Consider the following 57,488-nt stretch of genomic DNA (forward strand, 5'->3'; position numbering starts at 1 on the left):
CAAGCAGCATGGCCGAAATTGTCATTGCTGCAGGTTCGGTGATAAATGAGCCTAGAATCGGCCCTATGGTCATAATTGTCAGCCACCAGGCCGCCAATGTACTTTTAAAAATCCCTGCAACACGGCTCATTATTTTTTCTGAAAAAATCAAAATAGGGCGGGAGGAAGCAAGGGTCATGATGACCACGACAAACATCGGCTCTGTGTAATTAACCCTGCTTATATAGCTGACAAAGGTGCCCCAGTCATAGAAAAGAACAATTGCAGCAGTCAGCACTACGGCCCAAAGGCCAAAGATAACCTCAACCTCACCAAGAAAGTGAAAAATCTCTGCACGGATTCTTGTAGAATTTTCCAACGCCCTCCCGGCTTCAATTTTTTTTTGGTGTTCGGCTTTCCATTTATGTGCGTAGTAGAGAAATTTACTGCTGAGAAAGGTGTGTAGAATGGCGGCCAAAAAAATTAAGGAGGCCACAAGATTAAATGGAGTATGGCTGATACGGTGCTTAAGAATTGCGGCCACCCCATTGATGTCAGCATCTTGGTAACTACCAAAACTTGGCGGGAAATTAACAGGGGAATTAGGAGCGTCAGAGCCCCCTGCTGCATAGGCAAAGGCAGTGGATAGAAACACAAAGAATAAAAAGATGATTGCAAATCGTACTTTCATAAATTCCATCACTATCTTTCTCACTTCAAGTTCCAGATATTCAATAATTTAAATAGCCCATAAAAAGAGTTACATATTCTATGATTCAAGTAAAATAATCTATCCCGTTTAGCGTGATTTGACAAGAAAGGAATACAAAGAGCTTTTTTGTTGAAAAAGGTCCATGGAAATCCAATTGGAATGGATCGTTGGTGGAGCAGGAGGATCATCAGAAACCCATATACTTTGATAAAAACCTAAATTAATAGACCAGCATTGAATAATGTGTTGAATTTTTGCAAATAGGATGTTAGAAGCCATATTTTGTAACAAATGTATAATTTATAACCTGTTGTTCCTAATAATAATTGTGAGGATCCAACCATGTTCAACGCCGTTGTAAAAAATTTTTTAGGGAATGCTCCCATATGGTACAAGCTTGCTATTATAGTGTTCCTAATTATCAACCCCATTCTCCTTGTGACTTCAGGCCCTTTCATTACGGGCTGGGTGCTCATTGGAGAATTCATTTTTACCCTGGCCATGGCACTGAAATGCTATCCGCTGCCTTCAGGCGGTCTTCTGGCCATTGAAGCCATTATCCTGGGTATGGCCAGGCCCGAAACCGTTTACCACGAAGCTTTGGCTAACTTTGAGGTTATCCTTCTTTTGATGTTTATGGTTGCAGGCATCTATTTCATGAAGGAATTTTTGCAATTCACCTTCACCCGGATACTTGTGCAGGTGCAGTCTAAAATCATTATTTCTTTGCTGTTCTGTTTTGCCGGCGCTTTTCTGTCCGCTTTCCTTGATGCGTTAACTGTTACAGCGGTAATCATCGCCGTTGCCTATGGTTTTTACAATGTTTACCACCGTTATGCCTCTGGAAAAGATAGCTCCTGCGAACATGATCTCACCGACGATAACGCATGCCAAATTGCAAAACGGGACGACCTGGTTCAATTTCGTGGGTTCTTGCGTAACCTCATGATGCACGGTGCCGTGGGTACCGCCCTGGGCGGTGTTTGTACCCTGGTTGGTGAACCCCAGAACCTGCTGATCGGCCACCAGATGGGCTGGCACTTTGTTGAGTTCTTTCTGGAAGTCGCACCGGTCTCCATCCCTGTCCTCATTATCGGGCTTGGGACCTGTTATGGACTGGAGAAAATGCATTGGTTCGGCTATGGCGTTGAACTGCCCGGCAATATCCGTTCCCACCTGCTGGAAACCGCAGTTAAAATGGAAGAAAAAGGAGGAAGTAAACTCAAGGCCAGACTTGTCATTCAGGCCATAGGCGGTATCTGGCTGATCCTTGCACTTGCCTTCCATCTTGCCGCTGTAGGTCTGATTGGTCTATCTGTTATCATATTCCTGACCTCTTTTAACGGGATTACCGACGAACACCAGTTTGGACATGCATTTACGGAAGCCCTGCCGTTTACTGCGCTGCTGGTTGTCTTTTTCTCAATTGTTGCTGTTATTCACGAACAACACCTTTTCCACCCCATCATGCATTTTGTTCTCAGTCTTCATGGTCATCTCCAGCTTGGGGCATACTATATTGCAAACGGTTTATTATCCGCGATTTCTGACAACGTCTTTGTTGCCACCGTATATATTACGGAGACAAAGATGCATTTCGTCAATATGCTGGGACAGATCCCCCATATTGGCATGACCGGGCAGGAGCTGATGGATAAACTGACCAACCCGGAACTTGTCCGGGCTGACGTATTGGCTTCACTTCCTGCAGAAGCTGCTGCCAAAGCAAGTGAAATTATCAAGCATTTTGACCACCTGGCCGTCGCAATTAATACCGGCACCAACATTCCAAGTGTGGCAACGCCAAATGGTCAGGCTGCTTTCCTTTTCTTGCTGACTTCAGCTTTGGCACCCGTCATCAGACTCTCCTATGGCCGGATGGTTTGGCTTGCGCTGCCATACACCATTACCATGTCGATAACAGGTCTTGTTGCTTGTTACCTGTTTTTATAATATGCATACATATTAGATAACAGTCATGGGCTGGTCTGGTCTATCAACACCCAGACTCAGCCCAAAACGAAAGTTGAGAAATCGGTGTTAGTTACACAGATTCTCTTATAAAAGATAAATAAAGACGAAAAGGTGTGCCCAATGCAGTATCTACTGCATTGGGCACACCTTTTTTACTTATTAAATCTTTGGACAATCAGGCAATTATAGAAAACGATCAGGCTATCTTTCCAACCGTCAATTAGTGTATGTTAAGAAAACTTGGGAAAAACTGGAAGCATTCAAAAGATAAAATACAATTCACAGCTCAATATTGATACCGCCAAAACCCGCAGGGTTCGTACAAAAACTAAAAGGAGAAAAGCAAACATGGAAAAAGCAAAGGTTTACTTTACGGATTTTCGTACAAAGGCGTTTGGTGACGGCCTGCCGACAAAACTGAAAAAACTCATCAAAAAAGCAGGAATCGGGGATATGGATATGGACGGCAAGTTTGCTGCTATCAAGCTTCATTTCGGAGAAATGGGGAACATCAGTTATCTTCGGCCAAACTATGCCAGAGCCGTGGCGGACGTGGTCAAGGAACTGGGGGGTAAACCCTTCTTAACCGATTGCAATACCATGTATCCCGGAAGCCGGAAAAATGCCCTGGAGCACCTGGAATGTGCCTGGGAAAACGGTTTCACCCCATTGACCGTGGGCTGTCCCATCCTCATTGGCGATGGCCTTAAGGGAACCGATGACATCAACGTACCCCTGACCGGATGCGAGTATGTCAAGGAGGCCAAAATCGGGCGAGCCGTCATGGATGCAGATGTCTTCATCAGTCTCACCCATTTTAAAGGGCACGAAGTCACCGGATTTGGCGGGGCCATCAAAAACATCGGCATGGGATGCGGCTCCAGGGCCGGAAAAACAGAGCAGCACAGCAGCAGTAAAGCCCAGATCAACGAGGACCTGTGCCGGGGCTGTCTGGCCTGCCAAAAGGAGTGCGCCAACAACGGGCTGGACTTCGATGAAGAAAATAAAAAAATGCAGGTAAACCAGGAAAATTGCGTGGGCTGCGGCCGCTGTCTGGGGGCGTGCAACTTTGACGCCATTTCCTTTGACTTCAGCGCTGCCGTGGAGATGCTGAACCGCCGCATGGCCGAGTATACCAAAGCGGTGGTGGACGGGCGCCCCTGTTTTCATATTTCCCTGGTGGTGGACGTCTCCCCCAACTGTGACTGCCACGGAGAAAACGATGTACCCATACTGCCCAATCTGGGCATGTTTGCCTCCATGGACCCCCTGGCCCTGGACCAGGCCTGTATAGACGCCTGTATGGCGGCAGATCCCCTGCCCGGCAGTCAGCTGGCCGAAAACCTGGCCAAGCCTGACTTCCATGACCATCACGATCATTTTACAAATAACCGGCCAGAATCTGAATGGCAAAGTTGCATGGAACATGCCGAAAAAATTGGCCTGGGTACCCGGTCGTACGAACTGATTAAAGTTAAATAGCAGAAATGTGGAAAAGGTATTGCTATTTTGAAAAACGAAATTTTATGGATTTGGTTACCTTCAATATTTGTGGCCATTATTGGAAAGTTAAGTTACACCCATAGTGCTTACAAAATCCGTTAATTTTGGATTTACATTAAATCAGGAACAGACATATGAGAAGATATCCTTTTTTAGAAGAAATCGGCCTTGAAGTCCTTTATGCCAAAGACGGTGAATCAGAGCTGGCCATTGATTTAACAGAAAAACACAGTACATCCTGGGGATCCATGCACGGTGGTGTGACAATGACGTTATTGGATGTCTGTATGGCACGTGCTGCACGCTCAGCGGATCCGGAAGAGAGCGGGGCCGCGACCATTGAGATCAAAGTCAGTTTTTTTCAACCAGGCGGCCGGATCGGTCAACGTGTGACTGCGAAGGGTCGTCTTTTACATCATTCAGGGCGAATGTGCTTCTGTGAAGGGGAGGTTTGGAATGATGAAAAACTGGTTGCCAAGGCGTTGGGTACGTTCAAAATCTTCCATACGGCAGAATCGTCTAAAAATGGAAAAAGCACCCCGCAAGGGCAATCGGTCCTTCACTGACCGAAAACGCTTAACATTAACAAGGAGACATGATGAGCAGCCCAATACCTACACGTGACGCAGCCTTGGCGCTTCTAAAACGTTACAACACGAGTGACAGCCTTATCAAGCACGCATTTGCCGTCGAAGGCGTGATGCGTTACATGGCCGGAAAATATGGCGAAAATAAGGATACATGGGGTGTTGTGGGCTTGATCCACGACCTCGATTATGAACAGTTTCCTGATCAGCACTGCAAAAAGACCGAAGAGATTCTAAAGGAAAACGATTGGCCAACGGATTTGATTCGTGCCGTGGTCAGCCATGGATGGGGGATTTGTACGGATGTCAAGCCCGAAAGCACCATGGAAAAAACGCTTTTTGCCGTTGACGAGCTCACCGGGTTGGTGGCGACTTCAGCGCTGGTCAGGCCTTCAAAGAGCGTCATGGACATGAAAGCGAAATCAGTTAAAAAAAAATGGAAAGACAAAAGATTCGCGGCGCGCGTTGATCGATCAATTATCCAGAAAGGCGCCGATATGTTGGGGGTTGAACTGGGTGAACTGATTACGGATACGATTATGGGGATGCGTGAGGTAGCCGTTGAAATAGGATTAAAAGGAGACGCATAATATGGAATGTAAGCAAGATAAAAATCTCGAACAGTGCAACTGCAGCTATGAGCCTTGCTCAAGAAAAGGTATATGCTGCGAATGTATCCGGTATCATATGAGGATGCGTCAACTTCCGGCCTGTGTATTTCCTGACAACGCCGAGCGAACCTATGATCGCAGTTATGAGCATTTTGCCCGCCTGGTCGGTGAGGGGAAGGTATAAAACCAGGGAGCAGCGTAATTGAGCACCACGGTCACATGAGACCGGGGAAACCATCGCCGCCGATCAAAATAGAGGCCGGTGGTATAGCCGGCCTGTTTACTTGCCAGGGCGCTTCGTTTGATTGTGCGCCCTTTAATTTTGTCGATGTTCTTTCAGTAGAAATTCTTTGTACAACATGATTGTCTCAAATCATCGAAACAGTTTCGTCTCAGTTAAAATTCAAGTATGTTCGACATAGATACAGATATCAAAAAATGATTTTCAATGCGTCGGCATCCACTTGAAAATCCGGAAACATTCCGGTATGCTGACAACAAAATTCACAAAGATCTTCGGTATCAATTCAACACAACCTGAAAACTGGCATGTTACTTGCTCAATGCCTTAAAGCAAGTTAATCAAGACAACTTTAAATTTTAAGGAGCAAGCAATGGAAAATCAAATTTTAGATGCAATAACCGTTAAGATAACCTTTTTATTCAACTTCTAACCTGGAGGAATTTATGGATCCGGTTTTTCTGTCCAGACTGCAGTTTGCAGCAGCAACCATGTTCCATTTTCTTTTTGTTCCATTGACCCTAGGTCTGTCCATTTTGATCGCATACATGGAGACCAAGTATGCCTGGTCAGGGGATAAAAATTATTTGAGGATGACCAAATTTTGGGGCAAGCTATTTTTAATTAATTTTGCCCTGGGCGTTGTCACCGGCATCACTCTGGAATTTCAATTCGGCACCAACTGGTCCCGGTACAGCGAGTATGTGGGGGATGTGTTTGGTTCCATTCTGGCCATTGAGGCATCGGCCGCCTTTTTTCTCGAATCCACATTTATCGGAATCTGGATTTTCGGCTGGAAAAAGATTTCAGCCAAGGCCCATGCCATTGTAATGTGGCTGGTGGCAATCGCGGGAAATTTCAGTGCCGTCTGGATTCTCATCGCCAACGGGTTCATGCAAAATCCCGTAGGCTATACGATCAGAAACGGGCGTGCGGAACTCACGGATTTTCTGGCGGTTATCACCAACAAACACGGACTGTTGGAAATCATTCATGTGGTACCGGCATCCCTGCTTTTGGGCGCCTTTTTTGTCATGGGCATCTCCGCCTACCATCTGCTGAAAAAACAGCATACGGAGATCTTTTTAAAATCTTTCAGGATCGCTCTGGTTGTCGGCCTTGTCAGTTCGATAGCTTTAGGGTTAACCGGAGATATGCACGGCGTTAACGTATCCAAAACCCAGCCGGCCAAACTGGCTGCCATGGAATCCCACTGGGAAACCATGACCCAGGCTCCCATTGTCATGTTTGCCATCCCCGATGAAACCCAAGAAAAAAATAAGATCGAAATCGGCGCCATTCCGGGCTTATTAAGTTTCCTTGGGTTCCATGATTTTAATGCCGAGGTTATCGGATTACGAGACATTCCCAAGGAGGACCGTCCGCCGGTACTCCCGACATTTGTCGGTTTCAGGACCATGGTAGGGCTTGGTACCCTGTTTATTCTTCTTATGATTTACGGATGGATACGGCGCAACAAACTGCTGGAAAGCCCCAATTTTCTAAAAATTATGATGCTTTCCATTCCTTTGCCCTATATTGCCATGGAAATGGGATGGGTGGTTTCTGAAGTGGGGCGCCAGCCCTGGATTGTTTACAATCTGATGCGCACGGCAGATGCGGCATCCCCCATTGCAGGAACCCAGGTTATGGTATCACTTACGGCATTCATCCTGGTCTATGGCCTGCTTGGGGCTGTGGGGTTCTACCTGATCGCCAAATCCGTTAAAGAAGGCCCTGAGGCCGCTACTGCATAAGGAGGAGAGAACAAATGGAACTTCAAACAATATGGTTTTTTCTATGGGGACTTCTTTGGGCGATTTTTTTCCTCACGGACGGATTTGATTTCGGCATCGGCATCCTCTATCCCTTTGCCGGACAAACCGACCGGGACAAACGGGTCATGCTCAATGCCAAAGGCCCTCTATGGGACGGCAATGAAGTGTGGCTGATTACGGCCGGCGGCGTAACCTTTGCCGCATTCCCCAAAGTCTATGCCACCATGTTTTCATCCCTCTACACCCCGCTGTTGCTCATTCTATTTGCATTGATCTTCAGGGGCGTGGCCATGCACTTCAGGGGTAAAATTGAAAGCCCGGGCTGGAAAAAAACATGGGATACCCTGATTTTTATAGGCTCTTTTTTCCCGGCGCTCTTGTTCGGGGTGGCATTTGCCAATATTTTTGCAGGCATTCCCTTTGACAACCAGGGACTATACCACGGCAACACCTTAAAGCTGCTCAACCCTTATGGCCTTTTAGGCGGCGTATTGTTTGTCCTGCTGTTTATGCTTCATGGGGCCAACTGGATGACCATCAAGGCCACAGGGGAACTTCAGGAACGGTTTGCCAAAATTGCGGCCAAAACTTGGATGGTGCTTGTGCCTGTGGCCGTGATTTTTCTCATTGCCTCATTTTTTGCAACCAGCCTCTATGACAATTACATCAAGTCCCCGGCCCTGTTCTTAGTTATCTTCGTGGCGGTGGCAGCATTGCTTTCCGCCCGGTACTTTACTGCCCAAAAGGCTTGGTTCAGCGCCTGGTTTGCATCAGCCCTGACCATTATGGGATGCACATTTTTCGGCATCTGCGGTCTGTATCCGGCATTGTTTCCTTCCAGCATGGACCCTGCCTGGACCTTGACTGCATTGAATGCATCTTCAAGCCCCTTGACCCTTAAAATAATGCTCGGCGTGGTGGCAATTTTTATTCCCCTAGTAATTGCATATCAGACCTGGTCCTATCATTTGTTCAAGGACCCTGTTTCCGACGAAGATCTGGACATGGATGAAGCTTATTAAGTATAATACCCATTTGCAGGTTTAATATTGGATTAAGCTTGTATTTATAAAACCGACAAAAGTAAATAAGGAGAAAAAAATATGGACAAATATGTATGTGGCCCCTGTGGTTATGTGTATGATCCGGCAGAAGGCGATGCGGACGGCGGTATTGATCCCGGCACGGCCTTTGAAGACCTTCCCGAAGATTGGGTCTGTCCTGTATGCGGCGCATCCAAAGACGAATTTGAAAAAGAAGAATAACGCCCTGCCCCGGACCTGTTTCGGATCATAGGCAAGTCCGGAAATGGCGTAAACCATCCAACGCCGGTTGCAATTTATTGCCAACCGGCGTTGTTGTTCTCTAAATGGTGGAATAAGGAAAAGATATGGATAAATATGAATGCGGCCCTAATGGCTACGTGTATGACGATGCACCTGGATGTGACGGCAGCCCGGGAGCAAGCCGGCCCTGTGACTATGTATACGATCCGGCAAAAGGCGATCCCGGCAACGGCATTGATCCCGGCACAGCCTTTGAAGATCTTCCCGAAGACTGGAGCTGTCCTGTATGCGGCGAGCCCAAAGGCGAATTTAGGAAAGAAGCATAACGCCCTGCCCGGACCTGCCTGGGTCCGGGAACAGTACAAAACATTCAACACCGGTTCCGGCTATTCAATCTTTTTTCCTGCGGTTTGTGTGATCCGTTCAATCACCCACTGGGTCAGCGCCTTCTGATTTACCAGCTTGATCTCTTTGCGAATCAGGGAAATATCCAGTTCAGCCCTGGCCATGGTTTTATGCCCCCCGGCAGATCCGAATTTGGCGAATGCTTCTTGGGCGGTCTTTCCGGCGCCTTTACGTAATCCATCATTACGCAGGATCACAATCAGCTTCTTATTCACCACCCCGGAAACGATGCTCCAATTTACCCCGGCAATGGATAGAAAAAAATCGGCAACCACCACCAACTCATCGGGTTTGCTAATGGTTCCGGCATGATAAAAGGCCCGGTTGTCCCGGATTATCCTGCTTTTTATGGCATTGCCCAAAAAATCCAGATCGGATTCCGTCATATAGGCCCGCTCCACCTTGGTGACAATATTCATATTCGCATATTTGTACAGGAACTGAAAAGCCCTGATATCCCTGGAAGAGGCCTGGCGGGTAAAATTGGCCGTATCCGTTTTTATCCCCAGCATCAGGGCGGAAGCCAATTTAGCCGACGGCTTTACATTCAAGCTGCGCAGATATTCGGTGAACATGGTAGAGCAGGCCCCGTAATCAGGCCGGATATCCACAAAAGCGCCATCATTGCAGGACAATGGATGGTGATCAATGATGGCGTCATACTCAATACCGGAAAAATTTTCATTATGATCGGGTTGAGAATCCACCACCACAAATTTATCAAACAAAGACCTGTCCACATCAGCCAGGGGTATCATTCCGGCTTCGGTATACTCAATCATGGCCAGATTGTCCGGACGGGTGATCTGATTAAAATATGTCATCACGACCTCACTGACCCGTCGCCATAGAATGCGTTTCACTGCCATGGCGGATGCAATGGCATCAGGGTCTGCATTAATGATGACAAGCACCCTGCAGTTCCCTGAAAAATGGGACAGAAACTGTTTAATTTTTTCTCGGTTACTGCTCATAACTAATTTGTCCGTCTTGTCCGTTTCCTGAAAAAAACAAAGTCAAGGTAATAAATGCATAGCCGGCTATAGCCAGTACCGCAAACCATCCCTGAAAAATACCCAGGGGCGCCAGCACTAATGCCGTAAGCCAGTGTACCATGATCACGGTTGTCGAGTGAAGCCTGATGGGAAAATCATCAAACCGGCAGAGCACTGCCAGACCGCAAAGGTTCCAACCGTAAAGGGATGCAAACACATGGATGTGCAGCAGCCACTTGGTCTTCAAAGGGTCATATCCGTCCTGCATCTGTAAACAGATATAGGCAATGCCCGTCACTGCCGTGACAATGAGAAATCCAATCCCCGAGGTTAAAAACTTTTTCTGCTGCATATTGTCAGCAAAGGTGTAATATAACATAAAAACAATGACAACAGCTGTGAACAATGCAGCGGTTACAAAAATCTGGGGCAAAAATTTTTCGAATAAAATGAAAATAAAAAATACGATCACCCCCAGCGTAATGGTCCAGAAACATAACTCCATGATGGATTTGCTTTTGGGGCCTTCAATCTTTTTGAGCATACTGAAAACAAGGGACAGGGTAACCAAAGACAAAGGAAACGAATACCCTAAAAAAAAGGTATTCAGGGTCAGCTTCTCCATGTGCACCCAATGGGTATATTCGTTGTTGATGATCACCACCGACGCCATGGCAATGCCGATGGACAGGCACCATAAGGATGCCTGGTGAAATTTTTCAGACACCGATACCCCCGGCAAAAAAAATTGATAGGGCACAATGGAAAATTTGTTGATGCGTATTCTTTCCACCAAGCCCCAGAGGACCACAGAGACCGATAATGTAAGCGGATACCACTTGAAAAATGCGCTAAACGCATAGACCAGGGAAAGCACAAAAAACAGCTTCACACGGCTGGATACTTTGATCTGCCGTTCAGTGTAATACAAAAGAATCGTGCCGCCGGAGCACAGATTAAATAAAAATATGTGCAGGCGTTCAAAACTCAAATCATCCACAGGGAAATAGATATCAGTATATCCCAGCCCCAGAGCCAATATCATTAAAGAGGAGAATAAAGCCTTTAATCGAATCGTCATTTACATTCTTCCATCTGTTTTTTTGCGGCAACCCTACCCAGCACATGGCCCAGGGCCATTTCCAGCCTGGGATGCACAAATTGATAGCCACTTTCAATTAATTTTTCAGGCATAACCCTGGCCGAAGCCAGCAAGGTTTCCTTTCCCATCTCCCCCCAAAGAGCCAACACCAACGCCTTTGGAAGCACAAAGGGCGCACGGCGCCCCAACACCCGTGCCAGGGTACGGGCGAATTCACCATTGGTCACGGGTTTCGGCGCGGTAAGATTTACCGGGCCACTGATTTCTTTATTTTCAAGGATATGAAGAATACCGCCCAGAACATCTTCCATGCCGATCCAACTCATGTACTGCCCACCGTGGGACAGCCGGGTACCAAGTCCCATTAAAAAAGGCGGATACATACGTTCAAGGGCCCCGCCGGCTGGGGTCAGCACCACACCGATTCGCAGTTGTACCGTACGAATACCGGCCTTTACGGCACCAAGGGAAGCATCTTCCCACTGACGGCAAACCCGGGATATAAAGCAATCCTTGGTCCCGCTTTTTTCTGTCAGTGTGCTGCGCCCGGCATCACCATAAAATCCAATGGCAGAAGCGGAAATGAAAGTAGCCGGCGGGTGGGCCATTCGTTTCATTTTTTCAACAAGCACTTGGGTGGGAATCACCCGTGAATTCATAATTTTGGCACGCTGACCTATGGTCCATCTTCCCCTTGAAATATCCACCCCGTTTAAATTGATTACCGCATCAACCGGCCCGATTGCATCCATATCTAAAATATTTTTGTAGGGGTCCCAGAGGCACACTTCCTCTGACCGGTCAACTTGATTACGCGATGGGGTAGCCCGCACCAGACGGACCACCTCATGCCCACAGGTTTTTAAAAAAGAGACCAAGGCCTTTCCAATGGCACCTGACCCGCCTGATATCAGAATCCGTTGTTTTTGTATTTTTCCCACCCGGTTCTCCATATCATATTTGAGCACCTGATGCCGATAGAAAAAAATACGCTCCAGTTGGCTCTTGGCATATCCGTAAAAGGGAAGGCTGAAAATTCCAAGGGGGAGCCTGAACCGGACTTGATCCTCCATCACGGTTACATCCATTGATTTTTCATGAAACAGATGGCTGTGCTCCCAGAGGGCAAAAGGGCCTTTAACCTGGTAGTCCCGGAACATTGCATTTTCTTTGTAATCAATATGCCGGGCCTGCCATTTCATGGGAATCCCCAAAATTTTTATTTTGAATATGACTTCAACGCCTTTGTCAATGCCCCTGCCCTTTTTAGCCACTAATGCCAGCGGTGCCCATGGCGGCGTAAGCCGGTTGATGGCACCATCTTTTGCATGCCAGGCAAAGACAGTGGAAACAGGAGCGTTGATTGTGGTTTTTCGAATAAACACTTTTTTAGTCATAAAATCTAAGTCCTTAATTTTTGCCACAGCCATAAAGTCTATCATTTTGACCGGTTACCCGGAAGGCGGGAACCCATTTAATGCCTTTACAGGGTTCATGTTATAGGAAATCTCTTACAAGTTAAAATCATTTTATCGAATAGCCCGAATGTTAATAAAGAAAAAATGGAAGATACCCAGGAACAACAAAATTGCCGACATGTAAAAAAAGCTGACGGTTAACGAGGAGATATGCTTTATCAAACGTATAGCAAGCGACTGACGGCCATGGCCGACCTGACATATCAACTGCCAGGCATAGCCCACAACAAAGCTTGAAAGATCTGAGTGACTTACTCAGACTTTCATATAAAAAAAATGGCCCGCCGTCTTTAAAACAAAGACAGCAGGCCTTTTTACATTTTGGAAACCAGCGGATTGTGTTCTTATAATTGCCGGTTTCACTCAAAATAATGATTAATTCTAAGAAATTTTAAGCTTTCCACAGCCCGTGAAGATTGCAGTAGGCCATGGCCTCAACCTTGTCTGCGTCACATTTGAAAACGGCTTCCGGTGCCAAATCAGGGGCCAGCATCATACGCTGAACATATGCACCGTCACAGGATACAAGTTCAATCCATTCGATCCAGTGTTCCTTTGTCATGGGATGGGCAACGCTGCCCACAGACACTTTGTATCCACCTTCAATTTTTTCGATTACGGGAACATGCTTTTCTTTAGCGGCATCAACAGTATTTGCCACCAGGCGATCCATGGGTTTTCCGCAGCAGGTTGCCGGCGGTTGTTCCCCATGAAGAACCTGAACAATATTGCCGCATTTTTGACATTTATAAATTCCCATTTTTTCAGCCATTGATAACACTCCTTTTGTTTTAAAAGTTTATGAAACGCTGTCTGTGAGAGCCAGTTTTTGACCCTGCCATCAATATGGGCTGTAGACAGATTTTTCCACAGAGCGGTCTGCTGCTTTTGCCTTGAGCATCTGCTCAAGCATTTGCCCTGATAACTGTCCGCGGCCTTTGGTCGCCTCCCGGAATAATGAGGCTATTTGAAAATAAAACTCATTTTCAGACTTAATCGCACCATAAAAAGGAGCCCGTTTTTTTTCTGACCGGATTTCAGCCTTCTGATATGCAATCGCTCTAGTCATCTTTTTGCCTCCTTGGTTTAACCGGGATTGATCAAAGACACCCAAACCCGATAATTAATCTAATGCAGAAATGCTGCAAAAACAATACCATCATTTATTTATTTGCGATTTAGTACCAGTATATTACCGATAATCATATTTGTTCGGAAAAATCAGTTATCAAGGTCGCCTTAAAGGAAAGGCGTTAATACATATATGTCTCATCAAAACATCTCATTGACGATACATATTCCAACTGTCTATAAAATAATTTTCGTAAGTTTTTATTATTTGATCATTATCGGAAGAATTTTTACGAATATAACAAGATACAAAAATAAAAAGCAAGATAAAAAACATTTTTTTACATTGAGGATATCACCCAAATCCGCCATCTTGCGAAGACAGCAATCCATTTACACGCCTGTGGTTGCCCGCGCTCTTTTATCTTTTTTTAACCCATTGATATAACCTTGCGAAACAAAGCGTTGGCGCATAGTTCGGCAATCGGCGACATTGGGACTCGCGTAAAGTATAATTCGTCCTCAAGGTGTTCAAAGATGTATCTGTAAAGATATAAGCAACAGTCCATCAAGCCATATCAGATTAGCCGCCTGTTACTGCCGGATTAGATTATAAACGTCAACAGTTGAAATATTGCACGTTGACATTAAATTTTATAGAGGCATATTATATGCTTTAACTAAATTCGATAGGCTGAATTTGATAGTTAGAAATTTGACATACTGACCGAAGGAGAAAAATTTAAATGGACAATTGTATCCCCAAAATATACGGATTAAGTACATGCAGCCACTGCAAAGCCGCCAGGAAACTGTTGGACGAATGCAACATTGAATACGAATACGTACAGGTTGACGACTTCAAGGGGGATGAACGCAAAAAACTTCTCAAGGAGATCAAAGAATTAAACCCAAGGTGCTCTTTTCCCACCATTGAAATCGATAAACACACTGTTATTGTTGGAAATAAGCAAAATGATATTAAAAAAGCATTGGGAATAAACAAATGAACACAGAACAACTTTACGATGCACTGAAAAAATCACAGGAGAAACAGGGGGCTTATTTTAACAAGGATAAGGACCTGGTCTTTGAATTGCTGGAAAGCCTGCAGCTTAACAGGCAGAGATACGGCTACATGGCCTGCCCATGCCGCCTGGCCTGCGGAGACAGGGAACACGACAAGGACATTATCTGTCCCTGTGTATACCGTAAGCCGGATATGGAAGAATTTGGGGCCTGTTATTGCGGACTTTATGTATCGGAAAAGGTGAACAATCTTGAGATGGAACCTGAGTTTGTCCCGGAAAGAAGACCCCCAGAAAAAATATTATAAGTCGAGACTGAACCAAGGCCAGTGTTTGGACGAAAAGTTGCCCACATGCAAATTTTTCTGCAACGCGGCAGATGGGTGACTTTTCGTTCAAACACTAAAAAATGCCCTGCCCGATACAAAGTTGTATCGGGCAGGGCATTTTAAATTAAAAGGCGTGGTTAACGCGCCTACACTTCGATCATCAATCCGATAGGGCAGTGATCAGAACCAAAGATATCATTATCAATGAATGCGTCTTTTACAACACCGTTTTCAATGAGATCTCGGGTGACAAAAAAGTAGTCAATGCGCCACCCCGCATTATTTTTTCTTGCGTTAAAACGGTAGGACCACCATGAATATTTCACCGTTTCAGGGTAGAAATGGCGGAAGGTATCTACATATCCCCTATCCACCATATTATCCAACACATCCCGCTCAATACGCAAAAAACCGGATCTTTTGGCGTTAGGCCCCGGATTTTTCAAATCGATTTCATTGTGGGCCGTGTTAAAGTCACCGGTTACGATGATTGATTTTCCTTCATCTCTTAATTTTTGGGCATAATCAAGAAACCAGTCATAAAACGCCAATTTATAGGAAAGTCTTTCATCGTTCATCTGGCCGTTGGGAAAATAGATGTTAAACAAAACAAACGCTTCAAAATCCATTCTTATGATCCGGCCTTCACCGTCATACTCGCTCTTTCCAAACTGCGTTGTCACAGCATCCGGTGTAATCCGTGTGTATGACACTACACCGGAGTACCCTTTTTTGACGGTTGAATAGTTCCAGAAACTTTCATAGTCATCAAAGCGAATCATCCGGTCACTGCGCTGATCCTCCTGAAGTTTTGTCTCCTGGAGCATGAGAATGTCCGGGTCCATGCCGGCTACGGAATCAAAAAATTTTTTTTTCAAAACCGCACGAAGTCCATTCACATTCCATGAAATCAGCTTTAATTGTTTTTTTTCACCCATGATGGCCTGTTCTTTGGCTTGCAAGGATCAGAAATTATCCTTCATTGTCAGCCAGATAATCATCATACATGGATTCCAGGCCAAGTTTATGCTTGGACTCTTCCTGCACAAGAATCTGAAACAGCTTTTTTGCATCAGCGTTATCGGTCTTGTCCCCTAAAACCTGATACAGCTTGACTGATTTTTCCTCTCTTTTCATGGCAAGTTTCAAAACTTCAGGCATGGGCATGCCTTTTTCATATTTTGTATCCACCATGTAGTTGCTTATTTTAAGATCGGGGATCTTTTTGAGCTCATAGCTGTCAATCATAGCCTTATTTCCGGAGATATCCGAAAGCAGCGCCACATGTTTTCCTTCTTCTTTTGAAAAATCAATGAAGGTCTGCTTCAGTGCTTTAGAGGGCGCCTCCTCGGCAAGAGACGCATAAAATTCTACAGCTTCCTTTTCTCTGTCAATGGCAAATTCCAATATCTCATCCACGGATTTAAAATTCATTTGTTCTTACCTCCTTTTACTGGTGTTGTGCTTTGGATCAATATCCACTAAATCATTTTCATGCCGTATGCTTACCCAAAATCAGCAAATTTTATACCATCTAATTTGGAAAGGTCAAATAGTATCCTGCACTGTATCACATTTAACAATGATATCATAGAGTACCGGATACGCTGTATGGTGATTAAGACAAAAACATGTTCAAAAAACATGTTTCACACGTTTTTGTCTCAGGCAAAGTTGTGTCACACATTGGGGAATCTTGAGTTGCCGTTTTACCCATTTCAATCGTTATTCGAACCGCCCGGTGATATAATCTTCGGTGAGCTGGTGCAGCGGATTTAAAAAGATTTGCTCCGTAGGCCCGATCTCGATGAGATCTCCCTGGTGGAAATAGGCCGTTCGCTGGGAAATCCGGGATGCCTGTTGCATGGAGTGGGTCACAATGGCAATGGTGTAATTTTGTTTAAGTTCATCAATAAGTTCTTCGATAATCGCCGTGGCAATGGGGTCCAGGGAGGAACAGGGTTCATCCATGAGAATCACCTCCGGGTTAATCGCAATGGCCCTTGCAATACAAAGACGTTGCTGCTGCCCGCCGGACAGACTGGTCCCCGGCATTTCCAGCCGGTCCTTGACTTCACTCCAAAGCCCTGCTCTTTTCAAAGCGCCCACAACCAGTTCGTCGGTCTCTTCCCGGTTCCGGACAAGACCGTGGATTCTTGCACCATAGGCAATGTTGTTATAAATGGATTTGGGAAAGGGGTTGGGCTTTTGAAAAACCATACCCACCTGGGCCCTTAACGGTACCACATCCACGTCGTCGTCATATATATTTTTCCCGTCCATGATGACCTGCCCGGTCACAAGACATCCGTCAATGGTATCGTTCATCCGGTTCAGGCACCGCAGAAAGGTCGATTTACCGCACCCGGAAGGTCCAATCATGGCAATCACTTCGTTGCGTCCGATATCCAGGGTAATATTGCTGATGGCTTTTTTAGAGTCGTAGAATACCGACACATTCCGGCAACTCATTCTGGGATCTTCAAGCGAGGCCCGCCCCACGGTTGCCCGCTCTGTCCGCTCAACCAGCGGACGACGTCCGGGCCTTATAGGCGGATGACCGGTTGTTTGTTTTTCATTCATTTTTATTTATCCTTCGGGCCATGGAAACCATACGGTGGGGTTTAACATTTATGTGGCCCTTAATTGAGATCATCCAAAGTTAAAGGGATAAGTTCTTCAACAATTTTTCTATAATGCCGCCGTTCCTCCCCGGACATGGGAATCAACCCCTTAGTTGTCAGATACCCTTCATCGCCCCAGGTATTTTCACTGGTGAACTCAGCCAGATACGCCCGCATACCTGGGATATTGTCGACATGGGCCTTTTTAATATAAAAATATAAGGGTCGGGACAGGGGATAGGACCCATCGGATATGGACTCAAATGTAGGTTGCACCCCGTCAATAAAAGCACCCTGGATCGTATCCGTGTTCTGGTCCAGGAAAGAAAAGCCCAAAACGCCTAAGGATTCAGGGGATTTAATCAACTTTTCCACGATCAGGTTATCATTTTCCCCGGCTTCAATATAGGCGCCGTCTTCTCGAATGGTATTACAGATTATCTTGTATCTTTTTTTATCGGTTTTTTTCAGATTCGCTATCCATGTAAATACATTTGCACCGCCTTCCATGGCCAACTCCATAAATGCATCACGGGTACCGGATGTGGGAGGCGGCCCAAGCACTTCAATCTTGATATCAGGAAGAGATGGATTTATCTGCTTCCAGGTTTTGTAGGGATTTGGTTGCAAAGTGCCCGTATCCCCCGCCACAGGAACCTGCTTCGCCAGACCGAGAAACAGATCTTTCCGGGTCAGCCTTAACACCTGGGCCTGCCTGGAATTTGCAACAACAATACCGTCATAGCCGATTTTCACCTCAACGATCTCTTTTACACCGTTTTTGAAGTCTTTTTTTAGCTGACTTTTTGTAATCCGGGAGGAAGAGTTGGTAATATCCGGATACTTTACACCAATACCGGCGCCAAAAAGCTTATGTCCGCCGCCGGACCCTGTGGATTCAATTTTTGGAATTTTATAACGGGTCTTTTTTCCAAAATTTTCTGCAACAACAGTGGCAAAAGGATAAATCGTTGAGGATCCGACAATGGAAATATAGTCCCTTGCGGCATCGGCTCCGGCCTGGGCCATGCCAAAAATCAACAGGTAAACCAGGGCAATCAAAGTGAAAATCATTTTTTTCATGGGTAACTCCTGAAACATGCTTTTTACACGTAAGATATATGAACTTGACAAGTCACGGTCTTTTTTCAAATATTTTTCTTAATATAAGCGCCGTGCCGTTCATCACCATAAAAAAAATCAGAAGCACCATGATGGCCGCTGACGATTTTTCCAAAAAAGCCCTTTCCGGACTGCCTGCCCACATGAAAATCTGTATGGGAAGCACCGTGGAAGGATCCGTGAACCCGGCAGGGATATTCGCAATAAAGGCCACCATACCAATCATCAAAAGCGGCGCAGTTGACCCAAGGGCCCGGGCCATGGAGACGAAGGTCCCGGCAAGCATGCCCGGCAGGGCCCGGGGCAAGATATGATGGGCAATCATCTGAACTTTAGAGGCGCCAATACCAAGGCTTGCTTCACGAATGGAAGGCGGCACAGCCCTGAGTGCGAAGCGGCCTGCAATAATAATGTTCGGCAAGGTCATCAAAGCTAAAACCAGTCCGCTTACAACCGGTGTGGATCTGGGAAGGCCGAAAAAATTTAAAAACACGGCCAGCCCCAATAACCCGAATACAATAGGGGGCACAGCTGCCAGATTATTGATGTTCACCTCAATAATCTTTGTCCACCTGTTTTTAGCGGCAAACTCTTCCAGATAAACAGCAGCCATCACACCAATGGGAAAAGAGAGAACCAGCGTGACAATAAGCGAATAAAAGGATCCGCAAACAGCCCCGCGAATCCCGGCAAGTTCAGGCTCCCTGGAATCCCCTGCGGTAAAAAAGGTTTTATTAAATATCTTTTTAATCTGCCCCTGGTTAGCCAGTTGATCTACCCAGGCAAATTGCCGGTCATCAATCCGTCGTTGGGATTCCGGCGTGTCTAAATCAATATGCCCTTTCATCAGCATGTCCACATCATCATCCGCCGGTACCCATATCTGAATGGCGGTCCCGATCGCATCTCGATTCTTGGCCACGAAATCCTGGAGTATGTAGGCGGCGCTTATGCTGACAAGCCCGTACAATTTGCGTTTATCGGTGTGTTTTGTCACATTGGGGAAAATGGACGATAAACTGTTATGAATCAATTTGGAATAATTTGCACCTGCAAGGTCATCCTTGTCTATGACGTTGGTATCCAGAAAGACATCCAGGCGAACCATGGTTTGCTGAAACGCCGTATACCCGTTCATAATAATAGAGATTAACAGCAGAGACAAAAAACTTAAGCTGACTATAATAGCTGTACACCCCAAAAAACGAAATCTGCGTTCTTTACGGTGACGTCTGTTCAACCCCTTTTTGACAATATCGATGGACCTGACCTCGCCTTGTCCACCATTTAAATCATTCATTATGCGACCTGTACTTTCTGACCACAGTGAGGGCCACCACGTTTAAAATCAGGGTAACGACAAACAGCAAAAGTCCCAGGGCAAAGGCGGCCAGGGTCTTGGCATTGTCAAATTCCTGTTCTCCCACCAGCAGGGAGACAATCTGAACTGTAACCGTTGTAACCGCTTTAAAGGGATTTGCGGTCAGGTGTGCAGACAGGCCGGCTGCCATCACAACAATCATAGTCTCCCCAATGGCCCGGGACACAGCCAGCAGTACAACACCCACAATGCCGGGCAGGGCTGCCGGCAACATGATATTTATAATTGTTTCACTCCGGGTGGAACCAAGGCTCACTGCCCCGTCCCGCAAGGACTGGGGCACGGCCTTAATGACATCATGGGAGAAAGAGCCAACAAAAGGAATGAGCATAATACCGATGACGACCCCGGCGGCCAAAGCACTTGCCGAAGATACGGAAAGTCCCAGAATATTACCGGCATCCGTAATGGCCGGAGCCGCAATAAAGGCAGCAAAAAAACCATAAACAACCGTAGGTATGCTGCCCAGAATATCCAAAAGCGGCTTGGCAACATTTCGAAACCTTGCATTGGCATATTCGGACAGGTAAATAGCAACCATAAGCCCTATAGGCACAGCCACACAAATGGCAATGCCGGCAATAAGCATGGTGCCGAAGATAATCGGAACAGCCCCGAACATACCGGAAGATCCGATCTGCTCTGCATGAATGGCCAGCTGGGGGCTCCATTCAAGTCCAAATAAAAATTTATGTACCGGCACAATCTTAAAAAATCGAATCGACTCATAAAGTACAGACAAGGCAATACCGATGGTGGTAAAAACAACCAGGGCGGCGCAGGCAATCAGCGTAATCTCAACAACCTTTTCCACATGATTTCTGGCCCGAAGTTTTGGTGTAATTTTCAAACACACTCCGGTTGTGGCAACTATGGCCATTGCCGTTATAATAACGGTTAACGCGGCCTGGGCGGTCTTTTCAAAACTTTTGTAATGGTCGGCTGCAGCCTGAATGGCAGGACTGATCTGAGCGCTCACAATGTTACCGGATACAATATTTTTGATATCATTGACAACAAGGTTAAGATGGGCTTCGGGCAGGGATCGGATCTGCTCGGGAAGATTGGCAATCACCATATCCATGATAATGGTGGACTGAAAAAAATGCCAGAACGAATAAACAATCAAGGCCGGCACCGCACACCAAATGGCAGTCAGGGTCCCGTAATAGAAGGGTCTGGAGTGAAGTGCACCTGGACCGCCCTGGGCTGCGCAAACGGCCAAGGCCTTGCTGCGGCCGACCAAAAAGCCAACAACGGTCAACACACAAAGGGTTAAAAGCAAAGGGATCGATGTCATCTGTGTTCCTTAGAAATTTCAAATACTTTATTTTTAAGCATTCAATGAAAACCTCGTTCAAATGTATTAGATTCGGTTTAATATTGTATTAGTCAAAAGTTAGGATTGTATTTCGTCCCACATTTTTTTTATCTCGCGAACCCCTTCAATGCAGAACCCGGCACAAATTTTATTTGTCAGTGTTCATCATTATTTCATCCACCCAATGCTTCGCCGTAACTTAAATGACGGAATACGATAATTCCATCATGATAATCTATCAAAATTAAAATTGTATTAGCTAAATGTTGGTGGGGACTGAAACCGGCCGGAAAGATTGCCGGGCAGTGGAATTCAAAGGATGTGAATATAATAGCCGGCCCGTTGAAGCCCGGGCCGGCATAAGTTTGAGAAGGTGCGCTAACTTGCTATAACGGCCATGGGCCGGCCTGGCATATCAACTGCCAGGCACAGCCCTCAACAAAGCTTGGAAAATCTGAGTAAGTTACCCAAACTTTCTTATAAACAGCCATGGGTTGACCGGGTCCATCAAGACCGAGGCTCAACCGACAACCATGCAAAGTGCAGATGAGTGGTTTTGTATTCAGGCACTATTTCGAACCGTTTTTTTCATCAATATCTTTGATGAGCTGTGAAAACGAATTTTGGGCAAGGAATTCACCGAACTGGGCGCGGTAATTATTAATCATACTCACCCCTTCGATGTTGATATCAAATACCAGCCAGGGCTCCGACCCCTGCCTGTACATCATATAGGCAATGGGAATTTCAGTACCATCGGTGGTAATAATCTGAGTTTGAACTTTTGCGTATTCCCGATCCTTTTTCGTTTTGTACTGTTCATTAAGGTAAACCACCTTTTCATTGGTATAGGTTTCAAGCTTGGCTATATATGTATTTTCGATCAGGCGCTGGAACCGGACCGTAAAATCCTGCTTTTCTTCCGGGGTTCTTCTTTTCCAGTGTTTCCCAAGACTAGACTGGGCCATACGCCCAAAATCAAAACCATGCAGGACAATATCACGAATTTTTTGCCTGCGGATCTCTTTTTTTTCATCCCCTCTAAATTCCGGTGTTTTAAGCACATCAAGAATCGCGTCAACTTTGACCTTAAGGGCTTGTGTGGCCGAAGAGGCGTCTTCAGCCAAGGCCTGTTGGGCAACAACAGACATTACACAAAAAATGAATGCAAAGAAAATCAGTGCTCTGATTGTTTTCATCCGTTTTAATCCTTCAAATATCGCCGGTCTTGTTTAAAATGCCGTCAATCTCCTGAAAAGAAAAAGGTGAGGATAAATTTTTCGCACCCTGACCTTTTGGGGAGGCTTTTGGTTTATGGCCGGAACCTGTATACGAGACTATTTGACCGTCTTTGAACTCAATTTGGTAGTTGGGGCGGATACCTTTGCCCGTGGTGCCGAAAAGCACTTTTGATTCGGGATCGACTGCCATGTTTTTCAGTACTTTTTCAAGAAAGGGTTTTGATAATTGTGCCACCCGCTCAATGTCCCATTCAATATTGTTTTTTACCCGGGATCCTGATCCCGATGATGCTGTCCCCTTGGTTTTTAATTTGGCAATCCTGACTTCCATGCCCTTGAGCTTCATTGCCAGATTCTTAACCGAACGTTCCTGAATATCTCCTGAAGCCTTGGGTCTTAATTCGTCCAGTTCACCGAATGCCTGGTCAAAGCAAGCCCTTGACTCATCCACCTCCTTTTTTTCTATAAGCTCATCCATTTGTTCACACAAACGGTTGATAGCCAGTCTTGATTCACGGAATTTAGTGGGTTCCATTTTACCTCCTTCATGGTTAATGCAAACCGTTTTAACCGCCCGCTTTTGCCTGCCCCACCCTGTTTCTTACAGGTTAAGGGCCACGAAAACCGGCGGCAACATGCTGCAATTGATCCGTTATTGTTTCAATACTGTACACCGGCTGCATATTAATTTCAAGAAACACCCCAATTTTGATACACAGATGTTTCTTTACATTCCTTTTCTTTGCCCTTATATTCTGACCATGAAATTTTACGCAGTGGCCAGGGGCCGAAAAACAGGTATATTCACATCATGGCCCGAGGCCGAACGACAGGTCAAAGGATTTGCAGGCGCCAGGTTTAAAAGCTTTAAAACAAAACAGGAGGCCTTGTCCTTTCTGGATGATCCGTCTTACACAAAGCCTGTGTCTTCAACTAAAAATCTTAAAAGTACGCCAAAAAAAAAAGAAACCGGGCAACACCCGCCGGACAATTATGAATACCCGGAAAATGCCGTGATGGTGTATACGGACGGCGGGGCCATCGGCAATCCCGGGCCCGGTGGGTATGGTGTGGTCTTTGAAACAGGAGAAACATTTTCCGGCGGGTTTAATCTGACCACCAACAACCGCATGGAACTTTTGGCTGTTATCGTGGCCCTTGAAGCCCTTGAAGGGGAGACCTGTCCCATCTGCCTGCATTCGGATTCCCGGTACGTTGTCAACGGTATTACCAAAAACTGGGCAAAGGCATGGGAACGCAGGGGCTGGAAAAAATCCGACGGCACCCCGGCCATGAATCCTGACCTGTGGAAGCGTCTACTGGATATGCTGCAAGGTCTTGATGTCCGGTTCATCTGGGTAAAAGGCCATGCCGGCAACCCCTTGAACGAAGCCTGCGATCATCTTGCCAATTCAACGGCACGCATGCCTGGCCTTCCGGACGACACAGGTTATCTTAAGAGCCGCATAGAGAGCACATAGTTACCTGGGGGAAATAAACAATGCATGTAGCATTTGGGTGTTAATGAAACAGTGAGCGTATCCAGTTAAAAAATCCAGTCTTAACCCCATTGGCTTTAGTTTGTTTCAGCGTGGTCGACATTGAATTTGGTCTTTTTTTCATATTCTGTTGTTGAGAAAGTCCATTTTTCGGGTCGGATACTGTTTCTTGTTTTTGGGTGGCAATACCTGTGAAACTTTCTGATTTCTCTTCCAGGGAAGCCTGGATCTCATTGATGACCTCTTCCTGAATATCCTTTTTGGACAATAAAAAACCCGATTGCCTGGCGATCCATGTGGATTCTATAGACGTGGCACAGCCATCGCCGTTTGTTCCGATACCGGACATGGAGGCAATTGAATAGGCAAACTGAATCAATGCCGCCATATTTCGGTCCTTTTCCGGTGCCAGATCCGGATTTTGGTAAAATTTAATACCAGTACAGACCCGGGAAGGGATACGCCAGATCCCCAACAATTTTGATGCGATATTGTTGTCTGTGGTTCCAAATTCATCCAGCACCACAGTATGAACAGGTACTTTTAATTTGACTGCGGTTTGAATGCATTTTGAAAATTCAAAAGGATATTGAATCTCAAGAATTAATTTTCCAATACCATGAAGCAACCCTGCAATATAAAGTTCTCCGGAATTAACATTCATGCCCAGGTTCGGATGCCCCAGACGTCTTGCCGCATTGGCGCAGGCCCAGGAAAAGGCCCAATACTCCTGGGTTTGAAATCCCTCTATTTCAGGAATTTTTGGAAACATGCGCTTAAAAAAATAGAGATTGGCGGAATCAATTGTCTCTTGAAGTCCGATGCGGGCAATGGCTGCTCTCAAACTGTAAACCTCATCAAAGCCCTTGTAATATGCAGAATTCGCCAATTGAAGAATCATGGATAAAAGTCCTGGATCCGAATCAATGATCTTTACAAAATCATCAATCTCTATAGCATCAATTGGCGTTCTCATTAGGGACATCAGTTTCGGCCCATTGGCCGGCATGGGAGGTATTTTGAATTTTGAATTTAAAATGTCCAATGCGATGGCATTGGCTATGGTTTCTTCTCCCTGTTCTTTCTCTTGAGTCGTCATATTCTTTCCTGTCAATTAAAGTCTTATCACTTAAAAAATATGATCCGGAATGATTGCCATGGGCAGACTTGGGCGGTCATTGTGTATATCCACAACAAAGCACAAAAAAACTTCAACTTCAAGAAGTTAAACAGTCCTTCCGTGATTTGCATTTAAAAAAATTTTTAATGGTACATATTGTAAAAGGCTGCCGGGATAAATCCCGGCAGCAAGAGAGAAGAGAGAGATGCCGCTGTCAGGCGGCTGTGGCGTCCGGTGTTAAAAGATACACCAGATTTTTTTGAAGGGTTTTGTAAAGAATATTGTCGATACCGTAATGCTCGGTCACAATGGACATAGACTGCTCATAGGACAGCAATGCTTTATCCCATTCCCCGGACATGGTATGCAAATTGCCCAGATTGTTTAAAAGCTTTGCCACCAGGCACTCTTTCTTCAGCTTACGGGTTAACTCCAGGGCCTGATTCATATTTTTAAAGGCGATATCGAATTTTCCGGCATTTCCTGCTGCCATGGCTGTACGGTTCAACGAACCAATATCTTGAAGCAGGGACCTTAGACATTTTTTTTGTTTATGCGGCATTGATCACGTCCTGTGTCCATTCATTTATTTCTGATTCTTCAGGCTCACCGTCAATTCTAAGGGACTCACACACAAGGGTAGCACCCAGCTTGCGCAGGCGTTCTTCAAGGGCATCCACAGCCCCGCAGAAATATTCATAGGATGAGTCTCCGCACCCGAACACGGCAAATTTTTTACCTGATAAATTTAAATCCCCATTCATATTTTCATAAAAAGGTGCAAAATCCTCCTGGAATTCGATTTCATCATCGCCCCAAGTGGAACTGCCAAGCAGGTATAAATCAAAAGCCTCATTAAGAATATCCACATCAACATCTGACACATTAATCTTTTTGATTGTGTAATCAGCGTTGGATAAATCTGTTGAAATGGTATCAGCAACAGATTCGGTGTTGCCGGTGGTTGATCCGTAAACAATCAATACAGTATTCATAAGCCCTCCCAAATTTATAATTAATGTTATTATATTTTTAGGTACAGCTAACAATAGAAGCCAAAAAAACTTATGTCAAGTACTTTTTTAGGGGAGGATTAATATTTATGATTCGAACTTATCCGCAATGATTGAAAATTAGCTGACCGGAACAACCGGTCAGCTATGGAAATCAGATCACGCCTGCCAGTTCGTGCTTCAGAGACCGCCCCATCAGCCGTTCTATAGTTCTTTCCACAGGGCTGTTCTCAAACAGGACAGAATAGACTTCAGCACAAATGGGCAAATCGACATTAAGTTTTTTTGACATGTTATAAACGGACCGGGTCGTTTTGACCCCTTCGGCGACCATGCGCATTTCCGAAATAATATCATCCAGGCACTTACCCTGCCCGATCTGTTTGCCGACAGTGTAATTTCTGCTGAGAAACCCTGTGCAGGTCAGCAATAGATCTCCGACGCCGGCCAGCCCGGAAAGGGTTAAAGGATCTGCACCAAGACGGGTGCCCAAACGGTTCATTTCCGTCAGGCCACGGGTGATCAAAGCTGCCCTGGGATTAAGCCCCATATTCATTCCGTCACAGGCCCCTGCAGCAATGGCGATGACGTTTTTCATGGCCCCGCCGATCTGGGTGCCTACAATATCATGGTTAACATAGACCCGGAAATTAGAGGCTGAAAAAACATGCTGAATAAATTCGGCCACCTCCTTTTTCACCGCGGCCGCTGCCACCAACGTTGGTACGCCGGCAGCCACTTCCTTGGCAAAACTTGGGCCTGACAGCACACCGAAATTGTGGTCGGGCAGAAAATCAATAATTTCAGACAGAATATCGGTCATGATCATGTGGGTTTTATTTTCAATGCCCTTGGAGGCACTGACCAGAATCGTCCCCGGGGAGACAAACGGTTTCATCTGTAAGGCCACGGCGCGCATACAATGGGAAGGCACCACCATAAGCACAAGGTCTTTTCCGGACACGGCTTTTTCAATGTCATTTGTGGGTATAAGCCCAGGGGGCAGATTGAAGCCGGGCAGAAAAGTTTTGTTTTCCCGGTGAAGGGTAATTTCCTCTTTTACCTCGGGTTCAAAAACCCAGTGGTCCAGGGTAAACCCTTTATCCGCAAGCAGTTTGGCAAGTGCTGTTCCCCAGGCACCGGCCCCGATAACCCCGATTTTTGTATTCATGATATCCATAGACGATTTTATCCCTACCCGTCCTGGTATAATTTTTCCGGACGGATCATTGATTTGTTAAAATTAGGTTTGCCTTTATATACTAATTTTTAAAGAGATTCAACTCAAATAGCCAGTCCGTTTCGGACTTCCTGTACCGTTTCAGGAGTAAAAAGCTGGGCCACAAGTTCCATCGCAAAATCAAGACTGGTACCACCGCCCCTTGAGGTAATACAGTTACCGGCCACCACCACGTCAAGATCTTTGGTATTGCCGTTATCAATGGTATGGGTGAAAGAGGGATGGCAGGTAACCTGCCCCGGCGTAATCAGGCCGTGATGGTGTAAAACCACGGCAGGAGATGCACATATGGCACCGTAAAGCCTGCCGGCTATTGCCTGGGATTTAAGCATCTTTCCAAGAATCTGGGATGCCGCAAGATTATTGGCCCCGGGAAGTCCCCCGGGAATGGCGATCAAATCAAAGGTTTCATCTTTGCATTCTGAAATCAGACAGTCAGCAATAATCTTTGTACCCCGGGCCGCTGTAATATTGAGTTCATCGACAGAGGCAATGGTAACCATTGCCCCTGCTCTTCTGAGCACATCAATAATCGTGACGGCTTCCATTTCCTCAATTCCCTGGGCCAGGGGAACCATTACCTGTTTAGTCATTATATATATCCTTTTTATATTTTATATTATTTCTGCATTTTTGCATGCCACCCACCCCACCTTATCTTTGGCAAAACGGATTTTCATGTAATTGTCTTTTTTTTCCAGCACCCGTACCCGTGTACCGGCATGCAAATCAAACAAAAGCGTGGCGTTCTCCATGGTTCCGGAACGTACCCCGGCCTGATCAGCAAGAATAACGGCCTTTTGAGTTGAATTAATCCGGTTATATTCAAGACCTGCAGCCAGGGTTGTTCCGGCAAAAAGCAGGCAAATAAAAATACCGATGCCCGAAAAAATCTGTCTGCTTCTGACTTTTTGCACCGTTGCCCAAATAAAAAAACAAAAAGAGAGTGTAATGGAAGCATACTGAAGCCATCTTAAGGAAACCAGTCCCTGCCAGAAATAAAGAATGTCGGCAACAGAAAATTTAGGTTCTTTTTTATCTTTTAAAAGGCTTTGGGCATAGGCAAGATTAAATTTCAAATCCGGATCTGCCGGTGAAAGTTTTTTTGCCCGTTCATACCAGAGGATGGCCCGGCCTATATCTTTAGCTTTCAAGTATGCATTCCCGGTATTGTAGAAAAGATCGGGATTGTTCACGCGGGTTTTGGCAATGGACTCAAATTGTGCGGCAGCATCGGCATAATCTCCAGACTTATAGGCACGTACCGCATCCACAAACATTCCCGCCTTGTCCTTTGCAGCGTGAACCTGTTTTGGAACGGTGGAGTCAATGGTATTCTGGGTATTCTGAGCCGCCATGCCTGTGCCCCGGGACATGAAAAGGGCTATTCCCACACAGGCCACAACCATGAGCGTACGGATCAGGGATGACACCTGGGCAAGGCATGTTCGAGCGGTGTTCTCATCCATGGTCTTCCCCCCGAAACGGGCTGCATCCATGGTATCCATCAGCTGGGTGACCTTGTTTACGGTTTCCTGGTCCCGGCCGCTTTGGGACAGAATCTGCCGGGCCTCATCCCGGGTCAGGCTTTCGCCCCCCTTGCCACTCCGGGCCAGGACGGCATAGGTAAGCGCTGAAGACAGACCCGGCAGAAAGCCGGGATTGTCAGGAGAAATTTTACGTGCTTTTTTCAGATAATCCCATGCCTTTTCACGGTATTGTTCTTTCAGGGATTTTTCTCTGGCACCAAGACGCATGGCTGTGCTTGCCGCCCCAAACCCTAAAGCCGGCAGGCAAACCAGGAAGGTAAACCAGGACATGGAAAGGCAGGGCCGTGAATGGATACCTGCAATATCTTCTTTAATATCCAGAATATCTCTGTTCTGCAACTTAACCTCGGATTTTTTAATCTTGGGTGCCGGTGTGCCTGTATCCATATTTGCTGCAGGAGCTGCATTTACAACGGTCACAGGACCGCCCGGTCGGACGTCAAGGGTTAACGGCGTTGTAGTAACGGTCTTATACGTGATTGAATCCGTATCAAAGAATACCAGACAAAGCCCCGGGATAACCGCTTTGCCGGGCACAGAAGCCACCAAGGCCTGCTTGAACACCTTGTGTCCCTCAAAGCCCTGCGCTGTGACCTGTACATCCTGGGCCGGGGTGTCTTTATACACCTTGAATTTAGCCGCATCCAGGTTCAGGGCGGGCAGGGCCGCATCCATAATATTTCCCGTACCCTTAATGATAACGGTCAATGTAGCGGATTCGCCTGTTTTCACCGTAGTTTTATCCAGTGCACTTGATATGGAAAATTTTCCCACAAGGCCGGAAAAAGGCTGGCTACCTTTATATTCCGGCAAAGGGGAAACGATTAGATCCACAGGGTTGGACACCACGCGTACGGGCTTTGCCGGTGTGGTATCAAAAAAAGAATCCCGGAAAAATGAGTCATTGAACATCGAATTAAACGGATCACGTTGTCTGGATCGCTGCATGGGCACCTGGGCCACAAAAATAGCCGGAGAAATGGTAAACTGCCCGGGGGCGTCCGCCTGGACCAAATATTTTGTCTCATTCACCATAAAGGCCCGGCCGTTGATGGTCCGGGTGTATTTGGACCAGTCCGTCAACTGCTTGGCTGTCAGGCCTTTAAACCCAGGAGCATCAAAGGAGGCTCCCTTGATCCGTTTGGCCACACACAGCTTCAATGTATACACCGCCTGTTGTCCCGGTACGATATGATTGCTGCTCAGGGAAGCTTCGGCAAAAAAATCGCCTTTATCATCATCAATCTGCGCAGAGGGTTCGTTCACCAGAATTTTGATTTCCCGGGTCAACACGGATTCGCCGTCCCGGACACAGGTGATGGGCGGGATCGTCAGCACACCGGTTTTTAAAGGAATTAACATATACCGATACACGACCTGATGGCTCCATGTCCCGTTGATATAGCTTCTGCTGGACTGGGTGCCAGCCGGATTAACCTGGAATCCGGTTATGGATGATGTATCCACGTCGGCCTCACCATCTTCCACCGTCACCTGCAATGAGACAATATCCTGGGAGGTAATGCGGGTCTGATCCACCTGGGCCGTGGCGGTAAAGGCAAGGGCCGTGCAGGGCAGGCAAAAGAGCAGTACTGCAATTGCCCAGCCTGCCATATGAAAATACTTTGGATTCATAATCGTAAGATTACCAGTCTTTGTCATTGTTCCGTGCTCCGGTTTGGGGGATCAAGGCCATGCCGGGTTTATCTTCCAGGCGGTTGAGACGGTTTTCAAGCATTTTAGATTGAGCCTGCTGCATGTTCTCCTCTCCTTTTTGCCCTTTGCCGGCTTTTGCAGCCTGGGCAGCCTGGGCCTGGGGATTTTTTGCCGGCATGTCCTGATGCTGATCCGCCCCGGCCTGGTCTGCTTGGGGCTGATTGGGCTGCCGGGCACTTTCTTCGGATTTATTTTGCTGATTTTTATCAGTCTGATTTTTCTGCCCCTGTTTATGATCCTGGTCCTGTTTTTGAGACTGACCTTTTGGGCCTTTTTTGCTTTGATCCCCTTGATCCTTATTTGGCTTGTCCTGATCTTTCTGCTCTTTATTCTTTTGATCCTGGTTTTTCTGATCTTGCTGCTGCTGTTTTTGCTCTTCAAACTTTTTTTTTACAAATTCAAGGTTTTCTTTGGCCTGGGTGTCATCGGGAAATTCCTTGAGCAGGTTCTGATAATCCTCAATTGCCTTATCTAAGTGGTTTTTACGGTAACGGGTGTTGGCAAGGTTATACAGGGCATTGTGCTTAAGTTCCCTGTCCGTTGCATTCACCGCCTGGGCAAAGTTGGATTCAGCCAGGTCATATTCACCGGCGGCATAGGCAGCCGCCCCGATATTATAATAGAGACGCGGGTCATCCGGATTTTCAAGCTGGGCATCAATAAAATGCTTTTTTGCCTGCTGGAACTGTTTGTCGTCCCAGGCCTGTATGCCCTGCTTCACCGGTGAAGTCAACAATCCGGCCCTGGCAAGTCCCGGTGTCATAAGGCCCATGGCAATGGCCAGACAAATCAGTGAGCGCCCGCCTTTAACACCGCGTTTCCGGCCGGGTCCCTGGGGAAAGACCAATTCTGCAAGCAGCAGCAGTACGCAGGGAAGCAAAGCCCATTGGAACCGTTTTTCCCAAACCTTTTTGCGGCCCTGGGTCAGCTCCTTTCGTTCCATGGTCCCCAGGATATCGCCGGAATAGATCTGCTCAAGGTCCATGTCCCCGGCCACAGACCGTACATACCGGCCCTGGGTCATGGCAGTAATTTTTTTGAGCATGGTTTCGTCCACTTTTGATAAAATGATATTGCCTGTACCATCCTTTTTAAACCCCCCGCCCTTGGCCGGAATCGGAGCTCCGGCAGGGTCCCCTACCCCGATGGCGAAAATACGGATTTTCTCCTTGGCAAATTTTTCTACCACTTTGGTCAAGGCGGCTTCATCGCCGGCTGTATCCTCACCATCAGTGATGAGAATAATGGCTTTGCCCGCAGTGGATGCAGGGTCAAAACCGTTGTAACAGGTCTCAAGGGCTGCGGTCAAATCCGTGCCCCCCACAGGCAAATAATCCGGGTTCAAAGCATCAAGAAAAATCCCGAAAGCGTTATAATCAAGGGTTAACGGGCATTGCAGCACCGCAGCACCGGAAAAGGCCACAAGCCCGGCCCGGTCCGAATGCATTAACCGGGTCAAATCAATGATTTCCCGTTTGGCCCGGGTCAACCGTGTGGGGGAGACATCCTGGGCCAGCATGCTGCGGGAACAATCCAGAGCAATCATGATATCCACCCCTTTCTGGGTGGTTTTTTCCCAGCGATATCCAGCCAGGGGACCTGCCAGAGCCACCACAGCAAATCCTGTGGCAACTACGGCCAAAACAGCTTTGACCCATTTGGGGCCATAGGAAAATCCGGGCAGAATCTGATCAAACATGGCGGATTCCGCATACCGGGCAAGAATCTTTTTGTGCCGGAAAATGCCATACCCCAGCAATCCTGCCAGGGGCAGAAGTCCCCACAAAAAAAACAGAATATATGGATGGTCAAATTTCATGTGTGCATCCTTTTAGCCGCTTAAGGCAGTTCCAAAAGTCTTGTGCTGCCCAGGCCCAGACATACAAGGTAAAGCAGCAGTCCCGGGATCAAAAACAGCGTATAAAGCTCCTTGTAATCCACCCATTTATCCACCTTGACCTTTGTCTTTTCCATTGAATCAATCATCTTATATATTGATGCAAGACTGTTAGTATCTTTGGCTTTAAAAAAGGTCCCCCCGGTCTGTTTTGCAATTGAATCCAAGGCATCCCAGTCCATATCCACCTGGCGGTACACATACTGCTTTCCAAAAAGGGAGTCCACAAGAAAAGGGACCTTGCCCCTGGAGCCCACGCCAATGGTGTGGATTTTAATTTTTCTTTGGGCCGCAATCTTGGCGGCCTCATGCCAGGACAGTTCCCCGGCATTGCTTTTTCCATCGGTGAGCAGGATAATGATGTTCGATTTGGCCGGGATATCTTCCAGGCGCTTTAGCGAAATGCCCAGGGCATCGCCAATGGCGGTGCTGGGTCCGGCAGCACCGATCTTCAAATGATCCAGCATGAATGCAATGGTGTTGTAGTCCCGGGTCAACGGCACCTGGGTAAAGGCATGGGTTCCAAACACCACAAGGCCGATGCGGTCCCCTTCCCGTTTCATGATAAAATCGGAAACCACCCCCTTGACTGCGTCAAGGCGGGTGACAATCTTGCCGTCGCGTTTGAAATCAAGGGCTTTCATGGACCCTGACAGGTCAAGGGCCAACACAATATTCACCCCTTTGGTCTCCACATTGATCTTGCGCTCGCCGGCCTGGGGCCGGGCAAGGGCAATAATCATCAGGCTTAAGCCCAGCACTTTCACCAACGGCATAAAACGGGCCGCCAAAACAGCAAAACTAAAAGGCACCCGGAAAGTGCCGGTCAGACTTGACACCCGGATACTATGGCCCGAAGGCTCTGGAAGCCATTTGAATGAAAACCGTTTTGTATTTTTAGCCGTATGAATCAGCAACCAGATCCAGGGCAGGATAAGCAGCAACAGAAACCAGGGAGAGGCAAATCGAAACATCAGGCATCCTCCGCGTCTTCTCTGGTTGCCGCATCTGCGACGATCTGTTCGATCCGGGCCACAAGGTTACCGGCAAGGGCCAAGTCCTGCTGCATACGCCCGGCATCCAGGGGGACCTGGGCATCCAGGGGCATGTAGCGGATAGGATCGCACTGATCCTGGAACCGAATCAATTCAGTCTTAAGCCCTATATCCAAAAAATCAAGGCGTTTAACAGCCCTGGCCATTTCCTGGGAGGTCATCTCGGAACAATTAATTTGAAACGTGCCTGAAACATAGGCTTTCACAATACGGCCCAGTTCAAAATAATATATTTTTGCGTCATTGCCGAAATCAGCCATGCACCTTTCCAGGTCCCGGACTGCGGTTTCGTAAGGGGAAAGCAGAGGAAGGGCCTGGGCCTCCTGGGTCCTATTTTTTCTTTTTTTAAGCCAGTACCGGACCATCAGAGCAACGAGTGCAAAAAGGACAACCGCCCCTGCACCCCAAACAAGCCACCGGACTAGTACCGGATCCAGACCTGTCATTACCGGCGGCCGTATGTCATGAATATCTTCAAGCATCAGCGCCTGCTCTCCCGAAGCATGAAATACCGGGTCAATACGTCGGATACACTATCCGCGGTGGTGACATCCACAAGATCCACCCTGGCTTTGGTAAACACCGATTCAGTCAGAGTATGAATTTTCTGCCGTTGATTCGTATACCATTGCCGCATCTTTTTGCTGCCCGCATCCATAAGCGTCTCTTCTCCGGTTTCAAAATCCTTTACCCGCACAATCCCGGCAAGGGGCAGGTGAAAGGCACCATCATCAAACACGCGCATCCCCACCACCTCATGACGCCGGTTTAAAAGCCGCAGGCTTTTTTCGTACTCCGGACTCAGATAATCGGAAATCACAAATGCAAAACTGCGCTTTTTCGTAATTTTTGCCATGAAATCCAGGGCACAGGCGATATCCGTCCCCACGCCCTTGGGGGCAAAGGTAAAAATCTCCTTGATCACCCGCCAGATATGGGCAGATCCCTTTTTGGGCGGGATATACTTTTCCACCTGGTCCGTGAAAAAAATCACTCCCACCTTGTCATTATTTTTAATGGCGTTAAATGCCAGAACAGATGCCAGTTCCGCCACTTTTTCAAGTTTGCTGCCCGAATGGGTCCCGAAATTTAAAGATGCGCTCATGTCAATGAGCAGCATGACAATGGATTCGCGCTCCTCTCTGAACAGCTTGACAAACACTTTACCGGTACGTGCCGAGACATTCCAGTCAATGGACTTGACATCATCACCCGGGGCATACTCGCGCACCTCTTCAAATTCAATGCCCGAACCTTTAAACACAGACCTATACTGCCCTGCCATCAGGGTATTGACGGTTTTGCGGGACTTGATATGAATTTGCTTGATCTTTTTTATGATATGAGCAGGAATCATTTCATGATCACCTGTAACTATTTCTTATGGGACTTCTACGGAATCAAACAGATCCGCCACCACCTGATCGGTTGAAATCTCTTCGGCCTCGGCCTCAAAGGAGAGCAAAATTCTGTGGCGCAGCACATCCGGTCCGGCAAGTTTTATGTCTTGCGGCGTAACATAGGCCCGGCCGGCAAGAAATGCGGTAACCCTTGCGGCCTTGGCCAGGAAAATGGTTGCCCGGGGCGATGCCCCGAATTCAATATAATGACCTGTCTGCATTTTGCAGGATTCCGGATTTCGTGTGGCAAAGATCAGGCTGACGATATATTCTTTGAGTTTTTCATCCACATATACCTGATCCACCAGACTTTTTAGTCCGGCAAGGTCCTCACATGACACGACGGACGAAATCTCTTCTACCGGGGTAAAACTTATCTTTTTAAGGATCTCGAGCTCCTGGGCGCGGCTGGGGTATTCCACCAGTACCTTGAGCATGAAGCGGTCCACCTGGGCCTCGGGCAGCGGATAGGTACCCTCCTGCTCAATGGGGTTCTGGGTAGCCAGCACCAAAAAGGGGGATGGCAACGCATAGGTGGTGTCACCGATGGTCACCTGCTTTTCCTCCATGGCTTCCAAAAGTGCGGACTGCACCTTGGATGGGGCCCGGTTGATTTCGTCAGCTAAAATAATATTGTTGAACAATGGGCCTTTACGGGTAATAAAATCTGTTGTCTTTGGCCGGTAAATCTCGGTACCGGTCAAATCAGCCGGCAATAGATCCGGGGTGAACTGGATGCGTTTAAAATCTGCCTGAACCGCAGCTGCCAACGCCTTGACCGCCGAGGTTTTTGCAAGACCCGGCACACCTTCAATGAGCACGTGCCCACCGGTAAGAAGCCCTGTCAGCAGGCCGTCAACCAATTTTTCCTGGCCCACCAGGGTTTTGCCCACCTCACTGCGGATGCGGTTCACCAGAAGATGGGCGGTTTCTATCTGCTTTGTGATTTCTTCCATAACTTAATCAATCCTTTGCTCCAGCCTTTGCGCTTGACCATTATTTCAGGCGGGCGGAAAAAAGACCCGGCCCTGAATGAACAATTTTTTTTATTTTAATATAGCGCTGTCAAATGTAGTGTCAAATGACAAAAAGGTTATGTTTAGCGCAAAGGGCTCAATGTCCCGGCAATTGATCCGGCCCGGTATATTCTATTGATTTTTTTACCTTGGTAAGGCTACTCTTACAATTAATTGAACTTCAAGGAAAAAATGAGGCCTGCAATGACAAAAGGAAAAGTGACGATTATAGACGGTGGCATTGGAAGAGAACTGGAACGCCGGGGCGCGCCGTTCAAACAGCCGGAGTGGTCAGCTTCGGCCATGATTGAAGCCCCTTGGATCGTCAAGGAGGTCCATAAAGCATTTATTGCAAGCGGTGCTTCTGTGATCACAACCAACAGTTACGCATTGGTCCCTTTTCATCTTGGTGAACAACAATTTAAAAAACAGTGCAGGACCCTGGCAACCATCGCCGGTAAGACAGCTCGCGCAGCCGTCAATGAAACCCGGAGTGACACTCGCCCTCCCACACGCGTTGCAGGTTCCATCCCCCCATTGTTCGGCTCCTACCGAGCCGATTTGTACAGACCGGATCGGGTGGTTGAAATTGCAACCCCTCTAATAGAGGGGCTCTCTCCCTATGTAGATTTATGGCTATGTGAAACCCAAAGCCTGATCGACGAGCCTGTCCGTATCAAATCTTTGACCCATCACTTGGATATGTCAAGCAAGCCGTTCTGGGTTTCTTTCACCCTGGATGATTTACATTTAAATCGCGAACCAATGTTGCGCTCCGGCGAATCTTTGGTGGATGCGATTAAAGAGATGGTTAATGCAAAGGTGGATGCTGTTTTATTTAACTGCTGCCAACCCGAGGTCATCGGCCAGGCCATTCAGATAACCAAGCGTCAGTTGGCACGCCTGGGCGCCGGGAATATTGAGATCGGTGCCTATGCAAATGCGTTTCCGCCACAGACGGAAGATGCAAAGGCCAACGAGAAGCTAAATGATATCCGTGCTGATTTAACCCCGTCATCATATCTGAGCTGGGCTCAAAAATGGGTTCAGGATGGTGCGACGCTGATCGGCGGATGTTGCGGCATCGGCCCCGAGCATATTGCAGTATTGTCCAAATTTGCCCAAACACTTGATATTGACCCGGACGTAAATAAGATGGTATAAAAGCTCTCATTTCAACCTGCGTATGTTTAAAGAATATGGACAAGCAAGCAATAAAAAGAGATTTATTTGATTTTGAGGTGGGCTATCTGACCCAAAGCCCATGTGTTAATTGTGAATTCAGGGAAAACCTGCCCAAATGTCATGCGGATTGTATTCTTTTAGACCAAATCCAGACCCGACTGGCCAGGGGCATATCTTCCCAGTCTTCCCGTTATGAAAGCTGAACCGGGACTGCCTTTTCACATCTCCTCCCGATCTAAAATAAAGCAGCATCTGACCCTTAAACTTTATAACGATCTTAAAAGAATCCGAACTTCATCAGGATACACTCTTGATCAGGCCATCAGGTCCGGCATTGAAAATCCTGATTCAAGCATTGGTATCTATGCCGGGGATATGGAAAGCTATAAGTGTTTTGCTCCAGTGCTGCTGCCCATCATTGAGGACTATCACCAACTTGCCCCGGAGTGGTCTCATAAACCCGGCCTGAGGGAAGCGGTGCTGCCGGACCTGGATCCCAAACAGACATTCATACGTTCAACCCGGATACGGGTGGCAAGGAATCTGCGCCGGTTTCCTTTTTCATGCAACATGAATAAAGATCAACGACTGGCCCTGGAAGAGACGGTAAAAAAGGCCTTTAAAATCCTGCCCGAAATATTATCCGGCACCTATACCGCGTTTACGGATTTGGATGAACAACAGTTTAATGCCCTGCTTGAAAAAGGACTGGCCTTTCCTAAAGGCGACCGGTTCATGGATGCTGCAGGCATAAACCGGGATTATCCCCTGGGACGCGGCATATTCACAAGCCGGGACAAAGTGATCCGGGTGTGGGTCAATGAGGAAGATCATCTGCGCATCATAGCCCAATCCCCTGGCGGGGATATTGCCGATGTTTTTAACCGGCTGATAGAAATGATCAAGGCATTAGAAGCTAAACTTGATTTTGCTTTTAACCAGAAAAAAGGATTTCTTACCGCCTGCCCCACCAATATCGGGACAGCCATGCGGGCAGGTGTGCATATTCATCTTGGAAAACTGGAACAAAACCTATCTCTCCTTGAAACCATAGCCAGGGATCACCACCTGCAGATCAGGGGTACGGGCGGGGAAAAAACAGCTATTGAAAAATCGGTCTTTGACATCTCCAATGCCCGCAGATTAGGCATCAGCGCCAATACCATCCTAACGGATCTTCATAAGGGGGTGCAGGCCGTCATTCAGGCTGAAACAGAAATATAGTATTATCAGTGTGGTCCATCGTTCAGACACTATATAACGGCCACGGGCCGTCCTTGGTCTATCTACACCCAGGCTTCGGCCCACAACAAAGATGGAAAGAATCCAGTTAGTTGCTGGAGACTTTCATATAAAAAAAATCCCGGTCCTTTTCAGGACCGGGATCCGGTAAATTCATATATCAGAAAAACGTTTATTCGCTATCGACAAGATCAGCCAGCACTTCATCTTTGATGCTTTGTTTGTCACCAGCCAGGTGCCGTTTTTGCTTTTCTTTAAATTTGGTGATCTGAGTTTTAATTTTTTCAGCCACACTATCAATGGCTGAATACATGTTGTTCTCTTCAGCCTCACCCCTGGCATGAATTTTCAACTTATTGCAAGTCAAATTGATGTCAGCAATGCTGTGTAATTTTTCCTCAGACAGGACAACCTGGGCCTCGGCCGGGTATTCCAGCATTTTATCTAATTTATTTAATTTCTTTTCGATATGGGATTTTACAGCGTCAGATGAAGGGACATTCTTGAAAGTGATTGAAATGTTCATAGGCTCTCCTCTTTATTGGTGAGATGATGATTCAAAATAACATAATCCCTGCCATGACTCAATGATAGACCGTTATATAATTAAAGTAAATCTGCAAACTGTGGATTAATTATCTTTTTTAAGATTTTTTATCAGATTCAGAGGTATTGTTTTTCGAAACAACCTTGGGAAACAGGTCTTCTAAATCCAATCCTTTGATTTTTTTTAGACAGTCTGAAAGGGCTTCGTCCTCTGTGCTGCCCGCACCCTGGTGTCTGGATTCTGCGATGATGTTCACAAGGTTGGGCACAGCTATATAATCTGCTGCCAAATTCCCCTGGATTTTTTTATGAACATCAATATAGATCATTCTGCCGTTGCGGATCAGATTATACCGGGTTACCCGGGTTAAAATATCTTTAACATTAAGTTCCATTTGATTTTCTCCTTATTTTAAGGTAGACCTGCCATACTTTAAGATTGTTTGCAAGTTTAATTAAAAAGGTGGCTGCCGCAGAAGGCAAAAGGCGGCTGGCACAATGTAAAATAACATAAGCCGGGCAGCAGGAGCCGGACAACCAATTTTAAATTGAAGGAAAGACCTTCACAATATGTCATCCTCTTTTTCATTTTTTTCATTGCCTGGAAACAGCACCTGGGCCCAAGGCCATAAAAATTTACGAAAAACAACCGGGCAATTGATTGCAGACCGCAAATCCCTGGACCGGGTTTTCATCCGTCCCGACGATGAAAACAGCAAAAAGACCCTGGTTAAATATATGGAGCAGATCCTGTTCGGACTGCACGATTTCCTTAACCGGCATGTGGGCGTCACCGAAGAGATCAGTATCACTGAACTGGCTAAAAATTACATGGATGTTGAGATCAGTGACCATCCCCAGAAAAATCTGGGCCAGGTTATTGAAGATATCATTAAAGACATTGCCCCGAAAGCGGTGAATGTGGCATCGCCTTACTTTATTGGTCACATGACCTCTGCCCTGCCCTTTTTCATGGTGCACCTTAAAGCCATTACTGCGGCCTTGAACCAGAACCTCATTAAAATGGAAACCTCTAAGGTACTGGCCGTTATTGAAAGGCAGGTGCTGGCTAAAATCCACCGCCTTATTTTCAAACAAAGTGATGAATTTTACCGGGCACATGTCCAGAATACCCGTACTGCTCTGGGTGCATTTACATCCGGCGGCACCACCGCCAACATGACGGCCATGTGGGTGGCCAGAAACCACCTGTTCCCGCCCAAAGACGATTTTTCAAGTATTGAAGAAGACGGCCTGTTCAAGGCTATGCAGGTCCATCAAACCGACCGGGTGGTGATCCTTGTATCCCGGCGGGGACACTACTCTTTAAGAAAAGCAAGCGGGATACTGGGCCTGGGCAATAAAAACATCATTGCCATAGATGTTAAACCCGATCACACCATAGATATAGACAAACTTAAACAGACGATCCTGGACCTGAAACAGGAGGGACGTACAAAAATTGCCGCAATCGTGGGCATTGCCGGGGCCACGGAAACAGGAACCATTGATCCGTTGCCGGAGATGGCCGATATCTGTGAACAAGAGCAGATTCATTTTCATGTGGATGCAGCATGGGGCGGGCCGATACTGTTATCCGACACCTATGCCCACCTGCTTTCAGGCATAGAACGGGCGGATTCGGTCACCATTGACGGCCACAAACAATTTTACATGCCCATGGGAGCGGGTATGGTTTATTTTAAAAACGCCTTGGCCCTTGATGCCATTGCCTACCATGCCCGGTACGTCAACCGGAAAGGCTCTGTGGATTTAGGTATCAAAACCCTTGAAGGTTCACGGGAGGCTGCCTGCCTGATCTTGGATGCCTCCTTAAAAATTATGGGCGCCAAAGGGTATGCCCTGATGATTGATCACGGTATTGAAACAGCCAGGGCATTTGCCCAAAAGATAGAAGAGCGGCCTGAATTTGAACTTGTGACCCCACCCGTACTCAATATTCTGACCTACCGGCTGGTGCCTATGGCCTTCCGTCAAAAACTGAAAACAGCCAGTGGGCAGGAGCGCAAAAAATTAAACCAGGAGCTTGACGAAATTAATATCCGTATCCAGCGCATCCAGCGTGAAGCAGGCAGAAGTTTTGTCTCCAGAACCCGCCTCAAACTCGTGCCGGAAGATGACTTCATGGTGGTGGTGCTCCGAAGTGTTATCATGAACCCCTATACCACCGAAATTATTCTGGATGACATTCTGGATGAACAGGAAAAAATTTATCATCAATTTTGATGACGTCATAAAAAGCCTGCGCCTTCTGCCTTATGGATTCCGCCGGACGCGCAGGGGGTGAAGAAACAAGGATAAACGAAACAGGTCACAAACGGTTATAAATATCTTCGTTAAATCCGATAAATATATTTGTCTGTCGAATCACTGTGGGGGCGCGTAGATTCCCGGTCCGACCCAAGGCATGCTTTAAAATCTCTTCGGGTTCCGATTCGTCCGGCACAAAGGTCAATACTTTGTTTTTACCTTTTGCGATATAGACATGATTCTGATGTTTGATCACGTCCCAGGCGCTTTGCGCATCTATTTTTTCCTTTCTTGCATCAACCGTTAAATCCACTGAAATTTTGTGTTCTGAAAAATAGGCAAGCGCCTTTTTACAGGACGTACAGCCTTTTCTGATATAAGCCCACTCAATAGTCATTCTTCGCTCCTTATTATTTCCGGTACAACAGCCATGGGCTGACCTGGTCTATCAGCACCCAGACTCAGCTCACAACAAAGATAGAAAGAATCCAGTTAGTTGCTGGAGACTTTCATATAAAATGCCAAATGACTAATAATTATCCACCGACTGGCTAAAACCTGACCAGTCAATTTCTATCAAAAAACGCATATAGCATATACTCCTTTTAATATCAAATAGTTATATATTTGGCACGACAATTGAAGTATAAAATTACAAAACTCCATGAGTTTTTATTTTAATACCTACGTTTAATAAGGAGAGTGTAACATGACTAAAATTTCAATCAAAAACCTTATTTTTTTTGGGACAATTCTTCTGGTAACCGGATTTGCAGCTTATGCGTTTGCACATGGCGGCGGATACCATATGGGAGGCGGATACGGTTATGGTATGATGAATGGATACGGATACCACCACATGGGTGGCGGTGGCCATATGTGGAATAATCTGTCCGTAGAGGACCAGCAGAAGATGCAGGATCAGATGAATGACTTCTTTTCTTCCACCCAAGAATTAAGAGAGCAGTATTACCAGAAACGTGTTGCATTATTAAAATGAAAGCAGATGAAGATGATGAAAAATATAATTTCCATTGGCATAGGGGTATTGGCCATAATATCCGTATTCACAGGAAGTTCCATTGCCGGATGGGGTAACGCCCAGGCCTTCTATCCCGGTGGTCACATGATGGGGGGCGGATATATGGGCTGGTCGATGATTTTTTTCTGGGTAATCCTTCTGATTGTATTGGTTTTTGTTTTTCGGTGGCTTATTAACCTTGGCCAGTCAAACAATACGCATCAAACCGCGTTGGATGTATTGAAAAAACGTCTGGCAAACGGTGAAATTGATATCGAAGAATTTAAAGAAAAAAGCAAGTTTTTATGATCACCCCTTGATTATTATAGTCACCACTGCCAGAATAAGAGCTATCTGTATTCCATTAAATCGTATCGCCGAACTCTACATTAGAAAACGAAAATGAACCAGAACAGCGACACATTATTCCGGTCCGGGCCATTTTTTTTTAAGGCAGAATGAACAGTCTTTTGCGGCGCGAGTCTCTGACAATTCAAACGCTGTGGACATAATGAGCGCAGGCGGACAAACTTGAATCAATCCTTACCCGATTCAATTGCCCGGTGATCAGTAGTCAAATGCCATTTACAAAAATTTTTTCTCAAAACGCTAAGCGCAGAAAATCATGCTGCAATACCCCACAAAATCATCAGCGGGCTGTAAAGGATCAAAACTTGAGGCGTAGTCAAGGCAGACGCCTTTGACTGCGCCCATTCTTTTTGCCGCAGCGGCAGCTGCACAGGCTGCTCCGGCACAGCACATATTATGGTGTGTCAATCCCTGGTGAATAATCTGCTTTTCATCCATGGCTGTTAACACTTTAATGGCAGCCGCATCATTCTCCTTGGATACCCAATCAAACGCTGCCTGGCCTGATCCTGCCGGTTCAAAGCCGAATCGCGGGCCGTAATGGGTCATGTCTGTGGAACCTACCACAGCCAGGGAGCGGCCCAGGTCCTTTGCAACCTCAACTGTGGCCACGCCCAAAGCTTGCGCCGCATCCGATGGCGATACAGCGCACACCACAATCCGGGATTTGGGAAAAAAATATTTAATAAACGGATATTGCAGTTCCAAGGTATTTTCTTCGGGGAAGCGGTTGGGCCCTGATTGTTCCAGGTTGACACCTTCTGTCCCGGCCCGCCGCACCAGGGCATCTGTAAGTTCCCGGTCAATCTCAATGGTCCCCAAAGGGGTATCAACGGCCGTACAATTCAGAACAAAGGCAGGGGAAGCGGCATGCATGTGAACCCCGAAAAGAATAATGGTATCCACACCCCGGCTGCCATGGGCCAGTGCTGAAAAGACCCGGCAGGCAAGTTTCCCGGAATAAATCCAGCCGGCATGGGGCACAATCCCCGCCACAGGATTATCCGGGAATTTTGTATCCTCTCTTTTGCTTAGATCATCACTAAACCGTTTAATGGCAGATCGGCACTGGTCTGCTGATCCCGGATACCATGATCCGGCAAATGCCATTTTCTTTACACCCATGATTTGCCCTCCCCCAATTCTTAACGCTTTATTTTACCACGAAGAACTCGGAATTCATGAAGATATATTAGGGTACTAAACTTCGTGTTCTTCGTGAACTTCATGGTTTTAACCTAAAACTATCTTAACTCTATGACATTGCCCCAAACTTTGGCAATTATCCCAGTTTTTCCTTAACCTTGGTGCGCAGCCATGCAAGCCATGGTTCCATGCCTTCCCGGGTTTTGGCGGAAAGTTCAAATACCGGCATGCCCGGATGCACCTTGCCCATATTTTCCACGGCCAGAGCCGCATCATAATCCAGATAGGGCAACAGATCTATTTTATTTAAAATGGCAGCATCCGCCACCTGGAACATGAGCGGGTATTTTAAGGGCTTGTCCTCGCCTTCGGTGACACTTAACACCACAGCCCTTGCATCCTCGCCAATGTCAAATTCCGCAGGGCAAACCAAGTTGCCGATGTTTTCCACGATGAGCAGATCCAAGTCATCGCATCCCAGTGACCTGGCCGATGATTCAATGAGGTAGGCGGCCAGATGGCAGTCTCCCCCGAACTGGTCCGTGTTGATCTGGGTCACTTTGGCACCTGTTACGGAAAGCCGGTCCGCATCATTGGTGGTGCAGACATCGCCCACGATCACCCCTACCCGGATATCGGGCATCAACTGCTCCAGGGTCCGGCACAGGGTTTCGGTCTTGCCGGATCCCGGTGATGACATCATGTTCAGGACAAACACCTGTTTCTCTCTAAAAAAGGCCCTGTTTCTATCTGCATCGGATTCGTTTTTTTCCAGTACCCGTTTTTGTATATTTATCTCCATAAACTATCTCTCAATTTTTTTATTGTTTCTCAATTGTCTAATCATCTGCCAGTTCTATGGACGAAATCTCAATCTCCCGTCCCGAAATCATGGTCACCTGCCCGGTCTTGCATGCAGGACACCCAAAGGCAGGGGCATCGGTCTGCCATTCATGGCTACAACTTTCACAGCGCAAACACACCGGCACCTCGTCAATGATCAGTTCAGCGCCTTCAAGGGGGGTATCCTTAGCGATAATCTCCAGACAAAAGGAAAGGCTGTGCTCCACCACGGCTGCCAATTTGCCGATCCTTAAATTCATTTTTTCCACCCTGGGATTTTCAATGTCATCGGGGATGGCATCCAGGGCGATGGTTACCAGTTGCTGGGCAATACCCATCTCATGCATGCTTACTGATCCTGCCTTAATTTGAAAAATTGTTGTTGAAATTCAGGGAATTTGTCTTCCCTTATTGCATGACGCATTTTAGCCATAAGATCAAGATAATAATAGAGATTATGAATGGTGTTCAGACGATAGGACAAAAGCTCCCGGGATTTATACAGATGGCGAAGATAGGCCCGGGAGTAGTTGCGGCAGGTATAACACCCGCAGGTTTCGTCAATGGGGCGTTCGTCTGTTTTGTATTTGGCATTGGGGATATTTACGGTGCCGGTATGGGTAAAAAGCTGGCCGTTTCTTGCATTTCTGGAGGGCATTACACAGTCAAACATGTCGCACCCCATACCCACCAGGGTTACAAGGTTCTCAGGCGTACCCACCCCCATAATGTACCGTGGCTTTTGTGGTGGCAGCAACGGCAGGGTGTGGTCAGCCATCTCATACATCACTTCGGTGGGTTCTCCCACGGAAAGACCGCCAATGGCAAAGCCGGGAAAATCAATGGCCGTGATCTGTTCGGCGGATAACGAGCGAAGATCTTTGACCATGCCGCCCTGGACAATGCCGAACAGGTTATTGACCGCGCCGTTTTCCTGCCAGAAGTCAAAGCCTCTTTTCGCCCAGGCCGTGGTCTTGTTCAAGGCGTCAGCCACCTGCTGGTCCGTAGCCGGGTGCCCTTGGCACCAGTCCAGGGACATCATGATATCCGATCCTAGAATCATCTGGATTTCAACGGCCCGTTCCGGTGAAAAAAAGTGCCGGGAACCGTCAATATGGGATTGAAAATGTACCCCTTCATCGGTGAACTTGGCCAGTTTTGCCAAAGAGAAAAACTGGAACCCCCCTGAGTCGGTGAGCATGGGCTTATCCCAGGCCGTAAAGGCGTGAAGCCCTTTCATGGTTTCAATGACTTCGCAGCCGGGCCTTAAATATAGATGATAGGTATTGCCAAGAATGATCTGGGCCCCGCAATGTTCGAGATCTTCCTTTGACACGGCTTTCACCGATCCCACAGTCCCCACGGGCATGAAAATGGGTGTTTCAATAACCCCGTGGTCCGTGGTGATCCGCCCCAAACGGGAGCGGTCCCGGCCGTCATCTTTTTTACTGTTATCTTTTATCAGGTCAAATGTAAGCATCTTTGATGTTTCTTCTATGAAAGTCCAAATTTAGCGACTTTTATGTTTTATTATGGGTTGAGATTAGGTGTCGAAGACCGGGGCAGCCCATGGCTGTCACTCTATAAACATGGCATCACCATAGCTGAAAAACCGGTACTTCTCAGCCACGGCAACCTTGTAGGCATCCAAAATCCGTTCCCGGTCATAAAAGGCGGAAATCAGCATGAGCAGCGTGGATTCAGGCAAATGAAAATTGGTGATCATGGCATCCACGCATTTGAACCGGTAGCCTGGATAGATAAACAGATCGCACCGGCCCTGGCCGGCCGAAATGATGCCGTCATCGTTGGCACAAAACTCCAGGGTCCGCACAGAGGTGGTACCCACGGCAATTACCCTGCGGCCGTCCCTGCGGGCCCGGTTAATTTTTTCAGCAGTCTGCTCATCTACAATAAAATATTCCGAATGAATCTGATGATCCCGGATATCCGTTACCCGCACCGGTACAAAAGTGCCATACCCAACATGCAGGGTGATTCGGGCCACCTCCACACCTTTTGCAAAAAGCGTTGCAAGCAGGTCGTTTGTAAAATGAAGCCCGGCCGTGGGTGCTGCCACAGCACCTTCGGCGTTTGCATAAACCGTCTGGTAATCCTGCCGGTCTCTTTGCTCATCCATTTGTGCAGAGGCGCCTTTGCCCTGCCCCGAATTCTGATCCCGTTTTATATAGGGCGGCAAAGGCATTTTACCTGCTTTTTTTAACCGGGATAAAAACGCAGTTCCCCCGTCAAAACAGACCACTGAGATCCGGTCCCGATGCTCAATCACTGTGGCCTTGATACCCTGCCCCAACTCAAGCACAGTACCCGGTTCAGGCCTGCGGGAGGCCCTGATCAGACAATCACACTGAAACCGTCCTGTCTCGGTCAGATGTTTCATACCGGCAGCATAATCAATGATGAGCACCTCTACGCGGCCCCCTGTGGGTTTATGGCCTAAAAGCCTTGCCGGCACCACCCGGGTGTCATTGACCACCAGCAGATCACCGGGACGCAGCAGATCAGCGATATCAAGAAACCTGCGGTGATTGATGCCGTGGTGCTTGCGCTCCAGGTGCATGAGCCGGGACAGACTTCTGTGTTCACAGGGTGTTTGGGCAATCAAGGATTCGGGCAAATTATACGCGTAATCAAACAAATTGTACATCAGCCGATCTCCATGGCAAGGTATATTACCCCAAGGCCCGCCAGCATCATAAAGAAGCCAAACCGCCTCAAGGCGCCTTCGGGCATTTGCAGAATCATCATTACCATCTCCCGCATTTTATTGGGCGAGATGAAATAGGGCAGCCCTTCCACAAACATGACCATGCCCATAACACAGAAAAAAAATTTCATTGAAAAGCGTTCCTTTTCTTCTTTTATTAGAGGTACCCTTGATTATTAAAAATATCAAGGTTATAAAGGAAGGCTGTTAAGAACTCAACCCCGGGCATGGGTGTTTTCATGCACCGGGCACCCAAAGGAACCAAATATCACATGGCATTTGAACCTGTTATCGGACTAGAGGTCCACGCCCAACTCAAAACCAAGACCAAAATCTTCTGCAACTGTTCAACCGCTTTCGGCAAGGCCCCAAACGCCAATACCTGCCCGGTATGCACAGGCATGCCCGGGGTTTTACCGGTACTGAATAAACAGGCCGTTACCTTTGCCATCAAGGCCGGCCTTGCCACCAACTGCACCATCAACCGGGAAAGCCGGTTTGACAGAAAAAATTATTTCTACCCGGATCTTCCCAAGGGGTATCAGATCTCCCAGTTTGCCAAGCCCATTGCCGAACACGGCTTTCTGGATATTGAAGCGGATGAAAAGGAAATACGCATCGGCATCACCCGCATTCACATGGAAGAAGATGCCGGAAAGCTGATCCACGATCCCTTGCGGGGAAAAAGCATGGTCGACCTGAACAGAACAGGGGTTCCCCTCATTGAAATTGTCAGTGAACCCGACCTTCGCACGGCGGCCCAGGCTGGTGCATACCTTAGAAAACTGCACGCCATTTTAAAGTATATTGACGTGTGTGACGGCAACATGGAGCAAGGCTCATTCAGATGCGACGCCAACGTCTCCCTGCGGCCCGTGGGGCAGGAAGAATTCGGCACCCGCACCGAGCTTAAAAACCTGAACTCCTTTAAAAATGTGGAAAAAGCCATCCTGTACGAAATCCAGCGCCAGACCTATGTACTTGAAGAAGGGGGACAAGTCATCCAGGAGACCCGTCTGTGGGATCCTGACAAAAGCCGCACCGCATCCATGCGGGGTAAGGAAGAGGCCCACGATTACAGATATTTCCCGGACCCCGATCTTGTGCCGCTCATTGTGGATGATGCCTGGATACAGGACGTGCGTGCCGGCATGCCGGAATTGCCCGATGAAAAAAAACAACGGTTTATAGAGGATTATGGGCTGTCTGAATATGATGCCGGTGTTTTAACCGCCAGTCTGGACATGGCCAATTTTTTTGAAAACACGGTTAAGCCGCTGAAAAACATCAAGCAGGCCGCCAACTGGATCATGACCACATTCATGGCCATGCTCAACGCCAAAGGCATTGAAATCAATGAATCACCCGTTGACGCCGTTGGGTTTTCAAAACTTCTTGGACTTCTGGAATCCTCCCGGATTAATGCCAATGCCGCCAAAACGGTTTTTGAGCAGATGGTTGAAACCGGGAAAGATCCCGAATCCATCGTCAAAGAAAAAGGCCTTGAACAAGTATCAGACCAGGGCGAACTTGAAGCAATGGTGGATGAAATAATTAAGGAAAACCCGAAAGAAGCTGACGCTTACAGGAATGGAAAAACCAAGCTGTTCAGCTTTTTCATGGGGCAGGTCATGAAAAAGACCCGGGGCAAGGCAGACCCCAAAGTGGTCACGCCCATGCTCAAATCAAAACTGTAAAAAGGGAAAAGCAAATGAAAAAAGCGCGTACTTTTATGAAAGCGATGATAACCGTTTTTATATTTAGCGGATTGATATGTCCATATACGGCCTTTGCCAGCACCCCTGAAACCCTTGCAGTTCTCTCCTTTGACATCAATGCCGATCAGAATAAGAATCTGGAGTACCTTAAAAAAGGCATCTCAACCATGCTCTATTCCAGGCTCACCTGCCCTGAAAAAGTTGCCGTTGTGCCCCCCAAAAAGATGGCGTCCATTGAAGCGGAATTAAAAGAATTTTCCGGCAGTAAACTGGTCCATCAGGCTGCCCGGAAAACCGGATCCAGATATGTGCTTTACGGCACCATCACCAGCCTTGCAGGTTCATTCAGCATTGACGCCAAGGTGTTTGACACAACTGAAAAGCAATATATGGCTTTTTTTGAACAATCCAAGAACAGTGACGACCTGATCAAAAAGGTGGACCGCATTGCCGCTGCCATAAACCATAAAGTTTTCAACCGTACGACGGTCACCTGGGAACAGATGGAACAGGAGAAACAGAAGAAACTCAATGAGTTAAAAAACCAGAATCCGGAAAACCTTATGCGGGTACCCACCGGGTGGCAACGCGAAGAAAAAATTGGCTGGAAAGTCTGGAAATATCTGTTCTAAATAGTGTCTGAACCAAAACCTGTGTTTGGACGAAAAGTTGCCCAGGTGCAACGCCGCAGATGGGCAAATTTTCGTCCAAATACGAATTACATGTAATCCACCAGACTTACGCCCATAACAGAGGATGTCGAACTTAACGCCGCTTGATAAACGGTCTGGGCGGATTTAAGATTCATAATGGCTTCCACGGTATCTGCATCCCGGACCGTGGAAAGTTGGCTGGTCAATGTCAAATCCGTATCCGTGATGGTGGATTCGGTGGTGATTGTACTGTCGTAAATGGTACCCACAGTCGACATGCTTGAGGTGAGACTTTCATAATGATTTTCCAGCCGGGTCATGGCCCGCTGAATGCCGTCCACATCGTCATTCTCCAAAGCCGATTTCAAATCAAAAATCGTATCCCAGATACTCCAGGTGGCCTCTTTACCTTCCACAGGAGCGGATGAAACATCTTGGTCACCAAAACCAAGATCAGATTTTGCACTGGAGTCACTATTTGTGCCCGATGAGAAGAGCAATTCAAAGGATTCAAGCCGGCGGCCCGTATCAAGATCCTCGCTGATGGTAAATCTTTTGCTGTCTTCATCATATTCAACCGAGTAGTTAACCCGGTTGCCGTTTTCAGCAGATGCGGTTTCAAGGGCTTTTTCCACGGCCTCGGCATAGGATTCACCGTCTGCGTAAGAAGCACCGTCTTCTAAGGTGGCTGTCAACTGTACACTGGTTTCACCGTCCCTTGTGGTTTCTGTGAAATCAATGGTGTTGTTTACTCCCGGCACCACGGTAACGATCCCTGACACCGGCGTAATCCCGGATACCGGCGAAAGCATTGTGGTTTGAAAATCAAACCCAAGATCCGGCAAAATACTTGCATTTTCATACCCTTGGGTAATGTCAAAGGAGATGGCAGTACCCTCTTCCGGGGTTTCATTCAGATCGACAGCAATATCAAACGCACCGTCACCATCCACATCTATTTCTATGGTTTGGCCGTTGGCGTCAATTTCGGCAGCAAGCCCGTATCCGGGATCATTGGTAACCTTCCAGGTGCCGTCTTCGGTGTAAGTCAACGTTAAGGGTTCTGAGCCGTCATCCGGGGTGTATTCGGTCAGGGATGCGTCGTTTATAATTTGAATTTCAACGTCGTTAAAATCCTGGTTGGCGGCTTCAAAATTGACAATCCTGGCGGTTTCGGTCTGAACGTTCTCAAAAGTTACGGTAGTGGTGGTATCACTACCGTCTGTACCAATGGAAAAGGTGTTGGTTTTTTCATCATATCCCACCTCATAAACGACACCGTATCCATATTCTTCAGAGGCCTCATTCAATGTATCTTCAACAACAGCCGCAAGTTCTTCTTTGCTGTAAGTACCGCTGGTAATCGTCGCCTCAATTGTCAAAATATTATCTTCTCCGGCACCGGGATCTTCGGTGAAAATGATCTGGTGATTGGTGGTATCGACGATGATTTTATCTTCATAGAACAGGTCACTGCCACAACAGTCCAGGGATATGGTGGTGTTCTTTGAAATGCTGATGTTTACTTTTTCACTGCTGCCATTATAGGTTACGCTGGTGGGATTATCATCATCGTCATAGGTAAAAGGCGTTGTCTGGTTGTCATCACCGCCGAAGACATACCCGCCATACGCATCCGTATTGGCAAGATCCAGAAGGCCGTCAAGATACACCTGCATGCTCTCTGCAGCGTCGGATCTCTCCTGGTAAGAGGCAGAAGCATTGGCCAAAGACGAGGATAACAGTTTCATCTCAGCCAACTGATCCGCCATGGCGTCCAGGGCTGTTTCAGCCGTGGTCAGCACGTTTTGGGCCTGATCCACATTCACCTGATACTGGTCAAATGCAGCCAGGTCGGAATTGATGGTGAGCACCTGTTTCATACCCGTTGGGTCATCAGAGGCGGAACTGATTTTCAGATTATTGGATACGACGTTATTGGCATCGTTCAAATCAGAGGTGAGCCGTCCAAGCTGGTATGTGGCCTGTTTGTATATGCTTATGGTTGCGACTCTCATGGCGGACCTCCTATAGGATCTGTGTTATGAATTGATCCAAAAAAAATTAAATCTTTAAAAAAAATCAACGCGTTGCAAGTATAGCGTCATACATTTCCTGCACCATTGTCAGCAACTTAGCTGCGGCAAGATACGCCTGTTGCTGGGCTGTCAGGTTAATCATTTCTTCATCCAGGGAGACGGCTGATATTGAATCCCGCTGCTCAGTGAGCTGAAACGCCAGAGTTTCGGAATATTCCAAAGCGGAATCAATGCCGGCCGCTGTAGCCCCGATGGTAGAGACCAGAGAGGCCTGGTAATCATCCAGCGAGGTGGCGGTTACCGTAATCGTAACACCCTCTCCCCTGGTATATGTATACGATTTCATGTCTACACTGTCGTACCGGGTTTCAGCCATGGCCAAGGCATTGGTGTTGTCGCTGGAGGCAAGCTCGAAGGTTTCCGTATCCATGATGCCTGACGCCAGCAAATCTCCGTCGGACACCACGTCATTGACACTAATCGTTGATGCGCCCGTTCCGGTAAAAAAAGTATTCACCCCAAGGGCTGCGGCAACCCCACTGTCCCCGTCTTCATTTCCTGCAAAGGCATAGGACAGATCATCCGCGTCCTTGGATTCCAAATCCATGCGTATATACCCGTCACCGGAAACAGACTTGTCAAAGGCGATTTCAATATCCCCCACACCGTCTCCGTCCAGATCAATCTGAAACCCGTCATCATCACCGCCTTCCGGAATAATAGAGATGGTGCTGCCTGTGGGGTCGTTTGCAACACGCCAGGTGCCGTTTGTGCGCTTAAATTCAAGAGATTCGGCTTCAAATTCAAGGGCGCTGTAGTTTAACACCGTAATCTCAAAATTTTCTTCGTCAATGTTGTCACTGCCCGAACAGGTTACGTTTTCAATGGCGCAATAGTCATCACTGGTATTAAATTTAATGGTATTGTCTTTTGTAACTGAAGCCGTCACGCCGCCTGCGCTTCGATTAAACTCATCGGCAAAGGAGTCAAGGGTCCAGTGCCAGTCCGAAAGGGTTTGCAGGGTATTCCCGGTGGCATCGGCCACGGCTTTACCATTTTCATCCGTGGTGACATAAAAAACATCGCCGTTCACAAGGGTGCCGCTGTCAAAGGCTATGGTCATGCCGTCCACTTCCACAATGATCTGGGAATTCTCATCCTCATTGCCTTCCAGTTTAATGGTGCCTGAATCGGTTTCAGACTTCCATTCGATCACCACATCGTCTTCATTATCCGGCAGGGTGCCGCCGGAAATAACTGTAAACTCATAAGTATCATCGACACTTGCAGCCTTTCCTGTAACCGAGCCGAGAAGAATATCGGCTTGGCCGTCGTCATCAGTATTGATCCGAAGGGTGTTTCCGGCGACAAGGCTGCCATCGGATATTTCAAAACTTAAGGTTGTTTTCCCGTCTTCAATGATTTCCACCACGCCGGATTCATCAATGTCAACATATCCGTCCTCGCCGGTGGAGTTGCCGCTACTGTCCAGAATTTCCCAGTAAATAATGGCAGGATCACTAAACGTGACGGCTGTAGTAGAATCTTTTGTATTTGAGAGGATATCATTTTCCGGCGATTCACTGCCGGACCCGGTACCTGTGGATACGCTTAACTCGGCATTGCCACCTGTGAAATTGGAAATTTCGATGGCATCTTCGTCTTCGTCGTCTATTTTCACAATGGTGACGGATGTGCCGTTCTTGATGACCTCATAGCATCCCGGGGCCTGGGCTTCCAGACCAGTTGCTGGGTCCGTCAAAGCAAGGTATAGCTGCAGGGCCTGATCTTCATCCGTGACCCCGGATGGGGCCGTGTATGTTATAAAGTTGTCATCCACTTCAAAATAGATAACTTCACCATCAAAATCTTTATAACCGTCACTCCCACCGAGAGTGATCATACTGGTTCCGGACACTGGTGTTCCGGTGGCACCGAACAAAGCGGCAGTGGATTTCTCATCCGAACTGATTTCCATACCTGGATCCATGATAATGGTCAGGGAACCGGTGATTGCCACGGCATCGCTTGTTCCATTTGTCAAAGATTGCATTTCGGAGCCACTGGCATCCAAGGAAACGGATAGTATATCTCCGGCATTGGCATTGAATTCGTAAATTCCGATAGTGGCACCTGACGCACTTTCAATGGAGTTGCCGTCCACGGCCAGATCCGTGTTCTGGTTGGTCTCATTAATGGATTCCACCGCGGCCTTAAGCGCATCTTCAAACTGTTCGTCAATATTTTGAGAAACGTCCCGAATAAAACTGACATCCTCCATCACCCCGTCAACATACAGTGTAAATTCCACGACATCTCCATCGCCTGCCGATATACCAGAGAGGCCAAAATAGGCAGACGTCGCGGATGCATAGGCAGCTATGCCCTCTATGTCGGAAAGTTCTTCAGCAATGTCGGCAGCGGACCGGATGGCTCCGGCCCCACGGTCTGAAATCTCCAGGGTCTGGGTGTCGGAACCGTTGGTAATGGTAAGGGTCTGTTCAGCCAGTGCCTTATCCAGGGCAGCGTAAATATCTGAATCTTTGGATACACCGCCCAGAAACTCGCCGCTGGACTGCACCACGGTTTTGCTTCCCAGGGTTCCCTCATCAATAACGGTGAGTTCATAAATGCTGTTATCCTCGCCGGATCCGGTGATATTGGAGATTTCAGATGTGGAGATGGACATATCCACGGTCGCGGTCTGGTATTCCGACGTTGTGTCCGTGGCATCCTGGATCACCATGGAAAAATCCTTGGTGTAATCAATCTCATCTCCGTAGTATAAACTATCAAAGGTCCCGCTATTCCCGGCCTCGTAAGTTCCTTCCAGGACGCCTGAAAAATAGGTCTGCCCCGCCCCTTGGGAGTGCTGATAGTTCAGGGTCCAGATCAGGTTGGCTGCAAGTTCATTGAATTCAGCCTGGGTTTCGGGAATAGCCACATCCCTGACCTCAAGCCATCCGGCAATGGCACCGCCGGAGATATCATCGGTAATGTCATAGGCGTTTCCGGACTTTCCAGTCCAATACACGCTTCCCTGTTTCACGCTTAAATCGTATGAAATACCATCTTCCGCCAACGGCAGGCCATTGGAGAGAATCAGGTAGGAACCGTCTTCTTTAACGGTGATATCAATGTTGATGAATCCGCCAAGATCGTCCACCAGGGCGTTTCGTTCATCCTTAAGGTCATTGGCATTCCCCCCCCCACTTTCGGCGGTGATGATGGCCAGGTTTAACGCTGCGATCTGATCCGAAATGCTGTTGACTTCGGCAACAGCGGAAGAAATTTCATTGTTCAGGTCGTCGGTCAGATCAGCCATGGACGCTTCAATGGCATTAATACGTTCCGTAAGGGCGAGGCCTGCATCATATACGGCATTTTGTTCGGTTTCACCGGACGGGTTGTTGCTCAAGTCCTCCCAGGAAGACCAGTAGGCATCCAAAAGAGTATTCAGGCTGTCAGCACTGTCTTCGGAAAACAGATCTTCAATGGAAGACATATAAACCCGTGCCTCTTCCAGGGCGGCCTGGTTGGATAATTCAGAAGTCAACGCGTTCTCAATAATCTGGTTTACGGAATTGGAGACAGAAGCAACCGTGACCCCTGTACCGTAAATATTCCCACGGGAGTTTACCGTGGATGTGGTGGCAAATTCTGCCTTCTGGATGCTGTAATCATCATTATCCGCGTTGGCAATATTCTGGCCTGTCACACTGATGGCCGCCTGATAGGCTGTGACGGCATTAGACGCAGTATTTAATATGGCGTTAAGGCTGCTCATGGGGCCCCCATATTCCTGTGGTTAACATACTTGGACGTGACGGACAGGCGGTTCAAAACGCGTTTAAACAGTTGACTGTTGCGGGAGGCGGCCTGCATCAATTTCCGGTGTTTTTGTTCGAGATCATTTGCAAGCGCCGATAATTCATCTTCCTGCTTTGGGGTCAATCCCCGAATCATTTTTACCCGGTTGACAAGGGTTTTCGGCATGGTGGAAGGCATTTCCCGGCCTGCCATCATGCCCAGTTGCTTGCCCATGGAACGATTGAGATGCTCAAACCGGTTAACGCAGTTTTGTTGTCTTAGGACAAGCTTTTTCAATGATTTTGAATCATAGGCCATGCCGGCCGCATATTCAGCATCTATGATGTGGATCAATTCCTTGTACAACGCCCGGAGCCTGATCATTTTCCGTTCAAGAACCGCCACGGAATCAGTTTCCACTTCGGGTTTAATCAAAGGAAGTATCATGATGCACCCCTCGTTGCTATCGTTTCATGCCGATGACCGTGCTCATCATTTCATCCACAGTAGTAATGATTTTAGCATTGGCATCATAGGCATTCTGCAGTTCGATCATTGCAACAAATTCCTCGGAAATATCCACGTTGGACATCTCAAGGGCATAGGATGATAGGGAGCCAAGCCCGTTTTGACCGGGTTTATTGGTGGTGGCTGACCCACTGTCCCTTGTGGCTGAATAAAGATTGCCTCCCTCATTTTTAAGGCCGTTTACATTGTTGAAGTCTGCCAGAGCGACCATAAACAAGGCAAGTTCCTGGCCGTTTGAGTAGGTACCGGAGACCAGACCGTCGGACTCCACGCCGATTCCAGTCAGATCCCCGGCCGGATAACCGTCTGCGTCCTGGTATATGGTGGAAGAAGAGGTGGCGTACTGGGTGGAGGATAGGGAATCATTCACCCAGTTATTGCCGTCAAATTTTGACCCGATATTAAATGAGATATCGGTTTCCGTTACCCCAAACTCGCCGCCGAGAAAATCAACCGTAAACTGGTAATATCCGGTATCTTTCGCCTCATCGGTTGTAACCGTTCGCCATGCCGTGGAGCCAGAAATATCAAAGGTGATTACACTGCTGTCGTCCAAAGGATCAGTATCCCTACCGGATTTAAGGTCTTCTTCAAAAGTGAAGACAATGTCCTGCCTGTCGTCCTCATTTCCGGACCCGTCAAGATCGATGGAGCAATATGTGGCGTCGCCTGAAAGGGTGGCATTGCTGTATTCAGACGGCGGGGTATCGGGAATTACATCAAAACTGAAAGTTGCGTCGGCTGCCCCGTCTACTCCAGCTATTTCAAGATCCTCAGTATCATCGCCGTCAAAACTAATGAAAATCGTATTGACATCGGAGACAGCGATAGGGGCAGGACCAGAGAGAATTATAGCATCCGCATATTCTTCAGGGGGAGTGGATTCAATCGTAAAGGCAATGATCTGACCATTGACAGTGGTATCCATGGCATCATCAAGGGATATTTCTATGGTGGAAGAATCTCCGGAAACCGTATCTTCGATGATCAGCTCACAACCTTCATCTGTCGTATTTGTGACGGTACAGTTTATAGTGGCCCCCGGTCCAACGGCAACCCAGTCCCCGGCAACGGAATCCCATGTAAGGGTATAATCACCAGCTAGGATACCAGCA

The 57,488-nt window shown here is 47.2% G+C and carries 57 protein-coding genes (2 of these 57 cut by a window edge); 19 read left to right on the forward strand and 38 right to left on the reverse strand.

The window, feature by feature from the left end; all coding sequences use genetic code 11:
• Positions 1 to 670, reverse strand: the start of a protein-coding gene (locus B147_RS0115605; RefSeq protein WP_033397515.1) for a putative Na+/H+ antiporter. 1,106 nt of this gene lie to the left of the window's left edge; only the first 670 of its 1,776 coding nucleotides appear in the window; it begins with the start codon at positions 668 to 670; its stop codon lies off the left edge, out of view.
• A 363-nt stretch (positions 671 to 1,033) separates the two neighbouring features.
• Here B147_RS0115605 and nhaB point away from each other — a divergent pair, with 363 nt between their 5' ends.
• The 9 genes from nhaB to B147_RS33540 all read left to right on the forward strand — a co-directional run bounded on the left by nhaB (position 1,034) and on the right by B147_RS33540 (position 8,997).
• Positions 1,034 to 2,644, forward strand: a complete 1,611-nt coding sequence (nhaB, locus tag B147_RS0115610) for a sodium/proton antiporter NhaB (protein ID WP_020588133.1) — start codon at positions 1,034 to 1,036, stop codon at positions 2,642 to 2,644.
• Positions 2,645 to 3,013: 369 nt separating this feature from the next.
• Positions 3,014 to 4,147, forward strand: coding sequence for a DUF362 domain-containing protein (locus B147_RS0115615; RefSeq protein WP_020588134.1), 1,134 nt, complete (start codon positions 3,014 to 3,016; stop codon positions 4,145 to 4,147).
• A gap of 155 nt (positions 4,148 to 4,302) precedes the next feature.
• Positions 4,303 to 4,734 carry a PaaI family thioesterase gene (locus tag B147_RS0115620; protein ID WP_020588135.1) on the forward strand — a complete coding sequence of 144 codons (432 nt, stop codon included), beginning with the start codon at positions 4,303 to 4,305 and terminating at the stop codon, positions 4,732 to 4,734.
• A gap of 32 nt (positions 4,735 to 4,766) precedes the next feature.
• Positions 4,767 to 5,345, forward strand: a complete 579-nt coding sequence (locus B147_RS0115625) for an HD domain-containing protein (RefSeq protein WP_020588136.1) — start codon at positions 4,767 to 4,769, stop codon at positions 5,343 to 5,345.
• 1 nt (position 5,346) lies between these two features.
• On the forward strand, positions 5,347 to 5,550 hold the full coding sequence (locus tag B147_RS0115630; protein WP_020588137.1) for a DUF6485 family protein: 204 nt from the start codon (positions 5,347 to 5,349) through the stop codon (positions 5,548 to 5,550).
• Between the two features lie 503 nt (positions 5,551 to 6,053).
• Positions 6,054 to 7,364 (forward strand): cytochrome ubiquinol oxidase subunit I, encoded by a 1,311-nt coding sequence (locus tag B147_RS0115635; protein ID WP_020588138.1) that lies wholly within the window; start codon positions 6,054 to 6,056, stop codon positions 7,362 to 7,364.
• Between the two features lie 14 nt (positions 7,365 to 7,378).
• Positions 7,379 to 8,407, forward strand: coding sequence for a cytochrome d ubiquinol oxidase subunit II (gene cydB / locus B147_RS0115640; protein ID WP_020588139.1), 1,029 nt, complete (start codon positions 7,379 to 7,381; stop codon positions 8,405 to 8,407).
• Between the two features lie 81 nt (positions 8,408 to 8,488).
• On the forward strand, positions 8,489 to 8,650 hold the full coding sequence (rd, locus tag B147_RS0115645) for a rubredoxin (RefSeq protein WP_020588140.1): 162 nt from the start codon (positions 8,489 to 8,491) through the stop codon (positions 8,648 to 8,650).
• A 125-nt stretch (positions 8,651 to 8,775) separates the two neighbouring features.
• Positions 8,776 to 8,997 carry a rubredoxin gene (locus B147_RS33540; protein ID WP_020588141.1) on the forward strand — a complete coding sequence of 74 codons (222 nt, stop codon included), beginning with the start codon at positions 8,776 to 8,778 and terminating at the stop codon, positions 8,995 to 8,997.
• A 60-nt stretch (positions 8,998 to 9,057) separates the two neighbouring features.
• Here the strand turns inward: B147_RS33540 and B147_RS0115655 are convergent, their stop codons facing one another.
• The 5 genes from B147_RS0115655 to B147_RS0115675 all read right to left on the reverse strand — a co-directional run bounded on the left by B147_RS0115655 (position 9,058) and on the right by B147_RS0115675 (position 13,720).
• On the reverse strand, positions 9,058 to 10,050 hold the full coding sequence (locus B147_RS0115655) for a DHH family phosphoesterase (protein ID WP_020588142.1): 993 nt from the start codon (positions 10,048 to 10,050) through the stop codon (positions 9,058 to 9,060).
• A complete protein-coding gene (locus tag B147_RS0115660; protein ID WP_020588143.1) occupies positions 10,040 to 11,152 on the reverse strand; it encodes a hypothetical protein in 1,113 nt (370 codons plus the stop codon). Before B147_RS0115660 ends, B147_RS0115655 begins: the two co-directional genes overlap by 11 nt.
• Complete coding sequence (locus B147_RS0115665; protein ID WP_033397517.1) at positions 11,149 to 12,570, reverse strand: TIGR01777 family oxidoreductase; 1,422 nt, start codon at positions 12,568 to 12,570, stop codon at positions 11,149 to 11,151. The genes B147_RS0115660 and B147_RS0115665 overlap by 4 nt, the downstream gene beginning before the upstream one ends.
• A gap of 472 nt (positions 12,571 to 13,042) precedes the next feature.
• Positions 13,043 to 13,423 (reverse strand): desulfoferrodoxin, encoded by a 381-nt coding sequence (locus B147_RS0115670; RefSeq protein ID WP_020588145.1) that lies wholly within the window; start codon positions 13,421 to 13,423, stop codon positions 13,043 to 13,045.
• Positions 13,424 to 13,492: 69 nt separating this feature from the next.
• On the reverse strand, positions 13,493 to 13,720 hold the full coding sequence (locus B147_RS0115675) for a hypothetical protein (RefSeq protein ID WP_020588146.1): 228 nt from the start codon (positions 13,718 to 13,720) through the stop codon (positions 13,493 to 13,495).
• 748 nt (positions 13,721 to 14,468) lie between these two features.
• On the opposite strand from B147_RS0115675, the gene B147_RS0115685 reads away from it, so the two are divergent.
• Both B147_RS0115685 and B147_RS0115690 read left to right on the forward strand, forming a co-directional pair.
• Positions 14,469 to 14,732 carry a glutaredoxin family protein gene (locus B147_RS0115685; RefSeq protein WP_020588148.1) on the forward strand — a complete coding sequence of 88 codons (264 nt, stop codon included), beginning with the start codon at positions 14,469 to 14,471 and terminating at the stop codon, positions 14,730 to 14,732.
• Positions 14,729 to 15,058 carry a ferredoxin-thioredoxin reductase catalytic domain-containing protein gene (locus tag B147_RS0115690; protein ID WP_020588149.1) on the forward strand — a complete coding sequence of 110 codons (330 nt, stop codon included), beginning with the start codon at positions 14,729 to 14,731 and terminating at the stop codon, positions 15,056 to 15,058. The genes B147_RS0115685 and B147_RS0115690 overlap by 4 nt, the downstream gene beginning before the upstream one ends.
• A gap of 167 nt (positions 15,059 to 15,225) precedes the next feature.
• Here B147_RS0115690 and B147_RS0115695 read toward each other — a convergent pair whose 3' ends face one another.
• The 8 genes from B147_RS0115695 to B147_RS0115730 form a co-directional block, all read right to left on the reverse strand.
• On the reverse strand, positions 15,226 to 16,017 hold the full coding sequence (locus B147_RS0115695; RefSeq protein WP_026259687.1) for an exodeoxyribonuclease III: 792 nt from the start codon (positions 16,015 to 16,017) through the stop codon (positions 15,226 to 15,228).
• A gap of 34 nt (positions 16,018 to 16,051) precedes the next feature.
• Positions 16,052 to 16,513: a ferritin family protein gene (locus B147_RS0115700; RefSeq protein WP_020588151.1), complete on the reverse strand. Its 462-nt coding sequence runs from the start codon at positions 16,511 to 16,513 to the stop codon at positions 16,052 to 16,054.
• Between the two features lie 291 nt (positions 16,514 to 16,804).
• A complete protein-coding gene (gene pstB / locus B147_RS0115705; protein WP_020588152.1) occupies positions 16,805 to 17,662 on the reverse strand; it encodes a phosphate ABC transporter ATP-binding protein PstB in 858 nt (285 codons plus the stop codon).
• A 59-nt stretch (positions 17,663 to 17,721) separates the two neighbouring features.
• Positions 17,722 to 18,786 carry a substrate-binding domain-containing protein gene (locus tag B147_RS0115710; protein ID WP_020588153.1) on the reverse strand — a complete coding sequence of 355 codons (1,065 nt, stop codon included), beginning with the start codon at positions 18,784 to 18,786 and terminating at the stop codon, positions 17,722 to 17,724.
• A gap of 52 nt (positions 18,787 to 18,838) precedes the next feature.
• Complete coding sequence (gene pstA / locus B147_RS0115715) at positions 18,839 to 20,125, reverse strand: phosphate ABC transporter permease PstA (protein ID WP_020588154.1); 1,287 nt, start codon at positions 20,123 to 20,125, stop codon at positions 18,839 to 18,841.
• On the reverse strand, positions 20,118 to 21,506 hold the full coding sequence (pstC, locus tag B147_RS0115720) for a phosphate ABC transporter permease subunit PstC (protein WP_020588155.1): 1,389 nt from the start codon (positions 21,504 to 21,506) through the stop codon (positions 20,118 to 20,120). The genes pstA and pstC overlap by 8 nt, the downstream gene beginning before the upstream one ends.
• Positions 21,507 to 22,096: 590 nt before the next feature.
• Positions 22,097 to 22,726: an MlaC/ttg2D family ABC transporter substrate-binding protein gene (locus B147_RS0115725; RefSeq protein WP_020588156.1), complete on the reverse strand. Its 630-nt coding sequence runs from the start codon at positions 22,724 to 22,726 to the stop codon at positions 22,097 to 22,099.
• Between the two features lie 13 nt (positions 22,727 to 22,739).
• Positions 22,740 to 23,303, reverse strand: coding sequence for a hypothetical protein (locus tag B147_RS0115730; RefSeq protein ID WP_020588157.1), 564 nt, complete (start codon positions 23,301 to 23,303; stop codon positions 22,740 to 22,742).
• A 100-nt stretch (positions 23,304 to 23,403) separates the two neighbouring features.
• On the opposite strand from B147_RS0115730, the gene rnhA reads away from it, so the two are divergent.
• Positions 23,404 to 24,249 (forward strand): ribonuclease HI, encoded by an 846-nt coding sequence (rnhA, locus tag B147_RS0115735; RefSeq protein ID WP_245569029.1) that lies wholly within the window; start codon positions 23,404 to 23,406, stop codon positions 24,247 to 24,249.
• 40 nt (positions 24,250 to 24,289) lie between these two features.
• Here rnhA and B147_RS0115740 read toward each other — a convergent pair whose 3' ends face one another.
• The 11 genes from B147_RS0115740 to B147_RS0115790 all read right to left on the reverse strand — a co-directional run bounded on the left by B147_RS0115740 (position 24,290) and on the right by B147_RS0115790 (position 36,214).
• Positions 24,290 to 25,366, reverse strand: coding sequence for an HDOD domain-containing protein (locus B147_RS0115740; protein ID WP_020588159.1), 1,077 nt, complete (start codon positions 25,364 to 25,366; stop codon positions 24,290 to 24,292).
• A gap of 235 nt (positions 25,367 to 25,601) precedes the next feature.
• Positions 25,602 to 25,949 (reverse strand): tetratricopeptide repeat protein, encoded by a 348-nt coding sequence (locus tag B147_RS0115745; RefSeq protein ID WP_020588160.1) that lies wholly within the window; start codon positions 25,947 to 25,949, stop codon positions 25,602 to 25,604.
• Positions 25,939 to 26,382, reverse strand: a complete 444-nt coding sequence (locus B147_RS0115750) for a flavodoxin (RefSeq protein ID WP_020588161.1) — start codon at positions 26,380 to 26,382, stop codon at positions 25,939 to 25,941. Before B147_RS0115750 ends, B147_RS0115745 begins: the two co-directional genes overlap by 11 nt.
• 172 nt (positions 26,383 to 26,554) lie before the next feature.
• On the reverse strand, positions 26,555 to 27,580 hold the full coding sequence (locus B147_RS0115755; protein WP_020588162.1) for an NAD(P)H-dependent glycerol-3-phosphate dehydrogenase: 1,026 nt from the start codon (positions 27,578 to 27,580) through the stop codon (positions 26,555 to 26,557).
• 104 nt (positions 27,581 to 27,684) lie between these two features.
• Positions 27,685 to 28,233 carry a DJ-1 family glyoxalase III gene (locus B147_RS0115760; RefSeq protein WP_020588163.1) on the reverse strand — a complete coding sequence of 183 codons (549 nt, stop codon included), beginning with the start codon at positions 28,231 to 28,233 and terminating at the stop codon, positions 27,685 to 27,687.
• 21 nt (positions 28,234 to 28,254) lie between these two features.
• Entirely contained in the window at positions 28,255 to 30,852 is a 2,598-nt protein-coding gene (locus B147_RS0115765) for a BatD family protein (protein WP_020588164.1), read from the reverse strand.
• Positions 30,836 to 32,725, reverse strand: coding sequence for a VWA domain-containing protein (locus tag B147_RS0115770; protein WP_020588165.1), 1,890 nt, complete (start codon positions 32,723 to 32,725; stop codon positions 30,836 to 30,838). Before B147_RS0115770 ends, B147_RS0115765 begins: the two co-directional genes overlap by 17 nt.
• 20 nt (positions 32,726 to 32,745) lie before the next feature.
• A complete protein-coding gene (locus B147_RS0115775) occupies positions 32,746 to 33,777 on the reverse strand; it encodes a VWA domain-containing protein (protein ID WP_020588166.1) in 1,032 nt (343 codons plus the stop codon).
• Entirely contained in the window at positions 33,777 to 34,340 is a 564-nt protein-coding gene (locus B147_RS0115780) for a hypothetical protein (protein ID WP_020588167.1), read from the reverse strand. Before B147_RS0115780 ends, B147_RS0115775 begins: the two co-directional genes overlap by 1 nt.
• Entirely contained in the window at positions 34,340 to 35,215 is an 876-nt protein-coding gene (locus B147_RS0115785; RefSeq protein ID WP_020588168.1) for a DUF58 domain-containing protein, read from the reverse strand. Before B147_RS0115785 ends, B147_RS0115780 begins: the two co-directional genes overlap by 1 nt.
• 24 nt (positions 35,216 to 35,239) lie before the next feature.
• Entirely contained in the window at positions 35,240 to 36,214 is a 975-nt protein-coding gene (locus B147_RS0115790; protein ID WP_020588169.1) for an AAA family ATPase, read from the reverse strand.
• Between the two features lie 264 nt (positions 36,215 to 36,478).
• Between B147_RS0115790 and B147_RS0115795 the strand changes: the two genes are divergently transcribed.
• On the forward strand, positions 36,479 to 37,438 hold the full coding sequence (locus B147_RS0115795) for a homocysteine S-methyltransferase family protein (RefSeq protein ID WP_211216945.1): 960 nt from the start codon (positions 36,479 to 36,481) through the stop codon (positions 37,436 to 37,438).
• 213 nt (positions 37,439 to 37,651) lie between these two features.
• A complete protein-coding gene (locus B147_RS0115805; protein ID WP_020588172.1) occupies positions 37,652 to 38,683 on the forward strand; it encodes a phosphagen kinase in 1,032 nt (343 codons plus the stop codon).
• 190 nt (positions 38,684 to 38,873) lie between these two features.
• On the opposite strand, the gene hpf is transcribed toward B147_RS0115805, so the two are convergent.
• Positions 38,874 to 39,227: a ribosome hibernation-promoting factor, HPF/YfiA family gene (gene hpf, locus B147_RS0115810; RefSeq protein ID WP_020588173.1), complete on the reverse strand. Its 354-nt coding sequence runs from the start codon at positions 39,225 to 39,227 to the stop codon at positions 38,874 to 38,876.
• A gap of 118 nt (positions 39,228 to 39,345) precedes the next feature.
• Entirely contained in the window at positions 39,346 to 39,642 is a 297-nt protein-coding gene (locus B147_RS0115815) for a hypothetical protein (protein WP_020588174.1), read from the reverse strand.
• 175 nt (positions 39,643 to 39,817) lie between these two features.
• Here B147_RS0115815 and panP point away from each other — a divergent pair, with 175 nt between their 5' ends.
• A complete protein-coding gene (gene panP / locus B147_RS0115820; protein WP_020588175.1) occupies positions 39,818 to 41,494 on the forward strand; it encodes a pyridoxal-dependent aspartate 1-decarboxylase PanP in 1,677 nt (558 codons plus the stop codon).
• 85 nt (positions 41,495 to 41,579) lie between these two features.
• On the opposite strand, the gene B147_RS0115825 is transcribed toward panP, so the two are convergent.
• Positions 41,580 to 41,915 (reverse strand): ArsC family (seleno)protein, encoded by a 336-nt coding sequence (locus B147_RS0115825; protein WP_020588176.1) that lies wholly within the window; start codon positions 41,913 to 41,915, stop codon positions 41,580 to 41,582.
• Between the two features lie 312 nt (positions 41,916 to 42,227).
• On the opposite strand from B147_RS0115825, the gene B147_RS28615 reads away from it, so the two are divergent.
• Both B147_RS28615 and B147_RS0115835 read left to right on the forward strand, forming a co-directional pair.
• On the forward strand, positions 42,228 to 42,518 hold the full coding sequence (locus B147_RS28615) for a periplasmic heavy metal sensor (protein ID WP_020588177.1): 291 nt from the start codon (positions 42,228 to 42,230) through the stop codon (positions 42,516 to 42,518).
• Positions 42,519 to 42,530: 12 nt separating this feature from the next.
• Positions 42,531 to 42,848: an SHOCT domain-containing protein gene (locus tag B147_RS0115835; protein ID WP_245569030.1), complete on the forward strand. Its 318-nt coding sequence runs from the start codon at positions 42,531 to 42,533 to the stop codon at positions 42,846 to 42,848.
• Between the two features lie 300 nt (positions 42,849 to 43,148).
• On the opposite strand, the gene amrB is transcribed toward B147_RS0115835, so the two are convergent.
• The 6 genes from amrB to B147_RS0115865 all read right to left on the reverse strand — a co-directional run bounded on the left by amrB (position 43,149) and on the right by B147_RS0115865 (position 47,756).
• A complete protein-coding gene (gene amrB, locus B147_RS0115840) occupies positions 43,149 to 44,033 on the reverse strand; it encodes an AmmeMemoRadiSam system protein B (RefSeq protein WP_020588179.1) in 885 nt (294 codons plus the stop codon).
• Between the two features lie 157 nt (positions 44,034 to 44,190).
• Positions 44,191 to 44,856, reverse strand: coding sequence for a hydrogenase nickel incorporation protein HypB (gene hypB, locus B147_RS0115845; RefSeq protein WP_020588180.1), 666 nt, complete (start codon positions 44,854 to 44,856; stop codon positions 44,191 to 44,193).
• Between the two features lie 37 nt (positions 44,857 to 44,893).
• A complete protein-coding gene (gene hypA / locus B147_RS0115850) occupies positions 44,894 to 45,244 on the reverse strand; it encodes a hydrogenase maturation nickel metallochaperone HypA (protein ID WP_020588181.1) in 351 nt (116 codons plus the stop codon).
• Positions 45,245 to 45,246: 2 nt separating this feature from the next.
• Positions 45,247 to 46,377 carry a tRNA guanosine(34) transglycosylase Tgt gene (gene tgt, locus B147_RS0115855; protein WP_020588182.1) on the reverse strand — a complete coding sequence of 377 codons (1,131 nt, stop codon included), beginning with the start codon at positions 46,375 to 46,377 and terminating at the stop codon, positions 45,247 to 45,249.
• Positions 46,378 to 46,473: 96 nt separating this feature from the next.
• Positions 46,474 to 47,565, reverse strand: a complete 1,092-nt coding sequence (gene queA / locus B147_RS0115860) for a tRNA preQ1(34) S-adenosylmethionine ribosyltransferase-isomerase QueA (RefSeq protein ID WP_020588183.1) — start codon at positions 47,563 to 47,565, stop codon at positions 46,474 to 46,476.
• Positions 47,565 to 47,756 (reverse strand): DUF2065 domain-containing protein, encoded by a 192-nt coding sequence (locus B147_RS0115865; protein ID WP_020588184.1) that lies wholly within the window; start codon positions 47,754 to 47,756, stop codon positions 47,565 to 47,567. Before B147_RS0115865 ends, queA begins: the two co-directional genes overlap by 1 nt.
• 141 nt (positions 47,757 to 47,897) lie before the next feature.
• Here B147_RS0115865 and gatB point away from each other — a divergent pair, with 141 nt between their 5' ends.
• Positions 47,898 to 49,322: an Asp-tRNA(Asn)/Glu-tRNA(Gln) amidotransferase subunit GatB gene (gene gatB, locus B147_RS0115870; protein ID WP_026259691.1), complete on the forward strand. Its 1,425-nt coding sequence runs from the start codon at positions 47,898 to 47,900 to the stop codon at positions 49,320 to 49,322.
• Between the two features lie 14 nt (positions 49,323 to 49,336).
• The gene (locus tag B147_RS0115875; RefSeq protein WP_020588186.1) at positions 49,337 to 49,975 is read left to right on the forward strand and encodes a hypothetical protein; all 639 of its coding nucleotides are present in this window, start codon (positions 49,337 to 49,339) and stop codon (positions 49,973 to 49,975) included.
• An 86-nt stretch (positions 49,976 to 50,061) separates the two neighbouring features.
• Here the strand turns inward: B147_RS0115875 and B147_RS0115880 are convergent, their stop codons facing one another.
• From B147_RS0115880 to B147_RS0115895, 4 genes are all read right to left on the reverse strand, one after another.
• Complete coding sequence (locus B147_RS0115880; protein ID WP_020588187.1) at positions 50,062 to 52,014, reverse strand: flagellin N-terminal helical domain-containing protein; 1,953 nt, start codon at positions 52,012 to 52,014, stop codon at positions 50,062 to 50,064.
• 64 nt (positions 52,015 to 52,078) lie between these two features.
• On the reverse strand, positions 52,079 to 55,822 hold the full coding sequence (gene flgK, locus B147_RS0115885) for a flagellar hook-associated protein FlgK (RefSeq protein ID WP_020588188.1): 3,744 nt from the start codon (positions 55,820 to 55,822) through the stop codon (positions 52,079 to 52,081).
• Positions 55,819 to 56,292 (reverse strand): flagellar export chaperone FlgN, encoded by a 474-nt coding sequence (locus tag B147_RS0115890; protein ID WP_020588189.1) that lies wholly within the window; start codon positions 56,290 to 56,292, stop codon positions 55,819 to 55,821. Before B147_RS0115890 ends, flgK begins: the two co-directional genes overlap by 4 nt.
• Positions 56,293 to 56,308: 16 nt before the next feature.
• A protein-coding gene (locus B147_RS0115895) for a flagellar hook-basal body complex protein (protein ID WP_020588190.1) crosses the window boundary here: on the reverse strand, positions 56,309 to 57,488 show its 3' portion. Its footprint extends 1,556 nt past the window's final position; the window shows 1,180 of its 2,736 coding nt (coding positions 1,557-2,736); its start codon lies off the right edge, out of view — the gene reads right to left on this strand; its stop codon occupies positions 56,309 to 56,311.

The organism is Desulfobacter curvatus DSM 3379, from assembly GCF_000373985.1.
Lineage (GTDB): Bacteria > Desulfobacterota > Desulfobacteria > Desulfobacterales > Desulfobacteraceae > Desulfobacter > Desulfobacter curvatus.

Excerpts from the sequence above, each read along its gene's own strand:
- B147_RS0115660 (WP_020588143.1), bottom strand. The coding sequence starts at position 11,152 with ATGACGATTCGATTAAAGGCTTTATTCTCCTCTTTAATGATATTGGCT.
- B147_RS0115755 (WP_020588162.1), bottom strand. The coding sequence starts at position 27,580 with ATGGATATCATGAATACAAAAATCGGGGTTATCGGGGCCGGTGCCTGG.
- B147_RS0115865 (WP_020588184.1), bottom strand. The coding sequence starts at position 47,756 with ATGAAATTTTTTTTCTGTGTTATGGGCATGGTCATGTTTGTGGAAGGG.
- B147_RS0115690 (WP_020588149.1), top strand. The coding sequence starts at position 14,729 with ATGAACACAGAACAACTTTACGATGCACTGAAAAAATCACAGGAGAAA.
- B147_RS0115685 (WP_020588148.1), top strand. The coding sequence starts at position 14,469 with ATGGACAATTGTATCCCCAAAATATACGGATTAAGTACATGCAGCCAC.
- B147_RS0115745 (WP_020588160.1), bottom strand. The coding sequence starts at position 25,949 with ATGCCGCATAAACAAAAAAAATGTCTAAGGTCCCTGCTTCAAGATATT.
- B147_RS0115630 (WP_020588137.1), top strand. The coding sequence starts at position 5,347 with ATGGAATGTAAGCAAGATAAAAATCTCGAACAGTGCAACTGCAGCTAT.
- B147_RS0115750 (WP_020588161.1), bottom strand. The coding sequence starts at position 26,382 with ATGAATACTGTATTGATTGTTTACGGATCAACCACCGGCAACACCGAA.
- B147_RS0115780 (WP_020588167.1), bottom strand. The coding sequence starts at position 34,340 with ATGCTTGAAGATATTCATGACATACGGCCGCCGGTAATGACAGGTCTG.
- B147_RS0115790 (WP_020588169.1), bottom strand. The coding sequence starts at position 36,214 with ATGGAAGAAATCACAAAGCAGATAGAAACCGCCCATCTTCTGGTGAAC.
- panP (WP_020588175.1), top strand. The coding sequence starts at position 39,818 with ATGTCATCCTCTTTTTCATTTTTTTCATTGCCTGGAAACAGCACCTGG.
- hypA (WP_020588181.1), bottom strand. The coding sequence starts at position 45,244 with ATGCATGAGATGGGTATTGCCCAGCAACTGGTAACCATCGCCCTGGAT.
- pstA (WP_020588154.1), bottom strand. The coding sequence starts at position 20,125 with ATGAATGATTTAAATGGTGGACAAGGCGAGGTCAGGTCCATCGATATT.
- B147_RS0115785 (WP_020588168.1), bottom strand. The coding sequence starts at position 35,215 with ATGATTCCTGCTCATATCATAAAAAAGATCAAGCAAATTCATATCAAG.
- B147_RS0115710 (WP_020588153.1), bottom strand. The coding sequence starts at position 18,786 with ATGAAAAAAATGATTTTCACTTTGATTGCCCTGGTTTACCTGTTGATT.
- B147_RS0115725 (WP_020588156.1), bottom strand. The coding sequence starts at position 22,726 with ATGAAAACAATCAGAGCACTGATTTTCTTTGCATTCATTTTTTGTGTA.
- B147_RS0115880 (WP_020588187.1), bottom strand. The coding sequence starts at position 52,014 with ATGAGAGTCGCAACCATAAGCATATACAAACAGGCCACATACCAGCTT.
- B147_RS0115835 (WP_245569030.1), top strand. The coding sequence starts at position 42,531 with ATGATGAAAAATATAATTTCCATTGGCATAGGGGTATTGGCCATAATA.
- B147_RS28615 (WP_020588177.1), top strand. The coding sequence starts at position 42,228 with ATGACTAAAATTTCAATCAAAAACCTTATTTTTTTTGGGACAATTCTT.
- B147_RS0115815 (WP_020588174.1), bottom strand. The coding sequence starts at position 39,642 with ATGGAACTTAATGTTAAAGATATTTTAACCCGGGTAACCCGGTATAAT.
- B147_RS0115890 (WP_020588189.1), bottom strand. The coding sequence starts at position 56,292 with ATGATACTTCCTTTGATTAAACCCGAAGTGGAAACTGATTCCGTGGCG.
- B147_RS0115635 (WP_020588138.1), top strand. The coding sequence starts at position 6,054 with ATGGATCCGGTTTTTCTGTCCAGACTGCAGTTTGCAGCAGCAACCATG.
- B147_RS0115760 (WP_020588163.1), bottom strand. The coding sequence starts at position 28,233 with ATGACTAAACAGGTAATGGTTCCCCTGGCCCAGGGAATTGAGGAAATG.
- B147_RS0115775 (WP_020588166.1), bottom strand. The coding sequence starts at position 33,777 with ATGTTTCGATTTGCCTCTCCCTGGTTTCTGTTGCTGCTTATCCTGCCC.
- pstB (WP_020588152.1), bottom strand. The coding sequence starts at position 17,662 with ATGAATGAAAAACAAACAACCGGTCATCCGCCTATAAGGCCCGGACGT.
- B147_RS0115675 (WP_020588146.1), bottom strand. The coding sequence starts at position 13,720 with ATGACTAGAGCGATTGCATATCAGAAGGCTGAAATCCGGTCAGAAAAA.
- B147_RS0115805 (WP_020588172.1), top strand. The coding sequence starts at position 37,652 with ATGAAAGCTGAACCGGGACTGCCTTTTCACATCTCCTCCCGATCTAAA.
- B147_RS0115625 (WP_020588136.1), top strand. The coding sequence starts at position 4,767 with ATGAGCAGCCCAATACCTACACGTGACGCAGCCTTGGCGCTTCTAAAA.
- B147_RS0115730 (WP_020588157.1), bottom strand. The coding sequence starts at position 23,303 with ATGGAACCCACTAAATTCCGTGAATCAAGACTGGCTATCAACCGTTTG.
- cydB (WP_020588139.1), top strand. The coding sequence starts at position 7,379 with ATGGAACTTCAAACAATATGGTTTTTTCTATGGGGACTTCTTTGGGCG.
- B147_RS0115655 (WP_020588142.1), bottom strand. The coding sequence starts at position 10,050 with ATGAGCAGTAACCGAGAAAAAATTAAACAGTTTCTGTCCCATTTTTCA.
- B147_RS0115695 (WP_026259687.1), bottom strand. The coding sequence starts at position 16,017 with ATGGGTGAAAAAAAACAATTAAAGCTGATTTCATGGAATGTGAATGGA.
- B147_RS0115740 (WP_020588159.1), bottom strand. The coding sequence starts at position 25,366 with ATGACGACTCAAGAGAAAGAACAGGGAGAAGAAACCATAGCCAATGCC.
- flgK (WP_020588188.1), bottom strand. The coding sequence starts at position 55,822 with ATGAGCAGCCTTAACGCCATATTAAATACTGCGTCTAATGCCGTCACA.
- B147_RS0115875 (WP_020588186.1), top strand. The coding sequence starts at position 49,337 with ATGAAAAAAGCGCGTACTTTTATGAAAGCGATGATAACCGTTTTTATA.
- B147_RS0115825 (WP_020588176.1), bottom strand. The coding sequence starts at position 41,915 with ATGACTATTGAGTGGGCTTATATCAGAAAAGGCTGTACGTCCTGTAAA.
- amrB (WP_020588179.1), bottom strand. The coding sequence starts at position 44,033 with ATGGGTGTAAAGAAAATGGCATTTGCCGGATCATGGTATCCGGGATCA.
- hpf (WP_020588173.1), bottom strand. The coding sequence starts at position 39,227 with ATGAACATTTCAATCACTTTCAAGAATGTCCCTTCATCTGACGCTGTA.
- pstC (WP_020588155.1), bottom strand. The coding sequence starts at position 21,506 with ATGACATCGATCCCTTTGCTTTTAACCCTTTGTGTGTTGACCGTTGTT.
- B147_RS0115700 (WP_020588151.1), bottom strand. The coding sequence starts at position 16,513 with ATGAATTTTAAATCCGTGGATGAGATATTGGAATTTGCCATTGACAGA.
- B147_RS0115615 (WP_020588134.1), top strand. The coding sequence starts at position 3,014 with ATGGAAAAAGCAAAGGTTTACTTTACGGATTTTCGTACAAAGGCGTTT.
- B147_RS0115765 (WP_020588164.1), bottom strand. The coding sequence starts at position 30,852 with ATGACAAAGACTGGTAATCTTACGATTATGAATCCAAAGTATTTTCAT.
- queA (WP_020588183.1), bottom strand. The coding sequence starts at position 47,565 with ATGTACAATTTGTTTGATTACGCGTATAATTTGCCCGAATCCTTGATT.
- rd (WP_020588140.1), top strand. The coding sequence starts at position 8,489 with ATGGACAAATATGTATGTGGCCCCTGTGGTTATGTGTATGATCCGGCA.
- hypB (WP_020588180.1), bottom strand. The coding sequence starts at position 44,856 with ATGGAGATAAATATACAAAAACGGGTACTGGAAAAAAACGAATCCGAT.
- B147_RS33540 (WP_020588141.1), top strand. The coding sequence starts at position 8,776 with ATGGATAAATATGAATGCGGCCCTAATGGCTACGTGTATGACGATGCA.
- B147_RS0115620 (WP_020588135.1), top strand. The coding sequence starts at position 4,303 with ATGAGAAGATATCCTTTTTTAGAAGAAATCGGCCTTGAAGTCCTTTAT.
- B147_RS0115670 (WP_020588145.1), bottom strand. The coding sequence starts at position 13,423 with ATGGCTGAAAAAATGGGAATTTATAAATGTCAAAAATGCGGCAATATT.
- nhaB (WP_020588133.1), top strand. The coding sequence starts at position 1,034 with ATGTTCAACGCCGTTGTAAAAAATTTTTTAGGGAATGCTCCCATATGG.
- B147_RS0115795 (WP_211216945.1), top strand. The coding sequence starts at position 36,479 with ATGACAAAAGGAAAAGTGACGATTATAGACGGTGGCATTGGAAGAGAA.
- B147_RS0115770 (WP_020588165.1), bottom strand. The coding sequence starts at position 32,725 with ATGAAATTTGACCATCCATATATTCTGTTTTTTTTGTGGGGACTTCTG.
- B147_RS0115665 (WP_033397517.1), bottom strand. The coding sequence starts at position 12,570 with ATGACTAAAAAAGTGTTTATTCGAAAAACCACAATCAACGCTCCTGTT.
- tgt (WP_020588182.1), bottom strand. The coding sequence starts at position 46,377 with ATGCTTACATTTGACCTGATAAAAGATAACAGTAAAAAAGATGACGGC.
- gatB (WP_026259691.1), top strand. The coding sequence starts at position 47,898 with ATGGCATTTGAACCTGTTATCGGACTAGAGGTCCACGCCCAACTCAAA.
- rnhA (WP_245569029.1), top strand. The coding sequence starts at position 23,404 with ATGCTGCAATTGATCCGTTATTGTTTCAATACTGTACACCGGCTGCAT.